The organism is Bradyrhizobium sp. Cp5.3 (assembly GCF_000426265.1).
GTDB lineage: Bacteria > Pseudomonadota > Alphaproteobacteria > Rhizobiales > Xanthobacteraceae > Bradyrhizobium > Bradyrhizobium neotropicale.
In genome coordinates, this window is record NZ_AUFA01000042.1 from 1 (window position 1) to 54,841 (window position 54,841).

At 60.6% G+C, this 54,841-nt stretch carries 52 protein-coding genes and 3 pseudogenes; 20 read left to right on the forward strand and 35 right to left on the reverse strand.

Features of this window, described 5'->3' with window-relative positions; all coding sequences use genetic code 11:
* The 11 genes from K289_RS46075 to K289_RS46095 form a co-directional block, all read right to left on the reverse strand.
* A partial coding sequence (locus K289_RS46075) for an ATP-binding cassette domain-containing protein (protein WP_156918335.1) occupies positions 1-206 on the reverse strand: 206 nt, incomplete at its 3' end.
* Between the two features lie 35 nt (positions 207-241).
* Complete coding sequence (locus K289_RS0133960; RefSeq protein ID WP_027555537.1) at positions 242-1,237, reverse strand: nitronate monooxygenase family protein; 996 nt, start codon at positions 1,235-1,237, stop codon at positions 242-244.
* The gene (locus K289_RS0133965; protein WP_027555538.1) at positions 1,234-2,397 is read right to left on the reverse strand and encodes an acetyl-CoA C-acetyltransferase; all 1,164 of its coding nucleotides are present in this window, start codon (positions 2,395-2,397) and stop codon (positions 1,234-1,236) included. The genes K289_RS0133960 and K289_RS0133965 overlap by 4 nt, the downstream gene beginning before the upstream one ends.
* 11 nt (positions 2,398-2,408) lie before the next feature.
* Positions 2,409-3,185 carry an enoyl-CoA hydratase/isomerase family protein gene (locus K289_RS0133970; RefSeq protein ID WP_027555539.1) on the reverse strand — a complete coding sequence of 259 codons (777 nt, stop codon included), beginning with the start codon at positions 3,183-3,185 and terminating at the stop codon, positions 2,409-2,411.
* Positions 3,182-4,249 carry a phosphotransferase gene (locus K289_RS0133975; RefSeq protein ID WP_027555540.1) on the reverse strand — a complete coding sequence of 356 codons (1,068 nt, stop codon included), beginning with the start codon at positions 4,247-4,249 and terminating at the stop codon, positions 3,182-3,184. Before K289_RS0133975 ends, K289_RS0133970 begins: the two co-directional genes overlap by 4 nt.
* Entirely contained in the window at positions 4,246-5,421 is a 1,176-nt protein-coding gene (locus K289_RS0133980; protein WP_027555541.1) for an acyl-CoA dehydrogenase family protein, read from the reverse strand. The genes K289_RS0133975 and K289_RS0133980 overlap by 4 nt, the downstream gene beginning before the upstream one ends.
* Positions 5,418-6,179 (reverse strand): SDR family NAD(P)-dependent oxidoreductase, encoded by a 762-nt coding sequence (locus tag K289_RS0133985; RefSeq protein ID WP_027555542.1) that lies wholly within the window; start codon positions 6,177-6,179, stop codon positions 5,418-5,420. Before K289_RS0133985 ends, K289_RS0133980 begins: the two co-directional genes overlap by 4 nt.
* A gap of 23 nt (positions 6,180-6,202) precedes the next feature.
* A complete protein-coding gene (locus K289_RS0133990) occupies positions 6,203-7,384 on the reverse strand; it encodes an acetyl-CoA C-acyltransferase (protein ID WP_027555543.1) in 1,182 nt (393 codons plus the stop codon).
* 12 nt (positions 7,385-7,396) lie between these two features.
* Complete coding sequence (locus tag K289_RS46080) at positions 7,397-8,560, reverse strand: acyl-CoA dehydrogenase family protein (protein WP_198024820.1); 1,164 nt, start codon at positions 8,558-8,560, stop codon at positions 7,397-7,399.
* Positions 8,561-8,872: 312 nt separating this feature from the next.
* The gene (locus tag K289_RS46085; protein ID WP_084788824.1) at positions 8,873-9,625 is read right to left on the reverse strand and encodes an SDR family oxidoreductase; all 753 of its coding nucleotides are present in this window, start codon (positions 9,623-9,625) and stop codon (positions 8,873-8,875) included.
* 157 nt (positions 9,626-9,782) lie between these two features.
* A complete protein-coding gene (locus K289_RS46095; RefSeq protein WP_051311089.1) occupies positions 9,783-10,457 on the reverse strand; it encodes a TetR/AcrR family transcriptional regulator in 675 nt (224 codons plus the stop codon).
* A 273-nt stretch (positions 10,458-10,730) separates the two neighbouring features.
* Between K289_RS46095 and K289_RS0134015 the strand changes: the two genes are divergently transcribed.
* Positions 10,731-12,272, forward strand: coding sequence for an acyl-CoA synthetase (locus tag K289_RS0134015; protein ID WP_027555544.1), 1,542 nt, complete (start codon positions 10,731-10,733; stop codon positions 12,270-12,272).
* A 305-nt stretch (positions 12,273-12,577) separates the two neighbouring features.
* On the opposite strand, the gene K289_RS0134020 is transcribed toward K289_RS0134015, so the two are convergent.
* Positions 12,578-13,687 (reverse strand): CaiB/BaiF CoA-transferase family protein, encoded by a 1,110-nt coding sequence (locus tag K289_RS0134020; protein WP_027555545.1) that lies wholly within the window; start codon positions 13,685-13,687, stop codon positions 12,578-12,580.
* A 434-nt stretch (positions 13,688-14,121) separates the two neighbouring features.
* Here K289_RS0134020 and K289_RS0134025 point away from each other — a divergent pair, with 434 nt between their 5' ends.
* From K289_RS0134025 to K289_RS0134040, 4 genes are all read left to right on the forward strand, one after another.
* Positions 14,122-15,339 carry an ABC transporter substrate-binding protein gene (locus K289_RS0134025; RefSeq protein ID WP_027555546.1) on the forward strand — a complete coding sequence of 406 codons (1,218 nt, stop codon included), beginning with the start codon at positions 14,122-14,124 and terminating at the stop codon, positions 15,337-15,339.
* Between the two features lie 97 nt (positions 15,340-15,436).
* Positions 15,437-16,402: a nitronate monooxygenase family protein gene (locus tag K289_RS0134030; protein WP_027555547.1), complete on the forward strand. Its 966-nt coding sequence runs from the start codon at positions 15,437-15,439 to the stop codon at positions 16,400-16,402.
* An 86-nt stretch (positions 16,403-16,488) separates the two neighbouring features.
* Positions 16,489-18,045 carry an AMP-binding protein gene (locus K289_RS0134035; protein WP_027555548.1) on the forward strand — a complete coding sequence of 519 codons (1,557 nt, stop codon included), beginning with the start codon at positions 16,489-16,491 and terminating at the stop codon, positions 18,043-18,045.
* A 504-nt stretch (positions 18,046-18,549) separates the two neighbouring features.
* Positions 18,550-18,996 carry a hypothetical protein gene (locus K289_RS0134040; protein WP_027555549.1) on the forward strand — a complete coding sequence of 149 codons (447 nt, stop codon included), beginning with the start codon at positions 18,550-18,552 and terminating at the stop codon, positions 18,994-18,996.
* A 251-nt stretch (positions 18,997-19,247) separates the two neighbouring features.
* Here K289_RS0134040 and K289_RS0134050 read toward each other — a convergent pair whose 3' ends face one another.
* The 4 genes from K289_RS0134050 to K289_RS0134075 form a co-directional block, all read right to left on the reverse strand.
* Positions 19,248-19,733 carry a Rid family hydrolase gene (locus tag K289_RS0134050; RefSeq protein WP_027555550.1) on the reverse strand — a complete coding sequence of 162 codons (486 nt, stop codon included), beginning with the start codon at positions 19,731-19,733 and terminating at the stop codon, positions 19,248-19,250.
* 1,198 nt (positions 19,734-20,931) lie between these two features.
* The gene (locus K289_RS0134065) at positions 20,932-21,165 is read right to left on the reverse strand and encodes a hypothetical protein (RefSeq protein ID WP_027555551.1); all 234 of its coding nucleotides are present in this window, start codon (positions 21,163-21,165) and stop codon (positions 20,932-20,934) included.
* A 140-nt stretch (positions 21,166-21,305) separates the two neighbouring features.
* Positions 21,306-23,111 carry a Na+/H+ antiporter NhaA gene (gene nhaA / locus K289_RS0134070; RefSeq protein WP_198024821.1) on the reverse strand — a complete coding sequence of 602 codons (1,806 nt, stop codon included), beginning with the start codon at positions 23,109-23,111 and terminating at the stop codon, positions 21,306-21,308.
* A gap of 39 nt (positions 23,112-23,150) precedes the next feature.
* A complete protein-coding gene (locus K289_RS0134075; RefSeq protein WP_027555553.1) occupies positions 23,151-24,215 on the reverse strand; it encodes a nitrogen regulation protein NR(II) in 1,065 nt (354 codons plus the stop codon).
* A gap of 887 nt (positions 24,216-25,102) precedes the next feature.
* Here K289_RS0134075 and K289_RS0134080 point away from each other — a divergent pair.
* The 4 genes from K289_RS0134080 to K289_RS0134090 all read left to right on the forward strand — a co-directional run bounded on the left by K289_RS0134080 (position 25,103) and on the right by K289_RS0134090 (position 27,274).
* Positions 25,103-25,360: a hypothetical protein gene (locus K289_RS0134080; protein ID WP_027555554.1), complete on the forward strand. Its 258-nt coding sequence runs from the start codon at positions 25,103-25,105 to the stop codon at positions 25,358-25,360.
* A 171-nt stretch (positions 25,361-25,531) separates the two neighbouring features.
* On the forward strand, positions 25,532-25,891 hold the full coding sequence (locus tag K289_RS49310) for a hypothetical protein (protein ID WP_084788826.1): 360 nt from the start codon (positions 25,532-25,534) through the stop codon (positions 25,889-25,891).
* Positions 25,892-25,989: 98 nt separating this feature from the next.
* Entirely contained in the window at positions 25,990-26,853 is an 864-nt protein-coding gene (locus K289_RS46100) for a caspase family protein (protein WP_063614244.1), read from the forward strand.
* Positions 26,854-27,010: 157 nt separating this feature from the next.
* Complete coding sequence (locus K289_RS0134090; RefSeq protein ID WP_027555555.1) at positions 27,011-27,274, forward strand: bacterioferritin-associated ferredoxin; 264 nt, start codon at positions 27,011-27,013, stop codon at positions 27,272-27,274.
* Between the two features lie 441 nt (positions 27,275-27,715).
* Here the strand turns inward: K289_RS0134090 and K289_RS0134095 are convergent, their stop codons facing one another.
* The 4 genes from K289_RS0134095 to K289_RS0134110 form a co-directional block, all read right to left on the reverse strand.
* Positions 27,716-28,807, reverse strand: coding sequence for a hypothetical protein (locus K289_RS0134095; protein ID WP_035686848.1), 1,092 nt, complete (start codon positions 28,805-28,807; stop codon positions 27,716-27,718).
* A gap of 73 nt (positions 28,808-28,880) precedes the next feature.
* Positions 28,881-29,450, reverse strand: coding sequence for a cytochrome P460 family protein (locus K289_RS0134100; protein WP_027555557.1), 570 nt, complete (start codon positions 29,448-29,450; stop codon positions 28,881-28,883).
* Positions 29,451-29,461: 11 nt separating this feature from the next.
* On the reverse strand, positions 29,462-30,100 hold the full coding sequence (locus K289_RS0134105) for a cytochrome P460 family protein (protein ID WP_027555558.1): 639 nt from the start codon (positions 30,098-30,100) through the stop codon (positions 29,462-29,464).
* Between the two features lie 131 nt (positions 30,101-30,231).
* Positions 30,232-30,402: a hypothetical protein gene (locus K289_RS0134110; protein WP_156918336.1), complete on the reverse strand. Its 171-nt coding sequence runs from the start codon at positions 30,400-30,402 to the stop codon at positions 30,232-30,234.
* A gap of 248 nt (positions 30,403-30,650) precedes the next feature.
* On the opposite strand from K289_RS0134110, the pseudogene K289_RS50940 reads away from it, so the two are divergent.
* From K289_RS50940 to ccmB, 4 genes and pseudogenes are all read left to right on the forward strand, one after another.
* Positions 30,651-31,029: pseudogene (locus tag K289_RS50940) on the forward strand (ATP-binding cassette domain-containing protein); the annotation flags it as partial.
* Between the two features lie 295 nt (positions 31,030-31,324).
* Positions 31,325-32,524 carry a 5-aminolevulinate synthase gene (hemA, locus tag K289_RS0134120; protein WP_027555561.1) on the forward strand — a complete coding sequence of 400 codons (1,200 nt, stop codon included), beginning with the start codon at positions 31,325-31,327 and terminating at the stop codon, positions 32,522-32,524.
* Between the two features lie 404 nt (positions 32,525-32,928).
* The gene (gene ccmA, locus K289_RS0134125; RefSeq protein ID WP_027555562.1) at positions 32,929-33,555 is read left to right on the forward strand and encodes a heme ABC exporter ATP-binding protein CcmA; all 627 of its coding nucleotides are present in this window, start codon (positions 32,929-32,931) and stop codon (positions 33,553-33,555) included.
* A gap of 124 nt (positions 33,556-33,679) precedes the next feature.
* The gene (gene ccmB, locus K289_RS0134130; protein ID WP_027555563.1) at positions 33,680-34,342 is read left to right on the forward strand and encodes a heme exporter protein CcmB; all 663 of its coding nucleotides are present in this window, start codon (positions 33,680-33,682) and stop codon (positions 34,340-34,342) included.
* A 97-nt stretch (positions 34,343-34,439) separates the two neighbouring features.
* Here the strand turns inward: ccmB and K289_RS0134135 are convergent, their stop codons facing one another.
* The 8 genes from K289_RS0134135 to K289_RS0134170 form a co-directional block, all read right to left on the reverse strand.
* On the reverse strand, positions 34,440-34,916 hold the full coding sequence (locus tag K289_RS0134135) for a cytochrome c-type biogenesis protein (protein ID WP_027555564.1): 477 nt from the start codon (positions 34,914-34,916) through the stop codon (positions 34,440-34,442).
* Positions 34,913-36,910, reverse strand: a complete 1,998-nt coding sequence (locus K289_RS0134140; protein ID WP_027555565.1) for a heme lyase CcmF/NrfE family subunit — start codon at positions 36,908-36,910, stop codon at positions 34,913-34,915. The genes K289_RS0134135 and K289_RS0134140 overlap by 4 nt, the downstream gene beginning before the upstream one ends.
* A gap of 42 nt (positions 36,911-36,952) precedes the next feature.
* A complete protein-coding gene (gene ccmE / locus K289_RS0134145) occupies positions 36,953-37,405 on the reverse strand; it encodes a cytochrome c maturation protein CcmE (RefSeq protein WP_027555566.1) in 453 nt (150 codons plus the stop codon).
* A 3-nt stretch (positions 37,406-37,408) separates the two neighbouring features.
* On the reverse strand, positions 37,409-38,107 hold the full coding sequence (gene ccmI / locus K289_RS0134150; RefSeq protein ID WP_027555567.1) for a c-type cytochrome biogenesis protein CcmI: 699 nt from the start codon (positions 38,105-38,107) through the stop codon (positions 37,409-37,411).
* Positions 38,108-38,322: 215 nt separating this feature from the next.
* Positions 38,323-38,946: a DsbE family thiol:disulfide interchange protein gene (locus K289_RS0134155; protein ID WP_027555568.1), complete on the reverse strand. Its 624-nt coding sequence runs from the start codon at positions 38,944-38,946 to the stop codon at positions 38,323-38,325.
* A complete protein-coding gene (ccmD, locus tag K289_RS52905) occupies positions 38,943-39,125 on the reverse strand; it encodes a heme exporter protein CcmD (RefSeq protein WP_035686829.1) in 183 nt (60 codons plus the stop codon). The genes K289_RS0134155 and ccmD overlap by 4 nt, the downstream gene beginning before the upstream one ends.
* Entirely contained in the window at positions 39,106-39,879 is a 774-nt protein-coding gene (locus K289_RS0134165) for a heme ABC transporter permease (protein WP_027555569.1), read from the reverse strand. The genes ccmD and K289_RS0134165 overlap by 20 nt, the downstream gene beginning before the upstream one ends.
* A 229-nt stretch (positions 39,880-40,108) precedes the next feature.
* Positions 40,109-40,642 carry a cytochrome b gene (locus tag K289_RS0134170; RefSeq protein ID WP_245284073.1) on the reverse strand — a complete coding sequence of 178 codons (534 nt, stop codon included), beginning with the start codon at positions 40,640-40,642 and terminating at the stop codon, positions 40,109-40,111.
* 551 nt (positions 40,643-41,193) lie between these two features.
* Between K289_RS0134170 and K289_RS49315 the strand changes: the two genes are divergently transcribed.
* The 6 genes from K289_RS49315 to hemC all read left to right on the forward strand — a co-directional run bounded on the left by K289_RS49315 (position 41,194) and on the right by hemC (position 46,430).
* Positions 41,194-41,403: a hypothetical protein gene (locus K289_RS49315; RefSeq protein ID WP_198024822.1), complete on the forward strand. Its 210-nt coding sequence runs from the start codon at positions 41,194-41,196 to the stop codon at positions 41,401-41,403.
* Positions 41,372-42,877: a cbb3-type cytochrome c oxidase subunit I gene (locus tag K289_RS0134175; protein ID WP_245284074.1), complete on the forward strand. Its 1,506-nt coding sequence runs from the start codon at positions 41,372-41,374 to the stop codon at positions 42,875-42,877. Before K289_RS49315 ends, K289_RS0134175 begins: the two co-directional genes overlap by 32 nt.
* Before the next feature lie 8 nt (positions 42,878-42,885).
* Positions 42,886-44,202: a c-type cytochrome gene (locus K289_RS49320; protein ID WP_245284075.1), complete on the forward strand. Its 1,317-nt coding sequence runs from the start codon at positions 42,886-42,888 to the stop codon at positions 44,200-44,202.
* Between the two features lie 9 nt (positions 44,203-44,211).
* Positions 44,212-44,454: a hypothetical protein gene (locus K289_RS0134185; protein WP_027555572.1), complete on the forward strand. Its 243-nt coding sequence runs from the start codon at positions 44,212-44,214 to the stop codon at positions 44,452-44,454.
* Between the two features lie 4 nt (positions 44,455-44,458).
* Complete coding sequence (locus K289_RS0134190) at positions 44,459-44,914, forward strand: cytochrome C (protein ID WP_245284076.1); 456 nt, start codon at positions 44,459-44,461, stop codon at positions 44,912-44,914.
* A 580-nt stretch (positions 44,915-45,494) separates the two neighbouring features.
* Positions 45,495-46,430, forward strand: coding sequence for a hydroxymethylbilane synthase (hemC, locus tag K289_RS49325; RefSeq protein WP_084788830.1), 936 nt, complete (start codon positions 45,495-45,497; stop codon positions 46,428-46,430).
* A gap of 64 nt (positions 46,431-46,494) precedes the next feature.
* On the opposite strand, the pseudogene K289_RS50945 reads toward hemC, so the two are convergent.
* The 5 genes and pseudogenes from K289_RS50945 to K289_RS0134225 form a co-directional block, all read right to left on the reverse strand.
* A pseudogene (locus K289_RS50945) lies at positions 46,495-47,022 on the reverse strand (DsbA family protein); the annotation flags it as partial.
* Between the two features lie 212 nt (positions 47,023-47,234).
* A complete protein-coding gene (locus K289_RS51855; protein WP_051311091.1) occupies positions 47,235-48,056 on the reverse strand; it encodes a hybrid sensor histidine kinase/response regulator in 822 nt (273 codons plus the stop codon).
* Positions 48,057-48,649: 593 nt separating this feature from the next.
* On the reverse strand, positions 48,650-50,116 hold the full coding sequence (locus K289_RS46125) for an ATP-binding protein (protein WP_051311093.1): 1,467 nt from the start codon (positions 50,114-50,116) through the stop codon (positions 48,650-48,652).
* Positions 50,117-50,643: 527 nt separating this feature from the next.
* On the reverse strand, positions 50,644-51,057 hold the full coding sequence (locus tag K289_RS0134220) for a cupin domain-containing protein (RefSeq protein WP_027555576.1): 414 nt from the start codon (positions 51,055-51,057) through the stop codon (positions 50,644-50,646).
* A 694-nt stretch (positions 51,058-51,751) separates the two neighbouring features.
* Entirely contained in the window at positions 51,752-52,657 is a 906-nt protein-coding gene (locus K289_RS0134225) for an AraC family transcriptional regulator (protein ID WP_245284077.1), read from the reverse strand.
* A gap of 12 nt (positions 52,658-52,669) precedes the next feature.
* On the opposite strand from K289_RS0134225, the gene K289_RS0134230 reads away from it, so the two are divergent.
* Positions 52,670-53,056 (forward strand): hypothetical protein, encoded by a 387-nt coding sequence (locus tag K289_RS0134230; protein WP_027555578.1) that lies wholly within the window; start codon positions 52,670-52,672, stop codon positions 53,054-53,056.
* A 196-nt stretch (positions 53,057-53,252) separates the two neighbouring features.
* Here K289_RS0134230 and K289_RS46130 read toward each other — a convergent pair whose 3' ends face one another.
* Together K289_RS46130 and K289_RS0134240 are read right to left on the reverse strand one after the other, a co-directional pair.
* Positions 53,253-54,206, reverse strand: a complete 954-nt coding sequence (locus tag K289_RS46130) for an AraC family transcriptional regulator (protein WP_051311095.1) — start codon at positions 54,204-54,206, stop codon at positions 53,253-53,255.
* A gap of 360 nt (positions 54,207-54,566) precedes the next feature.
* Positions 54,567-54,841, reverse strand: a pseudogene (locus tag K289_RS0134240) (IS256 family transposase); the annotation flags it as partial.

The window sequence follows — 54,841 nt, forward strand, 5'->3', positions numbered from 1 at the left end:
TCGCCCGACGAGGGCTGGTAGAGCCGGGAAAGGCAGTTGAACAGCGTGGTCTTGCCGGCACCGTTGGGGCCGATCAGGCCGAGGATGGCGCCCTTGTGCATGTCGAAGGACACGCCGTTGAGCGCAACGATGCCGCCGAAAGCGACCGTCACGTCACGAACCAAGAGCAGAGCTCCTTGATCCCTCATTTGCCTCACTTGAATCATGCACTTCTCCGCACGCCGGTGCACCGGCGCTCTCTTCAGACCGCGAGACCTTCGGACTTCAGCAATCCAGCAAGCCGCCCACGAATCGTAACCTTGGCATCAGCAACGATCCGCTCGATCAGGTGCTGGCAGGTAGGTACGTCGTGAATGAGCCCTTGGACTTGTCCGGCCCAGATCAGCCCGGCGTCGAGGTCGCCTGTCTCGAGCGCAACGCGTCCCCTTGCCCCTGACACCAATGGTCGGACATCCTCGAACGCGGCATCAGGCACGCTCGAGATCTCAACGACCTTATCGGACACACTATTTTTGGCGACGCGACCTGTATTCCGAAACTTCCGGAAGATGAGATTGGTTGCGCGCTCGTCGTTCTGAACCAGAAAATTCTTCACTGCTTCGTGTATCGGAGCTTCAACCGTCGCGCAGAACCGCGTGCCCATATTGATTCCGTCGGCCCCAAGAGCCAGGGCAGCCGCGAGACCACGACCATCGCCGAAGCCGCCGCTGGCCAGCATCGGAACAGAAATCTTGTCTGCCGCGGCGGGAATCAATACCAGACCGGGTACGTCGTCCTCTCCGGGATGTCCTGCGCACTCAAAGCCATCGATCGATACGACGTCGACTCCCATCTTCGCGGCAGACAGGGCGTGCCGAACCGAAGTGCACTTGTGGATGACGACGATGCCGTGGGACTTGAACTCCTCCACATGCTCCTGTGGCCGGGCACCAGCCGTCTCGACTACCTTGATCCCACTTTCGATGATTGCCCTTCGATACTCCGCGTAAGGGGGCGGCGCCACCGAAGGAAGTATCGTAAGGTTGACCCCGAAAGGCTTGTCGGTCATCGACCGGCAGCGATCGATCTCCCGTCGCAAATCGTCGGGGGTCGGCTGGGTCAAAGCCGTGATGACGCCCAACCCGCCAGCATTGGAGACCGCGCTGGCGAGTTCCGCCCGCCCGACCCACATCATGCCGCCCTGCATGACGGGATGGACGACGCCGACAAGCTCCGTGAAGCGGGTTTGGAAAGTCATCCCAAAGCCTCAACGATCGTCACGTTGGCGATGCCTCCGCCCTCACACATCGTCTGGAGGCCGTATCGCTTGCCGCGGGCCCTCAAAGCGTGGACCAAAGTCGAAAGGAGCTTCGTACCAGAGGCGCCGAGCGGATGACCGAGAGCAATTGCGCCGCCGTTGACATTGAGCTTTGCAGGGTCGGCCTCGATCGCCTGAAGCCAAGCAAGCGGTACCGGTGCGAACGCCTCGTTGACTTCGTAAAGGTCGATATCGCCGATCTTCATTCCCGCCTTCGCGAGAGCTCGGCGGGTCGCGTTGATCGGCTCTTCAAGCATGATGACGGGATCGCCGGCGGTCACCGTAAGACCGACGATGCGCGCGATCGGCTTCAGATTGTGTTCTTTGAGAGCCTTCTCGCTAACGACCAGCGCCGCGGAGGCGCCGTCGCAGATTTGGCTTGCATTGGCGGCGCTGACGACACCACCGTCCTTCAGAAGCTTGACCGAGCCGATGGACTCCAGCGAAGCGTCAAATCGAATGCCTTCGTCCACAGTGTGCTCGCCGCCTTCGATCTTCAGCGGAACGATCTCGTTCTTGAAGGCTCCGGATTTCGTTGCCGCTGCTGCGCGTCGATGACTTTCGAGAGCGAACTGGTCCAGTGTCGGCCGATCAAACCCGTATTTCTTTGCGATCATCTCGGCACCCTCAAACTGGCTGAAGGTCTCCACGCCGAAGCGCTTCTGAATGCGGTCGCTGATTGGGCCGGTCCCGATGCCTTCCTTCTGGTGTAGCGAAATGTTCGAGAACATCGGTACGCGGGTCATGCTTTCGGCGCCGGCCGCTATCACGACATCCTGAGTGCCAGACATCACCGCCTGGGCGGCGAACTGAACAGCCTGCTGGGAGCTGCCGCACTGCCTATCGATCGTCACGGCCGGAACGGACCCCGGGAGCCTGGAAGCGAGTACCGCGTTCCGTCCGAAGGCAAACGCCTGCTCGCCGGCCTGCGTTACGCACCCCAGGATTACGTCCTCCACCGCGCTTGGATCGATTCCGGAGCGATCCACGACCGCGTTGAGAGTTTCCGCCGCCATGTTGGCGGGGTGCCATCCGGCAAGCTTGCCGTTGCGCCTGCCACCTGCCGTCCGTACTACTTCGACAATATAAGCTTCTGCCATGGCCTGTTCCTTCATCCGTTTGAACTTCGACGAGCTGCAAACCCAGCAACGCGACGACGCGATTCATCCGAGCTTCCGAGTTCGGCTATGCTTCGCGTCTCCCGCTCCAGCTGTGCTTCCAACGTGCTACCGTAGCTTTCGAGCAAGAGACCGCGTGCGGCGCCGAGCGCCGCCACAGGTTCTGTTACGAGCTTTGCAGCGATCTCGGCACCAGCGGCAACCAACTGCTCGTCCTCAACAATGCGCGTAACGAGACCAATCTGCTCAGCCTCGTCGCTCGATACGCGCCGGTTGGACAGAATAATCTCCTGGGCACGCCTGAGGCCAACCACTCGCGGCAGCAGCCAACTCATTCCTCCGTCCGGGCTGAGGCCCAATGCGGTATAGGCAGCGCTAAAGTGGGCGGAACGCGCCGCCAACGCGAAGTCCCCAATCATTGCCAAGCTCATACCGGCTCCAGCCGCAGGCCCGTTCACGAGGGTGATCAACGGCTTTCGCATACGCATGAGGCGCACGATCGCGGCATGCAGCGTCCCCGCTAGATCCTCCAAGAAGGCCGACACGTCGGCGCCAGCCGCGGCGAAAGCCCCGACGTCGCCGCCTCCGCAGAAGAGCTTTCCGCGCCCAGTCAGAATGACGCATCGAATATCGCCATCTTCATCGCAACGCTCGGCGGCCTTCAGAAGAGCGAGGGCCATGGCAGGGTCAATCGTGTTGCCGTGGTTCGGGCGCGACAAGGTCAACGTCGCGATTCTGTCGACACAGGAGAGCTCGACCGGACCGCTCATGATGGATCCTCCATTGCGCGAACCGCCAGCGCGGCCAGCTCTGGAAACGTCTTTCCGCGCTCGACGGCCTGCGTCGACGAAGCCGTCCCGCGCAACGCGCGGCCGGCTATGCCGTGCATGATCGCCGCAAGCCGAAAGAAGTTGAAAGCAACGTAGAATTGCCAGTCGGCAATCGCGTCGCGACCGGTCGCTCGACAATACCTGTCGATGTAGTCTTCTTCTCTCGGGATATTGAGCGCGGCCAGATCTGCGCCCGCCAGGCCAGCGACGATGTGCGGGGGCATGCGGTACATCATCGCATGGTAGGCGAAGTCGGCAAGAGGATGCCCGAGAGTTGATAGTTCCCAATCCAGCACCGCGATGATCCGCGGCTCGCTCGGATGAAAGATCAGATTGTCGCAACGAAAGTCCCCATGGACGATCGAGGCCTCGTCACCGGATGGAACCCTCCCCGGAAGCTCCTTGACGAGGCGATCCATGTTGGCGTCGCGACCGGCGTCCGGATCTTCCTGATACTGACGCGTCCAGCGACTAATCTGACGCGCGAAGTAGCTACCCGGCCTTCCGTAATCGCCCAAGCCGATCGACGCTGGATCGACGGAGTGGAGTTGCGCGATCACGTCGCACATGGCGTTGAAGTAGGAAGGACGCTCTTCTCGGCCCACTCCGGGGAAGGTCGCGTCCCAGAAAATCCGGCCCTCCACCAACTGCATCACATAGAACTCGCTTCCAATGACGGACCTGTCGGCGCAATGGCCGTAAATGTGCGCCACGGGAAATCCGACCTGCGACAGCGCACGCTGGACGCGTGCTTCGCGGTCGACCGCGTGCGCGCCGGAAACCAACGGTCCTGGTGGTTTTCGTCGAAGCACGTAAACGCCATCCGCGGACTGAAGACGATAAGTCGGGTTCGACTGACCACCTTTGAACTTGGACACGCTTAGCGGACCCCGAAACCCCTCAACGTTAGCCGTCATCCAGCGCGACAAGGCCTCCTCGTCGAGACGATGGGCATCGGAGGGCTCTGCCAATCCGGAATTTGCAGCTTCGTCGAGGGCGCTCACGAGTTTGCCTTTTGCCAGTCACGCTTGATCTTCTTCGCGAGCGACCATTTGTGCACCTCGGTAGGACCGTCGTAGATGCGAAATGCACGAACCTCGCGGAACACCTGCTCGACGATGGTTTCGTTAGTGACACCCGTTCCGCCCATTACCTGGACGCAACGATCGGCTACCCGCATGAGCGCCTCGCTCACCGCGACTTTGGCCATGGAGCTCTCGTTCGTTCCCAGCGAACCAGTGTCGAGCACGCTCGCGCACCAGGAGATCATCAACTCAGCTTGTTTCAGGTCGATGAGGTTGTCAGCAAGCATGAAGCCAACTCCCTCGTGATCGATGAGCGTCTTGCCGAACGCCTGCCTGCGGTTGGCGTACTTGGTCGCGATCTCGTTGGCACGAATGCAGGCGCCGAGCCAGCGCATGCAATGCGACAGCCTGGCCGGCGCAAGCCGGATCTGCGCGTACTTGAACCCCTCGCCCGGGTGTCCGAGCATTTGATCAGCCGGGATGCGCAGATTGCGGATGGTCACGACGGCGTGGCCGCCCGGCATGGAACTGTCGATCGTGTTGGGCACGTGATCGATGGTAATTGCGGGGTCGGGCAGATCGACGAGGAACATGCAGGCGCCCTCCTCGGCCTTCGCCATGACGATGCCGACCTCGGCTCCGCGAGCTCCAGTGATGAAAGCCTTGCGACCATTTACAACCCACTGGTTGCCATCCGGACGACAAGTCGTGGTCATCATCGATGGGTCGGATCCCGCTCCGCCCTCTTCGGCCGGTTCGGTCATGAAGAAGGCGGAACGCGCGCGGCCCGCGACGAGCGGCTTTAGAAAGCGCTCCTTGATCTCGGGCGAGCCGATTTTACCGAGAAGGTACATGTTGCCTTCGTCGGGAGCCGCCGTATTGCATGCGAGAGGACCAAGCGGCGATAGACCCGTCTTGGCCAGAACGATTGCGGTCTCGCTCTGCGAAAGATGTGAACCATCAGCCAGGATATGGGGCGTCAATACGCCCGCAGCCCGTGCCAGCTCACGCAACTCGGTGACCAATTCGTCCTTTGGACAGTCATGATGATCACGGCGAGGATCGCGCTCGAACGGGACCACGACGTCCCGAACGAAGCGCTCGACGCGATCCGCGATCTCTTGAGTACGCTCCGCGCCGACCCCGCTCATTTTGGTGCCATTCGGATGGCGCCATCGAGGCGGATTGTTTCACCGTTCAGCATCGGATTGGCGACGATGGACTCGACCATCTGAGCGAATTCGGACGGATGACCGAGCCGGCTCGGAAAGGGGACCTGCTTGCCCAGCGACTTCTGCGCCTCTTCCGGAAGCGACATCAACAGCGGGGTAAGGAAGATGCCTGGCGCAATCGTCATCACTCGAATGCCGTAACGCGCGAACTCACGGGCAAGGGGCAGCGTCATGCCGACAATTCCACCCTTTGATGCTGAATAGGCGGCTTGGCCGATCTGGCCATCATATGCAGCAACACTGGCCGTGTTGACGATAACGCCCCGCTCCTCACCGACAGTCTCGGACGCATGAAGGCGGGCGGCGAACTTCGAGAGCACGTTGAAACTGCCGATCAGATTGATGTTGATGGTCCTGGCGAAGTCGCGCAGCGGCAGCGCCTTGCCGTCTCGACCGATCGCTTTACCGGGCGGTCCGAGGCCGGCACAATTGACCAGGATGCGCGCCTTTCCGTGCATGCGCTCTGCTGACTCGAGCGCCTGTTCGACGCCGTCTTCGTCAGTCACGTCGGCCTTGATGAAGAGCCCCCCGATGGTCTTGGCGTGAGCCTCACCCAGCTCGGTGTTGAGGTCCAGAATGGCAACCTTGGCGCCCGCGGCCGCCAGTAGCTCCGCTGTCGCGCCGCCAAGACCAGAAGCGCCGCCGGTCACAATTGCGGCTGTTCCCTTGATTTGCATGATTTCCCTGTCCTTTCCGATGTTCAGATTTCGATGGCCATTGCCGTCGCTTCGCCGCCCCCAATGCAGAGGCTGGCCACGCCGCGCTTTAGCCCCCGCGCCTTGAGTGCGGCCACCAACGTGACAATGATTCGGGCGCCACTTGCGCCGATGGGATGGCCAAGGGCGGTCGCACCGCCGTTGACGTTGAGTTTCTCGGCCGGAATGTCGAGCTCACGCGCAGCGATCATCGCCACAACGGCAAATGCCTCGTTGATCTCGTAGAGATCGACGTCCGAGGCGCCCCACCCCGCTTTGGCGAGGGCCTTCTGAATTGCCGGCGCGGGAGCGGTCGTGAAAAGAGCCGGCGCCTGAGCATGCGCTGCGTGCGCACGGATCGTGGCGGCGATTGGAAGCCCCAGCTTCTCGGCGATGCTTCGGCGGGTCATCACGAGGGCAGCGGCTCCATCAGAGATGGACGACGCGTTGGCAGGGGTGATCGTGCCGTCAGCCGCGAACGCGGGCTTCAGGAGCGAAATCTTCTCGGGCTTAGCCTTTCCTGGCTGCTCGTCCGTGTCTACGACCGATCCATTCTTGCCGGCCGCCGACACGGCTACTATCTCGTCGGCAAATGCGCCGCTGAAGATTGCCGTCCGAGCTCGATCCAAGGACCGGAGCGCATATGCATCTTGTGCGTCGCGACCGAACTGAAACTCGCGCGCAGCATCTTCCGCGAAGGCGCCCATGGCCTTGCCTGGAGTGTACGCATCCTCCAATCCATCCATCATCATCGTATCCACGACGCGATCGTGCCCGATGCGCGCGCCGCCGCGATGTTTGGGCAGGGCATATGGAGCATTCGTCATGCTCTCCATGCCACCTGCGACGACAACGTCGGCGGAGCCCACGGCGAGCGCGTCATGGGCCAAGATCGCGGCTTGCATACCCGAACCGCACATCTTGTTGACAGTGGTCGCCTGCGCGCTCAGCGGCAATCCCGCCCCCAACGCGACTTGCCGTGCGGGAGCTTGACCAAGCGCGGCCGGCAGCACGCATCCCATCACGACCTGATTGACCCGCTCCGCCTCGATGCCAGCACGTTCGACTGCCGCTTTCGTTGCCGCCGCACCGAGCTCGGTGGCCTTGAAGCGCGCAAGCGCCCCCTGAAAGGACCCGATGGGCGTACGCGCGTAGCTCGCGATAACAACTGGATCGGACATGGACATGGAGACCTTCCGTTAGTTTCGAAACTGGTCGCGCGCTGCCGCCTCTCGGGCGAGTTCGCGCGCAATGACCATTCGCTGGATGTCCGAGGTGCCTTCGTAGATCTGGCAGACGCGCACATCTCGATAGATCTTGGCGACGGAGAAATCCTCCAGATAGCCGTAGCCACCGAACGTCTGCAGCGCACCGGAGACCACCGCCTCGGCCGTTTCGGATGCGACGAGCTTGGCCATTGACGCTTCTTTTAGACACGGCAGAGCCGCGTCCTTCATTGCGGCTGCATGCAACACCAGTTGATGAGCCGCTTCCAACCGGGCGGAGAGATCCGCAAGACGAAATCCGACGGCTTGATGCGAAATGATTGGAGCGCCGAAGCTCTTTCGCTCGCCCGCATATCTCGCAGCCGCTTCGAGAGCCGCACGAGCCATTCCAATACATTGGGCGGCGATGCCTATGCGGCCAGCCTCAAGATTGGAGAGCGCGATTGAATAACCAGCCCCCTCCTGACCAAGTCGCATCTCTCCTTCGACGTACACGTCGTCGAACCGTAGAGCGCATGTGTCTGACGCAGCTTGTCCTAGCTTGCTCTCAATCCTTTCGACGCTGTAACCCGGGCTGTCCGTGCGGACGAGAAAAGCTGTGATACCGCGCTTGCCTGCAGAAGGATCTGTGACCGCGAACACGATCGCGAGGCCAGCGGTTCGACCGGACGAGATGAACTGCTTCGCACCGTTAAGCTTGTAACCAGAGCCTGCACGGGTCGCCCGCGTCCTCAACGCAGAAGCGTCAGAACCTGCCTCTGCCTCCGTAAGAGCGAAGGCGCCGATCATTCGACCGGAAATGAGCGAAGGCAGAAAGCTGGCTCGCTGTGCCGGCGTGCCGTCCTTCAGGAGGCCAGATACGATCAGGCTGTTCTGGATGCTGAGGATGGTCGATAGCGCGCCGTCCGCTGCCGCGATTTCGATGAGCGAAGCTGCATAGGAGACGTAGTCAGCGCCCGCTCCGCCCTCTTCTTCGGGCGCGATCATTCCCATGAGACCAAGACCCGCGAGCTCTTCAAAGAGCTGCGCTGGATATCCTTTGGCCTGCTCGAACTCGCGTGCGCGGGGAGCAATTCGCTCTTGGGCGAATCTTCGCACCTCATCGCGTATTGCCGTCTGTGTTTCATTGAGGATCACGACGCGCACCCCGTCGAGTTTTCGCCGGAGGTCGCACCACGGCAACTGAGCGCGAGCACGAAAGCGGCTCCCGGGAAGAGCGATGAAATCATTGTTTTCATTGCTATTTTACCGATGTTATCGGCTCCTCCCCGGCGAAACGTCCGCGCTTCTGAATTGGCGCTAAAAGTGATATTGACGTCATATTACTGAATTGGCAGCCTCGTCAAGCTGAGTTCGCAAATCGGCTTGCGACCGGGGGCGCAGGCTGACGCTTAGGCGCGCGAGACAGCGCGCCCTGTCACGGAGCTGGAATAAGAGGCCGGGCCGGCTTCATTGAATCCGAGATGCGCGCCAGGCATCGACGGCGGCGACGCTCGATGAGTGCGGGGCCAGTCCATCGACGCAGAGCTCGATGCCTGTCACGTAGGTTGATTCATCAGAGGCGAGAAACAGGACAGCTTTTGCGATCTCATCGGCGGTGCCGCTGCGATGCATCGGAATTACCGCGTGTGCCTGGGCGTTCGCCTGCTTGATCATCTCCTCGCTCATTCCCGTCTTACGCGCGAGATCCGTGTCCATCAGACCCGGCGCCATGGCGTTCACCCGAATTCCCTTCTCGGATAGTTCCCCCGTGAGGGTCCGTGCCAAGGAGCGAATTGCCGCCTTCGTCGCCGAATAGACGCTCGTAAAGGGACGTCCTTGTTTACCGAGGGTTGAGGTGTTCAGGATCACCGAGCCGCCGCCAGTCATGAGCGGGAGCAGTTTCTGCACCGTAAAATAGGTGCCCTTGAAATTAGTATTGACCGTGAAATCGAAATCCTCCTCCGACATCGGCTCGAACAAGCCTGGCCGCCCGCCGCCGGCATTCGCGAAGATGATGTCGACGCGACCATGCTTGCCTTCGACATGAGCACGAAGCGACTCGATATCTGCGATCTTGGAGATGTCGACGCAGACTGTATCGACGTCATCCCCGATGGCCTGCCTCGCATCGGCTGGACGAAGTGCAAAGGCGATCGAGGCGACGCTGTCCACCGCCAGCGATGCTAGTTTCTCCGATGTGCACGTGATCGCCCAGACCATCACGACAGCGCTTTACGGAATGGTGCCGCCCTTCTGCGAGCGGGTTATGCGTCCCGCCGACAGTAGCGAGGCCGAGAGGCAACTCACGATCTTGTTTCGCTCTTATCTCGTCGCGACGCAAAGCGGCAGATGAGTTCTGCCCTGGGACGACACCTCTTCAATTCGGGGCGTCGGTGGTCTCTTGAGCCACCCCAAACACGCCCCGATACCAGACCTTCGCGCAGTGCGAGCCTATGTGCTCGATCTCAGCATCGGTCGGATCTTTCGGCGCTAGATCAAACTTCATGTAGGCAATCTGCTCCATCGTAGAACCGAGCACCTCTGCAGCCATTTCCGGATCTAGTTCACGACTTAGTTCACCCAGTCCTTGCAGTCGTGTTAGCCAGGTTGTGGTTCGTCTCACGAAGCGGCTTCGTTCCGAGACGTAGAGAGATAGGAATGTGGCCTTCTCACCTCGAGCCGCCGCTTCGCGCATGACCCGCAATAATTTGCGGTGCCGAGCATAGATCTTGAGATAAGCGATCGTGTTTTCGATGAATTCCGCTTCGGTCGCTTTCAGTGAACGTCCGATCCGGCGCTTGCTCGCAACGTAGATCTCATCGACCAGCGGCCGCAGCACGGCCAGCAGAATCTCGTCTTTGTTTCGAAAGTGCCGATAGAAGTTGCCGTAGGATGTGCGGGCAGTCTTGACGATGTCCTCTACCCTGGTGGCCTCGTACCCTTTGCGCGCGAAGACTCGCGCCGAAGCATCCAGGAGGCGTTGGCGCATCGCCGCCCCTTTCGCCGTGGCGGGGGCCAAGGGCTCCAACGCAGAATCATCGGTATCCAGCATTTGCAACCCTTAGCATTGGGGCCGCTTGACCACCAGCCCACAATCAGTAATGTGACATCAATATCAGTTCTTATTCAAGCCCGAACTTCAAGTAAATCCAAGGGGAGGAAGGCAGGAAAGGCGTTGCCCGACTTACCGGAATAGCCAGCAACGCGTCGTTGCGAGATGGGCCGACATCGAGCGATCACTCGACGATCACGAACCTCGCCAGCCAATCCCGTTCGAAATCCAACACCGCCGCTTCCTCGGAAGGGCGACATCCAGGGAGTGTTTATGTATCCGGGGATCCACGCGCTTACAAATCCGGACCGCCCTGCCCTCATCATGACGGCGACCGGTGAGGTCGTGACCTATGCCGAACTAGAGGATCGGTCACGGCGAGTTGCGAACTGGCTCTTTGACGCGGGCCTGCGGCCCGGCGATGTGGTGGGCATACTCTCGGACAACAGCCCTTGGATCTTCGATATCTACTGGGCCACTCAGCGTTCGGGTCTGTACCTGATGCCTATAAACTACCGATTGAGTCCGGATGAGGTAGATTACATGCTCGCCAACTCCGGCGCTGCCGCTTTATTCGTGGGCCGGGGCGGAGTTGAGACGGCCTCAAGAATTGGCGGGCATGACCAGCTCAAACGTCGCGTCAGCCTCGAAGGAGATCTGCCCGGTTACGAGTCGTACCAGCAAGTACTGAAAGCTGCTCGCACGACCATGCCATCGTCACAACCTCGTGGCGCCGACATGCTCTACTCTTCCGGCACAACCGGAAGGCCCAAAGGCGTAAAGCATGCGTTGCCGGAACGACAGGTTTCCGAGCCAGGCGACACCATGGTGCAGATGTTCTCATCGAACTTCGGATTCGATGCGAGAACTATCTACTTGTCTCCTGCGCCTCTCTATCATGCAGCGCCGCTCCGAACCTGTGCCACCGTCCAAGCGTTGGGCGGTACCGCGCTGGTCATGGACAAGTTCGACGCCGAAGCGGCTTTGGCTGCCATCCAACACTACAAGGCGACCCACAGTCAGTGGGTCCCAACGATGTTTGTGCGGATGCTTAAACTGCCAGAGTCAGTTCGCGGCCGGTATGACATCAGCAGTTTGCAGATCGCTATTCATGCGGCCGCACCTTGTCCCGTTGAAGTCAAACGAGAGATGATGACGTGGTGGGGGCCGATATTGTGGGAGTATTACTCCGCCACTGAGATGAACGGCATGACCGTTATCGGGCCCGAGGAGTGGCTCAGAAAGCCCGGCTCCGTCGGTCGCGCCGTGCTTGGGACAATTCATATCTGCGACGAGGAAGGCGGTGAGCTTCCGACGGGGCAGACGGGCATCATCTATTTCGAACGCGACAGGTTGCCATTTGTCTACCATGACGAAGCGGAAAAGACTCAAGCCGCGCAACATCCTGCACATCGTTATTGGACGACGGTCGGCGATATCGGACACGTCGATGCGGACGGTTTTGTTTTCCTGACCGACCGCAAAGCGTTCATGATCATTTCGGGTGGTGTCAACATATACCCTCAAGAAATTGAGAACGTTCTAGTCGTTCATCCCGCTATCGCAGACGTGGCCGTCATCGGCATTCCAGATCCAGAAATGGGCGAACAAGTGAAGGCCATCGTGCAACTCATGCCCGGCATCGAAGGCAGCGACAACTTGGCTCAAGAGATCGTCGCCTTCGTGAAAGATCGTGTTGCCAGCTACAAGGCGCCCCGCAGCGTCGACTTCGTGCATGAAGTCCCGCGTTCACAAACGGGCAAGCTCATGAAACAGGAGTTGCGCAAACGATATTGGCCGGAGAAAGCGGCCTAGCAATTTGCTATCACGGCGACAAACTGTTCGAAAACAGAGAGCGCGAGCGACCGGATCATAGGCCGCCCGCGCGGACACTCGGCAACAGCACAGGGCCGCTTCTTTTCACAGGCCGCCCCGATATGATCAGCTAGGAGATGCGGGGCGGCATTCTAATGGCGACCCATCGACATGCCTTGGCGCTCGGTGAATGTCTCTTCGAATGCGTTGATAGACGCATTCGGCAATCTGGGCCACACTGCTCGACAACTGTCATATTGGCGCACAATTGCAAATAGGCGCCTACACGCAGCGGCCGAATAGACCTATCGCCGGTCTCTCCAAGAACCCACGATCGCCGCAAGCGTCAATTCTTCCGGCTCGCGAACCATTGAAGGGGTCCTCGAAAACCGCGGCGCCGGCGCAGGCTGCAGGACCCCGTGGCGAGTGAGGAAGACTTCACGCGAAACCATGTGCTCGTGTCGCGAGGATTCCGTCATCGTCAGGACCGGGGCGAAACAAACGTCGGTGCCTTCCATGATCCTGCACCACTCCTCGCGCGTCTTGCTCTTAAAAACTTCTGTAAGTTTCTGCTTCAGTTTTGGCCAGGCTGCGGGATCCATCTGAGCATCGAAATCGGGATCAAGCAGGCCTGCATACCGTCGCAGGAGCGCGTAGAATTGCGGTTCGATGGATCCAATCGAGACAAAGCTGCCGCAAGCGCATTCGAAGACTCCGTAGAAATGCGCGCCTCCGTCCAGCATGTTTTGCTCGCGACCTTCGACCCAATTGCCCGTAGCGCTCATATCGAAGAACATGGTCATCAACGAGGCCGCTCCGTCGCACATTGCGGCGTCAACGATTTGCCCCTTGCCCGACTTTTTCGCCTCCATCAAGGCGGCAAGGAGTCCGACGACGAGATAGAGCGCACCTCCGCCGAAGTCACCAACCAGATTGAGCGGCGGGATGGGTCTTTCGCGTGGGCCGATCGCGGCGAGCGCGCCGGTGATCGAGATATAGTTGATGTCGTGACCGGCTGCATTAGCGAGTGGCCCATGTTGGCCCCAACCCGTCATCCGTCCGTACACAATCCGAGCATTGCGATTAAGAATCACATCGGGACCGAGCCCCAAGCGCTCCATCACGCCTGGACGGAAACCCTCGACGAGAGCGTCAGCCGTGCTGAGAAGCTCGATGACCTCACCTCTGCTCCTGTCATCCTTCAAGTCGACATCGACCCATTTACGACCGCGCGCTGCAACTCCCTTCAAGTTTCGGGGAGCACCAATACGGTCAAGAGTCACAACTTCGGCTCCCATATCCGCCAACATCATGCAGGCGAATGGGCCGGGACCGATGCCGGCGAATTCCACCACACGAACTCCGGCAAGTGGGCCCCCGGCTTCAGCCGTCTTCGAGCCCGAAGCAGCAACCATGTTGCATCTCCCATCAGACATTTCTTTCATCGCCAATTGCTTGCGTAGTGAATGCGGCTATCCGAGTTCGAGCTCGGCTGCCATGGCGATCGCAACAGATGTTCGTTGCCGGCCTTGCCATTCGGTACGGACCGCACCGCCCTACGACTACGGCAGTCATCAGTTGCGCCTCCATTTGGGAGCGAGTTTGAGAACAGGTGTATCGCCCGGCGCGGGCTTGACCAAGAACCCCATCCTAGTAACATGACGTCAATGTCATATGCCGACAGCGTTTGTCAAACAATTACATGTAATTGATATTGCTTTGATAAATCCGGAAAATGCGGGAACTCTCGTGACTGATCTTAAGCGCCATCTTTGGCTGGTGTGACAGCTTCAGGCACGTTTGAGCGTCCAATGATCAACTAGAAACTTGACAGGAGGAACGATTGAATATGCGAGGCTTAATGCTTTTTGCCGCCGCCGCTACCGGCATCACGATTGGTTCTCACCAAGCAATGGCCCAGAAGCAGTACGGTCCGGGCGCGAGTGATACCGAAATCAAGATCGGAAATATCCTCCCCTACAGCGGGCCCGCCTCCGCCTACGCCATCGTAGGAAAGATCGCTTCTGCCTACGTGACGATGATCAACGAAAAGGGCGGAATCCACGGACGAAAGATCAATTGGATCTCGTATGACGACGCCTACAGCCCGCCGAAGACAGTCGAGCAGGCCCGCAAGCTGGTTGAAAGCGACGAAGTTCTATTCCTCTACCAGACGCTCGGTGTTCCACCGAATCTTGCCATCATGAAGTACATGAACCAGAAGAAAGTGCCGCAGCTCATGCTCGCCACCGGGGGCACGAGGTTCGGCGAGGATCCGAAAACGTTTCCATGGACGATGCCCTTCAATGCATCTTACCAATCGGAAGGCCGCATCTACGCAAAATGGATTTTGAAGGAGCATCCCACCGCCAAGGTGGCCGTCCTCGTTGTCAACGACGAGTACGGCAAGGATATCTACAAAGGCGTGAAGGATGGACTCGGCGACAAGACCTCGATGATCGTCGCTGAGGCGACCTACGACTTTAGTGACCCCACGATCGATTCACAGATCGTCAAGCTGAAGGCATCAGGAGCAGATTTGCTGCTCAATCTCAGCCAGCCCAAGTTTGCCGCGATGGCGATTCGAAAGATGGGCGAGTTGGATTGGAAGCCCGTCCATATCCTGAACAACGTTTCGACCTCGGTAGGAGCGGTGATAAAGCCGGCCGGCCTCAACTACGCGCAAGGCATCATCAGCGCTGGCTACTACAAGGACCCCACGGACCCTCTTTGGAAGAACGACCCTGCCATTCAAGAATGCGAGCGTTTCTTGCAAAAGTACGCACCTGATGCAGATCGCAACAGCAATCTCGTCACCTACTCTTATGCAGCTCTTCAGACACTCCAGTATATTCTCGAGCAGGCGGGAGACAACCTGACCCGCGAGAACATCATGAAGGTCTCAGAGAGCCTGAATGGCTTCGCACCCTCGACTTTGCTGCCCGGAATCACTCTGAACACGTCGCCTACCGATCACTTCCCGATCGAGCAGATGCAGTTGATGAAGTTTGAGGGAGATAATTGGATCACCTTTGGTCCGATCATAGAAGGCAAGTTGTCGAACTAAGCATATGCGAGCCGCACGGATCTGAAGGTCCGTGCGGGTTTTTGACTGCGCTCCGTTCTCAGACAGTCATCTGCGAAATGGTCGTTAGGAGAGAAGGGTGGACTCGTCGAAGCAACTGGCACTGTTTCAGGATCGCCTCGCCTTACCGTTGATCGCGGCTCCGATGTTTCTCGTCTCGGGCATCGAGCTTGTCGTGGCGGCCAGCCGAAACGGCGTGATCGGTTCGTTTCCTACCGTGAACTGTCGTAGCCCCGACGAACTCGATGACTGGCTCACCGCGATCAATGAACGTCTGCATCGCCACAGCTCCGAAACCGGCCGACACCATGCACCAGTCTGCCCAAATCTGATCGTGCACAAATCTAATGCGCGCCTCGAGGACGATCTGCGCGTCGTCCTTAAGCACAATCCGGAGATGATCATCACATCGGTCGGATCCCCCACGCCAGTACTTCGACCGCTCCAGGACGCAGGTGCACTGGTTCTCGCCGACGTGGCATCTATTCGGCACGCCGAACGAGCCGCGGAGGCGGGCGTCGACGGGCTGGTGCTATTGACTGCAGGAGCTGGCGGCCAAACGGGCTGGCTAAATCCGTTTGCATTCGTCCGCGCGGTACGCACTTTCTTCGACGGCGTGGTCGTGCTCGCCGGCGGCATTAGCGATGGGGTGGCTCTCAGGGCAGCGCTGACTCTGGGCTGCGATCTCGCCTACATGGGGACTAAGTTCATCGCGACACATGAGAGCATGGCGGACCAACGGCACAAGCGAATGCTCGTCGAGAGTAATGCCGATGACGTCCTTCTGACGACTGCGTTCACAGGATTGCAGACCAACATGTTGCGGCCATCGATCGCGGCCGCAGGTCTCGATCCCGATAACCTGCCCCCGCACGGTGCAATTGAAATTGGCAACGACATCGACATCGTCGCACGGGAAGCGCAGCCAAAGCGGTGGCGCGATATTTGGAGCGGCGGACATTCGACTTCAGGGATCAAGAGTGTCGTGTCTGTCGACGAATTGATCATGCAGACAGGCATGGAGTTCCGCGGCCAAGCAAAATGACCCCGCACCTCTCGACCACAATGCCAATTGCGGGCAGCTTTTGCTGATTTCCCGACAAAGTTCGAATGCCCACAAGAGGTGGCAACATGTCACTCCATACATTCCCAAGCGTTTGCGAGCAGACACTACGTGCGCTTTCACGCTTCCCGTCCAAGACGGCCTTTAGTTGGCCCGGCGGGACGCTCAGCTATGGAGGCGCCCTTGATCTAATCGGACGCATGCAGAGCGTTTTCATGCAGCTCAAACTCGCTCCGGGGGCACGGGTTGCGCTTCTTACCGCAAATCGTGCAGAGACCTGGTGCGCGAGCATTGCCGCACAGCTCTGCAGATTAGCCATCACTTGGCTTCACCCTCTCGGGTCGCTTCACGATCAACTGTTCCAACTGGAGGACTCCGAGTCCGTGATGCTCGTCGTCGACGCCGCAGCATTCCACGACCGAGGCGGCGAACTCGCTGCGAGAGCTAACGGACTGAAAGCCATATTCACTGTGGGTCGCGCCGAATATGGCACAGATATTCTCAAGACCATCGATGTCGCAGGACATGCAACGCCAAGAAATTTCGCGGAATCCGACGATATCTGCATACTCAACTATACAGGCGGCACCACAGGAAGGTCGAAAGGGGCGCTGCGATACCATCGCCAATATGGCGGATTCGCCAGTGCGATCCTGGCAGACTTTGAGATTCCGGAGGCCGCGCGATATCTTGCCGTCGCTCCGATCAGCCACGTCGCAGGAACCAAGATTCTTCCGACGCTGATGACTGGCGGCACCGTTCACATGCTTAAGGGCTTTGATCCGGACGCTGTACTACGGACCATAGAGCGTGAACGCATCAACTTTACCCTCTTCGTCCCAACCATGATCTATGTCCTGCTCGACCATCCCGCGCTCTCCAAAGCCGATCTTTCGTCGCTGGAACTCGTGCTTTATGGCGCATCTGCGATGTCCACGAGCCGCTTGGTCGAAGGCATCGAACGAGTCGGACCGGTGTTCTCCCAGCTTTATGGTCAGACCGAGTGCTATCCCGTTTCGGTGTTGCGCAAGGCAGACCACGATTTGAAGACGCCTGAGCTTTTCCTGTCCTGCGGTTTCCCGATATCTGTTTGCGACGTCAAGATTCTCGACGAGAACGATCAAGAGGTCGCAATGGGAGAAGCTGGTGAGATCTGCGTTCGAGCGCCGCACGTAATGGCCGAATACTGGAAGCAGCCAGACATCACTGCCGAAACGCTGAGGAATGGCTGGCTTCATACTGGCGATATCGCCCGCCAAGACGAACGTGGCTACATGTTCATCCTTGATCGCAAGAAGGACATGATCGTTTCTGGCGGATTTAACATCTTTCCTCGTGAGATCGAGGACGTTCTGTCAGAGCATTCCGACGTTGCACAGGTTGCAGTCGTTGGCATTCCCGACGACAAGTGGGGAGAGGCCGTCACAGCGATCATCGTTCCGCATGAAGGCTCAGCCCCCGATCCGGACGAGTTGATCAACCTAGTAAAGTCACGCAAGGGATCTGCGTATGCACCGAAGCAGGTTCAGTTCGTTAAGCAACTCCCCATGACCGGCGTCGGCAAGGTCGACAAGAAGGTCCTCCGAGCGGCCTTCTGGGCTGGACGCGACCGCCTCGTCGGCTAGCACGCCGGTCACACGCCGGGCGGAGAGGTCAAGGGAAAGCTGGCCGAACGCTTCCGTCGTCTCTGCGCGTCTGTTCAAGCAGGCGTTGTAGACAACTGTCGCGGGTCTCCTCGTTTCGCGCTGCAACCGATGCCTGGAACAGCGCTCGAGCCTTGGTTGTGCGCCCTGGCGTTCTGGGACGAAACGTTGAACTGGCCGCCCCCAAATAGAGTTCGCTACCCGGCGCGAGATCGCTTTGCCCATAGCAAATGCCAGGGACCGCCAGAGGCCAAACCATATCGAGGAAGCGCCTGAAAGGTCCCGCGCCCAAGATCTCCGCGGATTCAAGCAGCAGCCGTAGCTGTGAACCACAGTATTGACGCGAGCGGTGCGACGACAAGAAAGTACAGAGCGAGCGCGGGAACGCAGCGCTAGCGATTGGAGCTCCAGTTCACGAACGCCCCGAAGTGAACGCGCGACGTCTTTCGACTGGCGCCGAACGGAACGGTCGATGCGGATCCAGCTTTGATCATCGCGGTCGGCGTCTACCCACCGCTCCGCGGCACGCTACATCGCTTCGACAAGGATCAGGCGCTGCTCTACACTCGCAGCAGCGTCGAATTCTTTAGTACATGCCCTGGAATGTACGTGCCGCGTCTTTTGTTGCTGCGATGCCAAGCTTTGGGTCAGCCGCTTCAGCATGTAGCGGAAGAGATGCTCGCGCTCACCAAGATGAATTGGAACAACACGTGGTTCGACAACGGTCTGCCGATAACGATCGCGGCGGCAAGGCAGGTTGGCGAGGTGCTGAAGTACGCTCCCGAAGGACTGGATATCGCGCCGAGATACAGCTTCTACACGGGCGGAACTTGTCTGAACGCGAGTTGGAAATGTATCAATGAGACATCCCTCGCGTCGAAACGTCGATCGGTCAAGTCTTGGGAAATCGAAGGGTTGCGCTGGATATGGTAGCGGGGGAGCGCTACCGCCTTTCCCCACACCTACCAAACCTACGATATCTCATCCAATCCTTTGCATGTGGCATGTGATGAGCCCGCAGCGAAGTCAGCTCTTACGCGCCCCGCTGCTTCGATCCGTTGCATCGCAGATCGACCAGCACCAAGGCGCAATCCTTCGACTCGATCAGGATGTCGGGCATTGCCCTCGCGGTTCCAGGTCCTTGTCATGATTTCGTTAACTCCGCACAATGGGGATGGGATTTATCACCGCGGCTTCGCTTCTGCTCCCGACAGCATAGCCTTGAAGGTGATTTCGATGAGTTGTTCAGGAAAGGCCAGTCTCGGCACACCGATCAGGTTGCTGGCGCACCGAGGTCGCGCCGTGCCGTAGGCCTCCTTGCGCACCTTGCCCGCAGCGGCGAATGCGGCGTCGACATCGAGGACATAGAGTGTCTCCTCGACGACGTTGTCCAGCGTTGCGCCGAAGCGTGCCAAAAGCTTGACGGCATTCGCGTAGGTCGCCCGCATCTGCTGTTCCATCATGGAGAACTCGGCCGGCTTGCCGAGTTCATCGAGAGAAGCAGGCGCGATCAGGGTCCCCTTCTCGTCGTGGCTGAGCTGGCCGGAGACATGGATCGTGTTACCAACCTTAATCGCTTGTGCGTATCCGTAGGCATCTTCCCACGGCACACCGAAATAGGCGGCCTCCTTACCATTTACTGCGGTTGTGCTTACGTCGTTGCTTTGCATATCGAGCCTCCCGGCTTCTCAAGCTGGCATCGCGTCTCGGTGGCGGCACTGAAAGTTTCGGTACGACGATGTTTTGGACAATGACCTTGCAACGCCGGCGAGGGAAATCACCTCTCACCATAGAGTCGATAGACGATCGTTATTGCCACCTCGCCGCATGACGCCGTAGCGAGGAACGCCACCAGCCGCGTCTGCAGAGATGCCCGTTGCCGCCCTTGGACCAGTCGAGGTTGCGCGTGCCAACGCGCCGCTGTCCTCGGCCATGACGCCGCTCCTACGGTGGATTTGGCGTGCGCCCGTCCCCGACCGGATGCCAGACCGAGTAAGAGGGAAAGACATCGCCATTTTGCAGATGGGGCAGGATGCCTACAGAAAAAATTTCGGATATGCGGAATTGCGTTACGTGGGTAACCATCAAGCTGTTCTTGTATACTCAGGTCTGGTGGTGGCACAGCCAAGTCCCCCGACCCGCCACTCGATCCGAGCTGACCCGGACGCTCCTCGACCTTGGCCAATCGACGAGTGATGGTCGAACCGTTGACGCCGCTGTTATTTCGGCGAGCTGAGGCGTTCCCATCAGGCAAGACTGCATCGAGACGTCAGCGAAGTCCGAGGTGGTGACGGTCTGCTCGTGGCAGTTTGCCAGGAGAGACAGACTGCAGAGCACGGTAATGATCTTGATCACGAGAAAGCGCCCTCACCGCGTTAAGCATTGGCACCAATGGCCCTCTGAGTCGCGGGCACCTTGTCCCGCTGCTCGCTGACGGAATCGGCCGGGGAGAAGACGCTGTCGTATATCGCGCGGGCCTCTCGAATGAGGCGGACTCGCTCGCGCTTGGATTTTGAGACAAATCGGATAACCTCGCCCATAATCTCTCCTGAATTATACTCGTCATCCTCGTGCTGACGTGGGATTGTTGAACGCCGACTTTGAAGCCCGCTGGTGGTCACGAAGGATTAAGAACGCGTGACGGGCAGGCCTTGGTCTGGTCGGCCGAGATCGCTTAAAGAACTCTGCCTGCACCGTTGCCCGTCCATCTCCTGTGCGCGGCCAACGGGTTTCTGCCGATCAAGGTGCGCGCTTTCATTGACCTTGCGGCGCCGAGGCTGAAGAGAGCCTTCGCGGGGCTCCAACCGCCTGCTTTCTAGGTGGGAGATGTGCGCTTTGGCCCAAAGGATCGCCCGGAGTATGGCGACCTCAATTCGGCTCGCCGAGCACGAAAGTGAAGGGCACAACGAAGAGCTCATCGCCCTGGTCGTCGCTGACATGCAGGACCCAGTCACGCCAATCCTCGAGGCTGCGCTGGCTAGTTAAGGATTGCACGACACGGGCCGCGTAATCGTGCGCCTCAGCAAGATCGTTCACCACGGCGCCACGGCGATCGACGAAAACCTTCTTCGTGTTCGAGAAGTGGAAATATACTTGGGTCATGTTCAACCTCCTTCAAATGCGACGGTTCGCAACCCGTGTTGTGGAACAGGCGGACCGTCTCGCCGTCAGCGACTGCTACTGTCGCACCGGTAGGTAGAATCATCCAAAGGCCTCCACGATCCCGCATAAACACCCGCGGGCTATGATACTTGCATGCCGGCGCTCTGCGGCGCCTCTTCGCAAAGCTCCCGGCGCGAAGCCCCCCAGAGCACGGCAGTCCCAACGACGGCCGAAAGAATCGACGCGGCGAACACGGCGATCTTGGCAGCCGAGAAGTCAGTGGCGCTTGGAAACGCCTGCCCGGCGATGAAGAGCGACATCGTGAAGCCGATGCCAGCGAGGGCTCCCGCCCCCGCCAACTGCCACCACGTGTACTCCGCCGGCTTGACGGCTATGCCCGCGCGTACGGCCACGGCGGCCGCGATGAAGACACCGACCGGCTTTCCTATGGCGAGGCCGACGACGATCGCGGCCATGAGCCAACCATGCCCAACGAAGACGCCCGGGTTGATCGTCACGCCCGCATTAGCAAGTGCGAAGATCGGAAGCACAGCGTAGCTCGACCGCGCGCCGGCGTGCCGCAGCAGCCGGTCGGCGGGCGCTTCAAGTCTGTCGTAGATCGCGTCGAGCGCGTGTAGCGCCGGGGTGGAGGGGCCATGCCTGAGAACCTCGCCCTCGTGCCGGGCCTCGGAGGCGATGATGGTGCTGGCCTGCGTCATCAGGGCAGCCAAGTCGGCGGGCGGGCGCGTCGGAATGAACAGCGCGAGGACAACGCCGGCCAACGTAGCGTGGAGTCCGCCCGCGTAGACGAACGCCCACAACGCGACGCCCAACACGATGTAAGGCGAGAGAAGGTAGACCTTCGACCAGCTGAGCAGCGCCAGTGCGACGACCACCGCCGCAGCCGCGGCCAGGCAGCCCGGATGGATATCGCCGGAGTAGAACACAGCGACGACGACGATCGCACCGATGTCGTCGACGATGGCCGCAGCCGTGAGGAAGATGCGCAGCTCGACGGGGACGCGGTCCCCCATCAGGGCGATCAAGGCGATCGCGAACGCAGTATCGGTCGCCATTGGAACGCCCCACCCGTGCGACCACGGCCCCACAGGGATAACCAGCGCATACAGAAACGCCGGCACGACCATGCCGCCGATCGCGGCCGCGATCGGAAGCGCAGCGGAGCGGCGGCTTGCGAGGTGGCCGACTGTCATCTCGCGCTTCACTTCCAATCCCACGACGAGGAAGAACACCGTCAGCAGGCCGTCGTTGACCCAATGGAGGATGGACATCCGAAAGGCTGCGTTGCCCAAGCTTACGCCGAACTCCCGGCGCCAGAGCGCCTCGAACGCCGGTCCGATCGGCGAGTTCGTCAAGACGATCGCCGCCACGGTCGCGAGGACGAGCAAAATGCCGGCAGACGGCCCCCAGCTCGCGAAGTCCAGGGCTGCCGTACGGACGCGGTGGCCGAGCGTGCCAAGCATCGCATCGACGAGAGAGCTCTCATCCCAGGGCCCGTCGTAGCGCCGCCGGTTGATGTAGAAGGCCGGCGTGAATCTCACCCCGCTTGCGCGTGAGCTTGCGACGTCCGCCTCCACCCTCGCCCTCGCGCGCCGCATGGCGTCGCTGTCGCCGAGCGCGAATTCAGCGTTCACGCTGAGGTCGGCGGCCACCGCGACGAGGTCGTCCTCTGTGAGCTGCATCGACCTCGTCATCAGCTTGATGTGCGCGGACCAGAACGCCTCGGGCGTCTGGGCAAGCTCAACGGCGTAGCAGACGCGGTCGCCGAGTTGGTCGCGTGCTTGCGCGATGCGGTCGTTGGCAGCCCTGCAGTGCGGGCAGGCGTAGCTCCCGTACTCGACGAGCGAGATCTCGGCATCGGCGACGCCGAGCATGTGGTCCGTCTTGCGGTCGACCGGACGGTCGAGGCGGCCGGGCGGGATCATGAGCTCCATCGCTGAGCCGGTCTCCAGGTGTTCGGCCGGCTACGACGTCGGCGCAGCCGTCGGTGGGTTGACGACGTAGAATACGCCGCTGTTGGGTGACGGCGTGTACGCGATCTCCGTGCCGACGATACTGCTGGGGAGCTCAGCGGCGTGTGCGCGCGGGAGGAAGAGGCGCACCAGCGTGCCTGCACCCCGCTTGCTCTCTATACCGACCGCGCCGCCTAATCCCTCGGCGAAGCGCTGGACCTTGGGGAGCCCGAGGCCGGTGCCGCTACCCTCGGGCTTTGTCGTGAAGTACGGGGTGAAGGCCCGCGAGAGGACCTCCTCGGGCATGCCCTCTCCGTCGTCGGCAACGACGATCTCGACGAAACCCCGGGCCGCGCCAGAGGAAGGTTCGACGTTCCGCGCCGCGACGGTGATCATGCCGCCGTTCGGCATAGCATCGGCCGAGTTTCGGCAGAGGTTGAGCAAAACGAAGTACAGCTCTTCCGGGTCGGCATTGAAGGCCCATAAGTCAGGGGCGATCTCGGTGCGGACCGCAATATCCGGACGCAACGCCCGGTCAAGCGTGCCCGCTATCGCTGCGAGGCGACTGCCTGCGATAAACCCGTCGATCGGCTTGGGTCGCGGTCGCGCAGCGTCGAGGAGCTGCCGGCTAAGCAACGCGCCTCGCGTGATCGCCTCCTGCATTTTGCCGACCATGGCCTTTCGGTACGCAGCATCGCTCTGGCACTCGAGCAGCCGCAGGCCGCTCCCGATAACGGCGAGAAGGTTATTGATGTCGTGGACGAATTGCACCACGTCCGCTATTGCCCTCACCCTCGCCCGCCCGCCAGCGGCGACCGCACCTCGCGTGTGGGACCGCGGGCTGACGCGGCACAAAATCCCTGAGACCTCGCCGTCGGACCCGACGAGCGGGATCTCCACGTACCTGGAGGCGATGAGGCCGCTACCGCCATCGCGCACGCCACTCACCCTTGCGCTGAACGCACGCTGCACCCCAAGCGCGACGCCGGCGCGGTCCACGAGCACGACGACATCTTCCAGCGGCGGGCGTTCGACAGAGCCGGGGAATGAAACGTCGATTGTCTCTTCGATCTGCATATCGGACCTTCTGGCCTGTTCAACGGGACGCCGACTTCGGCCCGTACACGAGGGCGGGCGACGATGGCTCGAAGATTGAGTCCATGACGGGCAAAAGGAAAATCACCTCTCGCCATAGAGTCGATAGCCGACCGTTATCGGAATAGCCGAGAGAGGCTTGGCGCGCTGCGGCGGGACCACGACGCTTCCTTCTGCGCCGCCTCGCCGGAGCAGAACTCTCGGCGACCGCGAAGAGGTGTTCACGTGCCTATCCTCCGGGCAGGCTCGTGTTATACGCGGTTCAGCCGATTCCACGGCAATAACACTGGTGCCGCGAGCGCGGTCGTGAGGCCGAAGCGCCTACGCACACCCCGCCGCAATCAGAGGTGCGAGTATAGCCATGCTTAAGAGCATAGCAGGACAGCCCGCCCCTGAACTCGCGGTCCCCCACTGGATCGATGCGGAGGGAGGCGCCGGCCGGGCTTGTCGTGCTTCTTCGATGAGCGGGGACCGACAGGCCGGGTCTATTGGATCATAAAGCTCGGTAAAGCTGATATGGTTGTTCTGCAGTTGGGAGGCATCCTGCCCCATCTGCAAAATGGCGATGCCTTTCCCTCTCTTACCTCGGTCCGGCATCCGGTCGGCGACATGGCGCGCGACAAATCCACCGCAGGAGCGGCGTCATGGTCAAGGATGGCGCCACGTTGGCAGGCGCAACCTCGATTGGTCCAAGGGCGACAACGGGTTTAGAAGTCTCCGCGGATGCGGCTGTAGGTATTCCTCGCTGCGGCTTCACGCGGCGCGGCGACAATAATGATCGTCTATCGACTCCATGGCGAGAGGTGATTTCCCTCGCCGGCGTTGCAAGGTCATTCTCGTCGCGTGGTTTAAGACGAACAGGAGCTACCGTGAAAATTCAAGTCCGCAGCCTCGCGATTGCGCTCGCTATTGCTGCTTCTATCGCAGGCGCCGCCACGGCCAAATCCTCTGCCGCGCCGATCAATGGCACGTCGATCAAGGCCGCGGCACCAGCCGTGACGACGGACGTGCGCTATCGGGTGCGGCGGGGTCATCCCTACCCTTCGTACTGGGGCTATCCGACCTATAATTCATATTCGCGCTATCCCACCTATTACTATCCCGGCTTCTCTTACGGCTGGTGGTGACGCCAAAGCTTGGCAGCGTGCGGCTCCCTCAAGCCGCCGCTAGCCAACATGTAGTTGAGAGATTTTAGCGCCCCTCGGTCATGCGCACGTCACTCTTGGGTCATTTTCGGCGGATTCGGCAAGGAGGCGTTGCCCGGTTGATGTCCGCTTCAACTAGTCAGGAGTACTATCATGACAAAGTGTTCCCTTCTGATCGCGGCAGCGAGCTGCTTCATTGTCTTTGCGCCGGCAGCATACGGGCGCTCGGCCTACGACGGTTCCTGGGACATCGTCTTCGTGACGCAAAGAGGAACCTGCGATTCCAGTTACAGCTTTACTGTCGATGTGACCAACGGAATTGTCACGCATCCCAATCTCGTGAGATTTCGAGGTTACGTCGCAAAATCCGGCGCGGTTCGCGCTTCGCTGACGGTCCAGGACAAATATGCCACGGGTGCGGGCAAATTGTTCGCAGCGTCGGGTCGGGGGACCTGGAGCGGACGCTCGGGACCGGCGCGATGCTCAGGCTACTGGACGGCGCGACGCAATTGAAGGACGCAACGTCGGCACGCGACCGGGTGCGATGCTGGCAGCGCCAAGCCATGTTACGGAAAGGAGCGCTTCTTCGGTGAACTGGAGACCATAATGGAATGACAATTCCCAAACTCGGCGTTGCAGTCCTGCTCGGCTTGCTCTCAATCGGCCTCGACGGGACAATACGCTCGGAGAAGCCTCGGCCCATGAGCGCGCCCATCTGGTCGGGTGAATCCGCACCTCTCGATACTGGTCGGCTAGCTCTGGTGATTGGCAATTCAACCTATCCCGATGCCGACTCTCCTCTTCCCCAAATGACACGCGATGCGGAAGGTTTGGCAAATGCTCTTCGCAAGGACGGCTTTCTGGTCGACGCCCTTGACAATGCGACGGGCCTCGACATGACCCGCGCAATCGATCATCTAAGGGCAAGAGTACATTTGAACTCACTTGTGTTAGTCTATTTCGGAGGTTACGGCATCCAATCTGACGGACAAAATTATTTAATCCCAGTCGATGCGAATATCTGGAGTGAAGAAGATGTCCGTCGACAAGGCGTAAGCATTGACCGCCTCCTTTCGCAACTCAAGTCTTCCGGAGCACGCATCAGGCTCGTAGTCGTTGAGGCCTCACGCCGCAATCCTTACGAGCGACGCTTCAGGACTTACTCACACGGACTTGCACCCATTCAAACGAGTGAGAACGCGCTCATCTTGAGCTCAGCAGCGCCTGGCCAGGTCGTCGAAGACCCGAATGAACTACATAGTCAGCTGATGACCGCTCTTCTTACGAAGATGGATTCTTCGAGGGGGATCGAGGAGGTCTTCAACAGCACCCGAAACGCAGTGGTGGCTGCTACTCAGGGCCAACAGATTCCAGCTGTGTCATCTACGCTAACCGAGAGCGTTGATCTTTGGCCGGCACGGCGCGGCGCTCCCGCGTCCTCCGTCGGCTCTGCAGCTAGCGGTCGCCGCGAGTGATCAAAAAGATTTCTGCTGGCCTCCAAAGATCAAAGGTCAAGGCTGACTTCCCATGGAGGGCGACACTCGTCATCTCCGCCCTGTTTGGAACCTCCAACGCGCCCTGGCGCCGTCCCATATCATGACGCCGCATCACTGAAGGTCCTTTTCGCGTTTCATGATCGTCTGTTCCTGCAATGTCCTCAGCGACCACGATGTTCGCCACGCCGTGAACACGGCCGACGACGCGCTGCTCAATGCCAAGCAGATCTATGACTGCCTCGGTTGCAGCGCCGAATGCGGCCGCTGCGCCCGCACCATCAAGACGATCATCGACGAGGCGTACAGGGAGTGTGCACTAGCCTGTCAGGCCGGCTGCCCACATCGCCGGATCATGGATGACGCGCAGGATGACCTCAAATTCGCACCCACAGCGCCCTGACTTCCCCGGATTTGTTGGATAGGTGCCGCTCGGTTTCGTGCCCGCTCGCGCCTTAAGCCGATAAACTGCACGACGAATCCCACGATCGTCCTGCGAGCTTTCGATGCTCCCGGGTGCAGGGACGTTGTCGACGACGCGTTGGCATGAGGGCAGAGCGGCGAAGCTTCACGCGTCGCGGCCGCGACTGCCGACCGGCATGCAGTCTGCGTTGGAGTCGAGCTGTCGCGGCTTGTGCCGGGCTACGTGTCGACCGAGGTGGACGGAAACCTGTCCTTCAACGTCGCAGCATCGGTCGCGAGGCCCACCAGATCATCGACGCCTGCAAACAGAGAGGCGTCGGGCCCGAGCGCCTGCCCATCAAACTCGCGTCGACCTGGGAAGGAGGGGGACCGATTGCGCTCCCCCGCACGAGCGGGGAAGCGCGGTTATGTGGCCAGGAGATCATTCATTGGTGAAGCCTACGACCGGGCAATTCACCAGATTCCCCGTCGTCTTCACCGACCCTCCCGCAGGGCTCACCAGTAAACCTGACGCACTTTTGGCTTCGAGATCGTCGCCGTCAGTGATCAGTTTCCGTTGATCCTTCGAGATAGCCTCCTTGGTCCACACGGCCAGTCGCACGTCCCACATCGGAGAATATCCGGCGCTGATCTCTGTGAAGTGCGCGAGGACGTCGAGCGAGGGCCCCTCTCCGTTGATGGCGCTGTCGAGCCCCTGGCGGTTTGGATCTTTGGCACCCATGATGCCATTCACAATCGTATAGATCACCTCAGTCGCGCCGCTTTGAAGAATGTCGCTCTCCGCCGGCGCAAAGGTAGACGACTCGAGGGTCGCCGCCTCGTCTGAGTTTGCGTCAAAACTAAGATAACGCAGGTGTTTGCCGTTCGCGAAGCCAAACCGAAGTTTCAAGTCAACGGTGCCCTTATCAGGACAGATGCTCGCCACGGAGTCCGTCACGACAGAGTAATCAGGACTGCCGCTGCAGAACGCGATTTTCTCGGGCCCGACATCGAACGCGATGACCGGAGCATTAAAGACAATGTCCTTATCGTTCGTCACCCGAACCAATGGGCTGTAGTGCGCATCCCCGACAGACCCGGCTCGGGCCGTTCTAGGAGGAAAAAAATTGGGCGCCTCGCCGCCCACTAACGTCTGGGACGGTGAGAAATCGATCCGGCCCGATTTGAACGTGAAGTTACCCGAGTCGTCCATTTCGGCAACCCGTGTGCTCGTCAGGTCCTTGGCCTTAGCGAGACTCGGCGCCCATGTGAGCCCCATCTTTTTCGAGATCGCAAAATCACTTACGTCGGTAAGCACGAACCACACCGTTTCTCCCGAAGAAAGACGCCCACGATGGAGCGGCAGCGTCACCACCTCCCGTACGAGGTCAACCTGGCCCGACGTAAGGAATTGCTTCGTGATCTTTTTGTCGGCAGCGGGAGTGGCCGCCAGACTCCCTTGAGGCGTCGAAAACGACACAAGAAAGATCATCATCGATCCACAAACGCTGCCGAACTTTTTGCTGGGCTTCATGACCCTACCTTTTGTCTGCATCTGGCTCTGTTTTACCCACGCAACATTCAAGCTGGGGTCACCTAATGGTCCGTCATTTCTTCAGACCGGGATAGCCTTGCACATAGATCCAATCGGTCGCCTGGGCAGGGATGTGGCAGCCTAGGCAATCTGAGCGAAAGTTTGTTGAGGTCGTTTTCGCCGGGTCACTCGCGTCGAACCAAGACCAACCCCAACCATTGCCCCACAGCTTATTATCGGGGTGGCTGTTCTTACTGTCCTTCACCATCATGAACCAGCCTTTGAGAACTCCTTGATGGCTGACTGTCCCAGTCGTCATATCCGAAGTGGCCGTGCCGTAGACTTCCTTCACGAGGATCGAACGTTCGGGGAATTTGCCCGTCGCGCGATACGCCGCCGCAGTTCCTGGCGAAGCGTAGACAACGTGCATCTCCTTAGCACCCTTATCACCCGCGATAGACCAGCTCCCAAGGAATTCGTAGGCGGTCCGGTAGTTCTTCGGGATATGCATGTTGCCCGCCGCATCAACAAGTTGTTCCTGCGCCGGGGCGGGCTGGCTATTTACGGGCTGCGAGACAAGGCACCCCACGGTCATGACGATGAAGGACGCGGACGCCACGGCCGCACTTTCGAAGAATTTCATCACAGCTCTCCCTACTTCTTGATGGTCTGACCGGGCGGCACCGGCACCTGGTCAAGCAACACGTAGAACTGCGTCCATACGTCGTCCCGTTTCGCACTTGCAATGTGGCAGTAGGCGCATTCCTCGATCGGCCGGACTTTGGCGGTGGCCGCCTTGGGCTCATGGTGGTTGAAGTTGTAATAGCCCCAGCCATCGGTAGCCTTATATCTCTGGGTGTCCTTGACGGTCACGTCGGCCCCGTTGAACGGGCCCGGGAAGAATCCTTTCCCCGATGGCTCGGTTCTCGAACCGTCCGGATGAGTAGCAGGCTGCATGAGCTGCAGTTCTTTCACGAAGATTGTTCCTTCAGGAAAGACACCCGTCCTCTTGTAGATCTCGTAAGAACCAGGCTCGATATATACGTTATGAAATTCAGGGAAATTTGCTTGAGGGGGGTTCAAGAAATTGGGCGTTAGTGGCGAACCGACATAGACCCATTCGTGAAAGTTCTTTGGCAGAATAAGATCTCCATCCTTCGTGTATTCAGGAAGATAGCGACCGGTGGCATGCCAATCGTCGGGTGGTGGAAGCTGTGGTTGCTGCGCGAAGACTGCAGTTGCTATCGCGCTAGCGCCAAGGACTGCGGAAAGTGCTAGTACTGTGCGTCTCATGATGTCTCTCCTCTGACCTGCTGTATGTCGCCGAATGAGGCAATGACGGCATTCGTGCGCAGGTGGTCTCATTAACTAGGGTAAGATTAAACGTGGGTGCCCAAGTGCGAAAGCAACGAAGGGGCATGAAATCAATACCCGCCGGGAATGACGTCCTCTCGAACTAACACGCCGCCGTGACTGGCGATTGCCATCGTCAGTTTTCCGGCGGCGTCGTCACGGACAGGCAACACCAATGTCGAAAGCCGTTCCCCGATCGACTCTGCTACGCGCGTCGCATCACCAAAGCGGATTCCGTTCATTCTGAAGCGACGCTGCATGAGCGAAAATAGTCGGCGCATTCATCCGAGCGGAGTTGTGGGATGAACGTCCTAATTGCGCGAGTGAGATCCGCGCACGATTCGCACCGCGACCTCCCCGCAGGAATATCTTGAATTTGCTGTGAGGCGGCCGATCGGATCAAGGTCAGACGAGTATTTCGGAAGATACCGCAGGCTCACCTTTTGCCTTCGCGGCTGATTGCTTCACCGCGCCGCCGCCAGAAGGAGAGGAGCGCGGATTGACCCTCTCAGTCGGCCAACGCCAGCGCCTCGCTATTGCGCGCTCGATCGTGAAGAACGCACCGGGGCTGCTGCTTGATAAGGCGACTTCCGCGCGCGACGCCAAGAGCGAACGACTGGGACGGCAGGCGCTCGATCGTACGGCGGACCAACGCGCCACCATCGTGATTGCTCATCGGCTCGCCACCTTTGAAAAAGGCAGACCGTATAGTCGTCATGGAAAACGGCCGCATCCGTCGAACCGGTTTGCATTCGGACCTCGCGCAAAGCACCGGTCTGTATGCCCGGTTCGCAGCCCTGCAATTCAGCCGCCGTCACGGAGAGGAAGGCAAAGCCGCCTCGCTGATAGCTGCACCGGAACGGGCGTAGGCTTCCCGAAGGGGCCCATATGTGAGCTGCCTCAGGCGCCCGACCATAACCGGGGATCATGCAAATCATAACTGAGACGAGCGCGAAGTGCTCTGCATGATGAGCTATGGTCAAGCTACGGTCAGGAGAGATTGAGATGGTCGATCTGGACGTACTGGCAAGGTGGCAAGCAAGGCATTCGACGCACGGAAGCGTCGGCAACAGACATCTGTGTGTGGATGTTGTGCCGGAGCAAAGAGCGCTGACGTCGTCCAACGGGACGTTCGCTACCGACTATGACAATAGTGCGGCCCAAATGTACGAACGTTATTTCCACGACTCTCTTGAGCGCCTGCGCGCGGAGCAGCGTTATCGAGTCTTCGCCGACATCGAACGCATCTCCGGCCGCTTCCCAGCCGCCAAATGGCGCCGGTCTGACGGAACCGTTACAGAGATCACGGTTTGGTGCTCGAATGACTATCTTGGCATGGGACAGCATCCGGAGGTCGTGAGCGCGCTGACCGCAACGGCACACCGCTGCGGCGCCGGAGCAGGTGGAACGCGCAACATCGCGGGAAATAATTCGCCCTTGGTTGATTTAGAGCGCGAGCTTGCTGATCTGCATGGCAAGGAAGCGAGCCTCGTGTTCACCTCCGGCTACATATCGAACCAGGCCGGCATCTCGACGATCGGTAAGCTGATCCCAGACTGCGTGGTCTTATCTGATGCACTCAACCACAATTCGATTATCGAAGGCGTCCGTCAATCGAGTTGCGAAAAGCGGATTTTCCGCCACAACGATCTCGGTCACCTTGAGGCGTTGCTGCGCGGGGCAGGAGACCGCCCCAAGCTCGTCGTGTTCGAGTCCGTATACTCGATGGATGGCGATGTGGCCCCGATCGGCGCCATCTGCGACCTTGCGGACCGGTATGGTGCGATGACCTACCTCGATGAGGTTCACGCGGTCGGCCTGTACGGCGCTCACGGGGGCGGGATCAGCGAGCGTGATGGCGTGATGCACCGCTTGACCGTGATCGAGGGAACCCTTGCCAAGGGATTCGGCTGCGTTGGCGGTTATATCTCGGCGTCGCGATCGATCTGCGACGCGGTGCGCAGCTTCGCGCCCGGATTCATCTTCACGACGGCACTCCCTCCACCAATTGCTGCCGCAGCACATGCGTCCGTTCGTTACCTGAAGCACTCGTCTGCCGAGCGCCAAGCACACCAGCGGCAAGCCGCTGCAACGAAACGTGCGCTCCGAGCCGCCGGGCTTCCGGTCCTCCCGACCGAAACCCACATCGTGCCTGTGATTGTAGGCGATGCGGAACTGTGCAAGGCGGCAGCCGATCGCCTTCTAGAGCGCCACGCCATCTATATCCAGCCGATCAACTATCCGACCGTTCCTCGTGGGACGGAGCGTCTGCGCATCACGCCGTCGCCATATCACGGGGATACCCACATAGCGGAACTCACAGCTGCGCTCGCTGAGACCTGGGACACCCTCTCTCTTGCCTGAGAGCCGTATGTGGGAGCGCTCCCTTCGCAACCGCCTCCCCCCGGATTATGCATCGAAGGGGCATCGGCTACCCGGCGGGCGCAGACCATGCTGGGAAAGCGTCGCGCGTCCCAGGTTGCGGCCGACGCAGCCAAGTTGGGACAACGGACCCGGTCCTTCTATCACGCGACCAGTTTGCATGGGTCATCGCGTGGCGCATCTTGCTGCCAACGTTCGCAATCGGGCTCGCATTCTTCTAGTGGGCAGCCCCGAAGAACTGAACTTCCTGATTCTCTTGGGCTGTTCTCCCCAACGGCGCCGCCTTTCGCTCGAACACGTTGATCCAGAATCGTTCATTTCGATAGGCCCTCCAATACGGCGTTCGAAAACGATCCGAACGAGACAACGGGCAACCGGAAATGAAAATGGATATCACGCAGCGGTGCCATCTCCTGATCGAGGATCTTTCCGTCGCGCGCGGCGAGCGCGTGGTGTTCGGCGGGGTGTCTTTGCGACTGCGCTCGGGCGAAATCGCCGAAGTGACGGGCCCCAATGGCGTGGGCAAATCCACGCTTTTGCGCGCGATCGCCGGTTTCTTGCCACTCGGATCCGGCCGCATGTCATGGGTGGAGTCCGAAGCCACGGATCCCGCGCCCCTGGCAGAGCGCCTCCACTATGTGGGCCATCTCGACGGGCTGAAATCGGCGTTGACCGCCCGCGAAAACCTCGAGATCGGCCTTGGAATTTTGGGCCGAGGTCGGCTAACCCCGTTAGGGGCGCTGGACCGTCTGGAGTTAGCCCACGTTCTCAATTTGCCTGTCGGTTATCTCTCCGCGGGGCAGCGTCGCCGTGTCGCATTGGCCCGGCTCCTGATTGCCGATCGCCCTCTATGGCTGCTCGACGAGCCGCTCACCGCGCTCGACCGGCACGCACGCGCCTTGCTGAAGGCTATTGTGGCCGACCATCTCGGAAGCGGAGGATTGATGCTCGCCGCGACCCACGAACCACTCGGTCTGCCGGAGACAATCCAAGTCAGGCTCGGAACGAGGTGAGGGTCGTCCCGTTGGAGTGCGGCCTGCACCCCCGTAGCCGTCGAGGTCGGGACAGAAGAGGTCTCGCCCCGCTTCCGGTTTCTCCGGAGCGGTCTCGACGCGATGGCGTCGCCGGACGGAGGCCATGAGCCGTATTCTCCTTGTCGTTTTCCTTCGCGACCTCATGCTGGCGCGCCGCATTGGTGGAGGCGGGGTTCTTGGCCTGGTCTTCTTCCTCAGTCTCGTGACGATCGTACCTTTCGCGATCGGACCCGACCTGCGCTTGCTGTCGCGCATCGGTCCAGCCGTTCTGTGGATAGCAGCGCTCCTCGCGAGTCTATTGGGCCTTGATCGTCTGTTCCAGGCCGATCACGAGGACGGTTCGCTGGACCAGATGTTGCTATCGCCGGCGCCCCTAGAACTCATTGTTCTGGTGAAGTGCGTGGCCCACTGGTTTGTCACGGGTCTGCCGCTCGTTATGCTCTCGCCTTTGTTTGGCCTGATGTTGGATTTGGACGGCCCGGAGCTCGGGGCGATGGCAGCAACGTTGTTGGTTGGTACGCCGGCTCTCACCTTTCTGGGAGCAATTGGTGCAGCCCTTACCGTGACGCTGCGGCGCGGCGGTCTCTTGCTGTCGATCCTGGTCGTGCCACTAACCGTACCGGTGCTGATCTTCGGTGTCTCCGCGGCGCAGAGTGGCACAGTGCCCTTTCTGACGCCCTTTCTGGTCCTCTGCGCGCTCGGACTCGCATCCGTCGCCCTCGCTCCAATCGCCGCAGCCGCAGCACTTCGCGGCGCGGGAGAATGACGAGCGCATGCAGCGGAAAGAGTTTGCTTCGGGGTCGCTGCCGTGAAACGACTCCGTGCGCCTCCGAAGTTAAGTCGGCTTGCCCCTCAGGAAATGCCTATAGCAGAGTATCGGCGTCTAACAGAGCCGCAAGCCGATCCCGCTCGGCTTGGCTCAAGGGCGCGGCCGGCGTGGACTGCAGGCGGCGCAATCTAAATAGGAGAGCGATGCCGCCCACTGCGAGCACCAAAGCCGGCATTCCCCAGAGGAAGGCGGTTTCCAAGTCGAGTGGTGGTTTCAGCAGGATAAAGTTCCCGTAACGATTTACCAGAAAGGCGCGGACCTGCTCGTCACTCTCGCCGAGTTTAAGTCGTTCGCGCACCAGCAGTCGGAGATCCCGCGCGAACTCTGCTTTCGAATCGTCGATCGACTGGTTTTGGCAGACCAAGCAGCGCAGCCCGGCGGAAATAGCGCGCGCGCGTACCTCAAGTTTCGTGTCGGGCAGGACCTCGTCCGGCTGCACCGCCCTTGCCAAGCCGGGCGAGAGGCCTGCGAGTACGATCGAAAGAAGAAAAAGGCGACGAAGCGAAGTCATTCGGCGGGCTGCGGCGCTGCGGGAGTGGCGGCGGGGCGGACACGAGCCGCACGGCGCGCGAAGCCGATTCTGAGGCGTCTATCGGACAACGACACAATCCCTCCGAACGCCATGATGATGGCGCCGATCCAGATGGCTGTCACAAGCGGCTTCCAGAACATGCGCGCATCGATCGAACCATCCGGGTGCTGGTCCCCGAGCGAAATGTAGATCTGGCCAAAACCTCGCGTCACGATGCCAGCCTCGGTGACGGCGGTCTGACGTGCGGGAAAGCTGCGCTTGGCGGGCTCGACGGTGGCCACGGCTGCGCCGCCCCGGCTGATGACCGTATGGGCCAAGACTTCGGAGTAGTTCGGGCCCTGTCGCGATCGAAGATTCTCGATGGTGGCCTGATAGGGGCCGAGATCGATCCCCTGCCCTAGCTTGACGGTCGCGATCCGCTCCACGCCCCAACCAGTCGCCGCCAAGCCCATGAGTGTCACGCCGAGGCCAGCATGAACGATCGCCGCCCCCCAGGCGGAGCGCGGCAGCCCGACCGCGCGGGCTACCATCACCCGAGCGGGCTGCCCACGTGCCCAGATACGCGACGCCACATCGGCGAACGATCCGACGATGAGGTAGACGGCGAGGCCGAGCCCGACCGCGGCGAGGACGGGGCCGCCTCGGATGATAGCAACGAGCACAAGGGCGACTACGAGCCCCCCCAAGGCTGCGACCGTCACCCGTTGCGCCGCACCGAGCAGGTCGCCTCGCTTCCAGGCGAGCGACTGACCGAGTGGCATCAGCAGAACGATCAGCGCTACTAGCGGACCGAGCGTCAAATTGAAAAACGGTGCGCCGACCGAGATCTTGTCCCCGGTCAGAGCCTCAAGCACGAGCGGATAGAGCGTGCCGGTCAGGACCGTAGCGCAGCAGGTGGCGAGCAGCACGTTGTTGACTGCGAGCGAACTCTCGCGTGAAACGGGCGCGAACAGACTACGCTGGCTCAGGGAAGGTGCGCGCCAAGCATAAAGAGAGAGCGAACCGCCAATGAACACGGCCAGGATAACCAGGATGAAGACGCCGCGTGCCGGGTCGCTGGCGAAGGAATGAACGGAGGTCAACACCCCTGAGCGCACCAGGAATGTGCCGAGCAGTGATAGTGAGAATGTAAGTATCGCCAGGAACAGTGTCCAGATCTTGAGGGCTTCGCGTTTCTCCATGACGGCAGCCGAATGCATGAGCGCGGTACCCGCAAGCCAGGGCATGAGCGACGCGTTCTCGACCGGATCCCAGAACCAGAACCCGCCCCAGCCTAGGGTGTAATAGGCCCAGTACGAGCCCATGGCGATGCCAAGCGTTAGAAAGATCCAGGCAATCAGTATCCAAGGCCGAACGTAGCGGGCCCAAGCGGCGTCTAATCGGCCGCTGATCAGCGCTGCCACCGCGAACGAGAACACGATCGAGGAACCGACATAGCCGAGGTAAAGTAGCGGCGGGTGTATCGCGAGGCCCGGATCTTGAAGCAGCGGATTGAGATCCTGGCCCTCAAAGGGCGCCGGAAACCGTCGCACGAAGGGATCGGAGGTGAACAGGATGAAGCAGAGGAAAGCAAGGGAGATCCAGCCTTGGACCGCTAGTGTATGGACGCGCAATTCCTTCGCCATGCCGCGCTCGAGAATCGCCACTGCCGCTCCGAAGGCCGCGAGGATCAGAACCCAAAGCAGCATGGATCCTTCGTGATTGCCCCAGACGCCGGCGATTTTGTATGCAAGTGGTTTGGTGGTGAGCGAGTTCTCGGCGACTGTCACGAGACTGAAGTCGGACACCACATGGGCGTAAGTCAGTGCTGCGAACGCATAGCCCAACAGCAGGAACTGAGTGATTGCGGCCGGGACCGCAATGGAAGTGAGTCCGGAATCACCACTACGGGTCCCCCAGAGCGGCAGAACTGACTGAAGCAGCGCGACGGCGAGAGCCAGGGCGAGTGCGTAATGTCCAGTTTCGACGATCATCCTTTCGGTCCCATCGGCTGTGATTTTTCGTGGAAGAAGGCGCTATTGCGCTCGCGCGGATTTTTCGTTTCGCCAAGTGCCTTGTTGCTTAAGTTTGTCGGCTACGTCCTTGGGCATGTATCGCTCGTCATGTTTGGCGAGCACGGTATCGGCATGAAAGAGGCCCGGTCCCTCCACCGTGCCCTCAGCCACGACGCCCTGTCCTTCACGGAAGAGATCCGGCAGCAATCCAGTGTAGCTGATCTTGATGTCGTGCTTCAGGTCGGTCACCGCGAAGACAACGGTTGACGATCCACCATAGGCAAGTGAGCCACGTTTCACCACGCCGCCGACGCGCAGACGGGTTCCTCGCGGCGGCGCCTTTTCGGTTAATTCGGTCGGCCCGTAGAAGAAGACGATACTATCACGCAACGCAAACAGGATAAGCCCTACCGCGATGGCTAAAATGAAGCCTGCCGCGCTGATGATAGCGAGGCGCCTGTGCTTTCTGGTCAAAGTCTACCCCTTCAAACCAAGCTGCCTAACGAGTTCATCGATGCGCGCCGGCGCTTGCGCATCACCTGCTAACTGGGCACGTGCGCTTGCGACGGCCTCCTCGGCCTCCTGCCGTTCACCCAATACGACGTAAGACGTAATCAGTTGCAGCCATCCCTGAAGGTCATGGCCGTTCTTCGAGAGCTTCTCGGCGAGCCCTCGCACCATCCCGCGGATCGCGTCGCTCCGCTGCTCCGGAGGAAGCGCTGCAATGTCAGCCCGGGCTTGGCCGGCGTGGAAGTCAGGAATGGCGGCAGCGAGGGTGAAGTCCCCACCCGTGCGCCTCGATGCAATCGGCATGTCAGGCTGGCTGGGAGCGCCGACCTTGAGGTACGACGCGAGCGCGACGAGTGGCAGCACTAGGACGATCGCCAAGGCCGCAGCAGCGCGACTCGGCAGCCAGCGCCCCGACTCACGCAGCCGGCTCTCCGAGGGGGAGTCGAGTGACGCGAGTAGCCGGCGTCCGATCTCGGCACGCGTCGCCACGGCATCCTCGGGCGCTACGAGTCCGCGGTGGACGTCATCATTCGCCTCGGCCAGAAGGCCACGATAGAAGGCCACGTCGGAATCGTGAGCGCCAAAGCTCTCGCACCGCTCAGAGCGCGACCGGGCCAGCGCCAGCACGACCGCGGACGTCATCATTGCAAAGACGGCCCAGAGCACGTTTCAAGGCCTCCGTCCGTTTTCGCCGCTGCGCGACGAACCACGTTGTCGGGCATCCGCCACTCTTGAAAATCGGACTGTTTCTGGGTGTGCGCTTCCATGGTCCGATCGGTCACTCCTGAATGATGTAAGTGGATGGAATCCCATGCTGCCGAGGCGAGAGAACACTTTTTTTGAATCTCTCACGCAGGGATGGGGAGCTTGCAAAGCAGTCGTCATGGGCGCTCTGCCTTGGCAATTGCGGCCATCAATGCAGGTCGGCTTGCGTCCGAGATGCCACCAATCAGCTTGTAGGCGATTGTGCCATCGCCCTTGATCACATAGGTCTCGGGGACGCCATAGACGCCGAAATCGATCCCCGTTCGGCCGGACCGGTCAGTGCCAACCTGTGCGAACGGGTTCCCGTTGGCTGCGAGATAGGCTAGCGCGTTTCTGGGATCGTCCTTGTAGACGATGCCAGTAAGCTTCACCCCCTGTCGCTGCAGCGTCCGATCGCTCGCCAACGCCATCAGCGCCCCTTGTTCTTCCTGGCACTCGACACACCATGACGCGAACACGTTCACGATGGTCACGTGCCCCCTCCGCAGATCGGCGCTCGACAAGCCAGGCGGACCGGACGTCGAAAGCCCATCGAGCGGCTCCAGCGCAAACGGCGGTGCTGGCTTGCCGATCAGAGCCGAGCGCACGAGCGATGGGTCTCCGGCGCGGAGCCGCACCAGGAGTAATGCCGCAATTCCGCAGAAGACCAGAAGCGGGATAATCACGCCCAGGCGGGCGAGTGCGCGTCGAGGGGCCGCGGCGCTTGCTGGGAGGTGAATTGAGGCTGGGATTTTGCTCATACGCGTCCCCGCGGATCCGAGTGATCAGGTAGCAGGCGACGCAAGGTACGGAGCTGAACGCGATAGTCGATGAGGACCGCCGCGATCATCCCGGCCAGGATGGTGCCCGTCACCAGAAAAGCCGCCGTGATGAATCCGCCATGCTGCACGATGATCTTCTCAGGACGCCAGTTCGGCACGCAGCATGCGGGCCATCGCGGGTTCGCCCGCAGCCGCCAGCGTGATCGCAAGTCGCCGGACTCGGCGTCGCATGATCTCGTTACGGACCGCCATTACGTGGAGAGTCGCGAACAGAAGCGTGTATGCGAGCGCCATAACGATTAGCGGCCACAACATCGAGCCAGCAATCGCTAAGCCCTCCATCCGGAATACCGAAGCCGGCTGGTGGAGAGTGTTCCACCAATCAACCGAGAACTTCACGATCGGAATGTTGATGAAGCCCACCAAGGTCATGATCGAAACTGCTCGTGCCGCCCTACTCGGGTCCTCGATCGTCCGCCAGAGCGCGATCAGACCGAGATAGATGAGAAACAGAACCAACACGGAGGTGAGCCGGGCGTCCCAGACCCAGTATGTGCCCCACATCGGTCTGCCCCAGAGGGACCCTGTGACGAGGCAGATGAAGGTGAAAGCTGCGCCAAGCGGCGCAGCCGCCTTTTGTGTTGCGTCGGCAAGTGGATGACGCCAAACTAAGGATCCGAGCCCAGACACCGCCATCAACGTGTAGGCAAGCATCGCTGTCCAGGCGGCGGGGACGTGGATGTACATGATGCGCATCGTTTCGCCTTGCTGGTAGTCGGGTGGCGCGGCGAACGTTCCAAATAGACCAAGTGCGAAGGCGAAGGCTGTCGAACCCCAAAGCCAAGGCAGCAACTTTGCGGCGATACGCAGGAAATTGCCAGGATTGCTGTAGGCGGTGAAGCTTACCTTCAAATTTCCGATCTCCTCGAAGCCAATCTGCGGGCCGCGAATTCGCTCGCTTCCGACTGCGGCTCGCTACGAAGGACCGTGCCATTACGGCGTCTGCAAGCCGATGGGTATCGCATCACACCGGAGACGATTTCGCAAATTACCGTCAGTTATCGTTTCGATGCCCAGCAGGCGCCCAGAGATTTGAGATCTCCATCGCGTACGTCTCGCCGCAGTGGCTCGGACTAATCATTCATGCGCCCGGAGCCATCGACTGAAGGACTTCGTCGTGCAGATAGAAATGGTGGAAGAGAGCCGCGGCTGCATGTACGCCGGCAACCCAGAGGATGGCGTTACCGAGGGTGGTGTGTATTTCCATGATCAGCTGCCCCAGTCCATGCGCCTTCGCAATCTGGGGGGCGATGTCGAATCCGGGAAGGGTGACGGGAATCCCCTCGAGCCAGGTACCGAGCACCGCCGTTGCTGGAATCGCGATGAGGAGCGCATAAAGCGCGAACCGGACGAGCGTCGCGGCCGCAGCCATCCATCGCGGCATCGGCTGCTTCGCGGGCGTGTTGTCGATCAGTCGCCATAGCAGCCACAGCACGACGACAATGAAGACGAGCACCCCGAGCGTCTCGTGAATCCTGCGGATCCCGTCCGCGGCGGCGGAATAGAGCGAATCGCGATCGCCCTTGCTTAGCACATAGGCGGCGAGAACCAGCATGACGGTCAGCCAATGGAGGGCTTGGGCGCCGACGCCGTAGCGAGAGGAAGTGCTGCGCAAACCGATTATCTAACTCCGATGGCCCGCCGCAGCGGTTGATGAACGGTGGCGGCGCGTCGCCAGAGACTTGAGCGCTTGGTAAGCTGGCCCGTTCCCCGCCTCGCCCAACTTTACCTTATAACAAACCCACTGCCCGGGGGTCCCCAATCGGTGTCCGAGCGTCCGGCACTCTTCAACCCAGACTGCAAGGGGGCGCCGCTTCTTCGGTTGTGAGCACGACGGTTCGCCGCGGGGTCATACGCCCGGCGATATCGCGGGCCGGGATACCGAACTTGGCCTGCTTCAATCGCGGCCCGCCCCCACTCGCCCCGCCCGCGCAACCTCGATTGGTCCAAGCGCGGCAACGGGAATCTCTGCAAGTGCGGCTGGTAGCATTCCTCGCTTACGGCGTCACGCGGCGCGGCCGCAATAACGATCGTCTATCGACTCTATGGCGAGAGGTGATTTCCCTCGCTGGCGTTGCAAGGTCATTCTCCAAAGCATCGTCGTACCGAAACTTTCAGTGCCGCCTCAGAGACGCGATGCCAGACTGAGAAGCCAGGAGGCTCGATATGCAAAGCAACGGCGTAAGTGCAGCCGCAGTAACTGGTACGGAGGCCGCCTATTTCGCTGTGCCGTGGGAAGATGCCTACGGATACGCACACGCGATCAAGATTGGTCACACGATCCATGTTTCCGGCGAGCTCAGCCACGACGAGAGGGGGAACCTGATCGCGCCTGCATCTCTCGATGAATCCGGCAAGCCGGCCCAGTCTCGATGATGGAACAGCAGATGCGGGCGACTACGCCAATGTGGCAACGCCGGACAACGTCGTCGAGGAGACGGAGAGGCGGATGATGTCAGATAGCGCCGCGTCCATTCCACTTCGCACAGTCGCTCCGGATGACCGCGTTCTGGCACGTGTGTTCGCCGCTTACGTGGCGTCGGCGACAATCTGGCTCGTATTCACCACGGCCGTGGGACTCCTAGTCAGCTTCAAATTCGCCTATCCGGATTTCGCGACCACGCCGGCGCTGTCGTTCGGACGGCTGCGTGCGATCCACACCAGCGGAACATTTTATGCGTGGGCGAGCCAGGCGCTGATCGGGCTTGCGCTGTTCGTCGCCGCGCGCAGTTCGGGCGCGAGGCTCTACAGCGAGCGCCTCGCATGGATCAGTCTTGCGCTCCTTAATCTCGCCGCGGTGCTGGGCACGGTCACACTCGATCTCGGCTTCACCTACGGCCAGGAGTATCGCGAATGGCTGTGGTGGATTCGTGTAGTCCTTGGACTTGGTTTGATCACCGCGGTCTGGAATATGATCGCCACTGTCGAGCACCGGGATGGCAAGCATATCTATATTTCCAACTGGTATACTATCGGGGGCACGCTGTGGACGATTGTAATGGTCGTGGTGTCGATTCTGCCATGGTACCAGTTCGGACTGGGTCAGGTCGCAGTACAAGCCTTCTTCATGCATAACGCCGTCGGACTATGGTTCACGCCCCTATCGCTCGGTGTGTCCTACTATGCGCTGCCCAAGCTCCTGAATCGTCCGATCTATTCGTATTCGCTCGGCGTCTTTGCATTCTGGACCAATCTCATCTTCTATCCGATCGTCGGCGCTCATCATTTTGAATTCAGTCCACTACCGTGGTGGCTGCAGACTACGGCCATCGTCTTCAGCGTGGCCATGCTGGTTCCGGTGCTGAGCGGCAGTGCGAACTTCCTTCTCACCTTCCGGGGGCGTCACGAATGGACATATCGCTCGCCCGCGGTGTTCATCCTAGTCGGCGTCTACGGCTATCTACTGGGTTCGACGCAAGGCACATTGGAGGCATTCCGCTCGCTGCAGCAGCTCTGGCATCTGACCAATTACACCGTAGGGCACTCGCACCTGACGATGTATGGCTTCGTAACCTTCGCGATCTGGGGCGGCGTCTATGCACTGTTGCCGCGCGCCACCGGCAAGCATCCCTACAACCTGGCCATGGGCATCCATTTCTGGCTGTCTGCCATCGGCGTTGCCATTTACGTTGCGGCGCTGTCGGCCGCCGGCACCATTCAGGGACTCGATTGGTTTCGAGGACTCACCTTCATCCAGTCGGTGGAAGATGCCGCGCCATACTGGTTGTGGCGCTCCGTCGGCGGCTCGCTGATGTTCGCCGGCCATCTCATCTTCGCTTTCAACGTCTGGACAATGACCTACGGTCGGTCCTACGCCGAGCCTTCCGCAGCCAAGACGGTGCCGGCATGAACAGGTCATTGGCGATTTCTGGCGGTTCAACGCTGATCTACGTTGGATTGGCGATCCTTATGGGCGTGTTGCCGGGAATCTGGCTATCGAAGGTACCTCCGACGCCGGGACTTAAGCCACTGACCCCGCTTGAGGCGCGAGGTCGTGATGTCTATGTCGCGGAAGGCTGCTTCTACTGCCATACCCAGCAAGTACGACCGCTCTCCGGAGACAAGCCCTTTGGCCGTCCGTCTGCGCCGGGCGATTATGCGTACCAGACCACGGAATTGCTGGGTTCGGAGCGCAACGGTCCCGACCTGAGCAATATCGGCACGCGGCAATCGAGCAGCATATGGCAGTACATCCATCTCTATCAGCCGCGCGCAGTGGTGCCGCAATCGATCATGCCGGCCTTTCCCTGGCTGTTCAGGGTTGTGGACAAGCTACCTCCCGGGGAGAAAGCGGTGCCATTGCCGCCGCAGTTCGCGCCAGGCCGTACCGTCGTCCCCAGCGACGACGGCAAGGCGCTGGTGGCCTATCTGTTGTCGCTGAAGCAGCCCGTGCTCGTCCCGACGCAGCCCGGCGCCCCGCCTTTGGGTCCTTCGACCGGCCCCCTGGGGTTTGATGCCACCAAGGGTGCAGCATTGTTCGCCGACAATTGCGCATCCTGCCACGGCGCGGAAGGCAAGGGTGTACCGGGAACGTTTCCGCCGCTCGCCGGCGATCCGGTGGTTAACGCCGCCAATCCCACGGCACACATTGGCGCTGTGCTGCACGGACTTAGTGGAAAGGTGATCAACGGCCAAAAATATGAAGCCCAGATGCCGGCGTTCGCCGATCAATTGTCTGATCAGCAGATCGCCGATATCATCGACCACGAGCGCTCCTCATGGGGCAATCGTGGTGCCTTGATCACCGCGGCTGATGTCGTCGCGGCACGCGCCAACGAGCCACTGCAGAAGCAGGCAACGCCGCCGGAACTGTCCTCGCCGGTAGCGGCTCCGGCACCGACGTTCGATGCCGCGGAAGGATCGAAGCTGTTCGCCGACAACTGCGCCATCTGTCACGGTGCCGAGGGCAAGGGGGTGCCTGGCGCATTTCCGCCACTTGCGGGCGATCAGGTCGTTAATGCCACTGACCCTGCCGAACACGTCACCACCACGCTGCGCGGGCTTAGTGGCAAGGCGATCAACGGCCAGAAGTACGAGGTGGAGATGCCGCCGTTCGCTGACAAACTCTCTGATCAGCAGATCGCGGATATCATCGATCACGAGCGCACTTCATGGGGCAACCACGGGCCGTTGGTGACGCCTGCCGACATCGCAAAGCTCCGCGCCGAGAAATAGGAGACGACGATGACCGATACGATTACCGCCTGGATTCTCTCGGCGCTTGGCTACCTCTGCACTGCACCTGCGACGGCTAGTGGCGCCGGCGATCATAGTCTTGCCGGGCCACTACTCGGCAATGTGCTGGTTGTGGGCGGGGCTGGGCTCGTGACCCTCAGCTGCATCGTGGCGGCGCTGCGGATGCTCATCGACCCCGGTGAACGGGACCCCAATCATCCAAAATATCGCGTCCTGCACGCCGACCGTTAGAGGAATGCAACACGTGTCCGATCCGCGCATCCGCATCTACCTCGACGAAGCGTCCGATCCGGTCACCGATCAGCGGCCGCCGACCGAGATAGCGCTCGACACCAAGAGCCTTGCCGACGGCGAGCACGGCCTCCGCATCGAAGCCCAGGACGCCACCGGCCAGGTCGGCGTCCGACGCCTTCGATTCCAGGTCCGCAATGGCCCCGGGATCACGGTCAGCGGGCTTGGTGATGGGGCCGTCGTTCACGGTACGGTGCGCTTCATGGTCAACGCGTTTGGAGCGGAAGAGCCGTTCGAGCCGCACCGGGCGGAATCGCCCTCGCCGATCCCGGTTTGGGTGTGGGTACTGAGCCTGCTGATCGTTGCTTGGACAGCCTGGTATGTCGCAACCCTTTGGAACGCTCCGGCCGATTACGCGAAAACACCAACCTATTCCACGTCAATGAATCCATTCGAATAACGCACCCCGATCAAACGAGCTCAACGGTGAGTTGTGGCTGCTGACCTATCCGGATATCCGCAAGACAGAACGAATATACGCGTTCATGACACACTGCGTCGAGGCGATCAGAAAGCGACGCGATCTGATCGAGAGGCTTTGGCTCTTGACGACGGAGGCTTCCCTTGGGTTAGCGTGATGCCGCACCTGATATTTCGATCACCGTTCTACTACCTTATCGTTCCGTTATGGACACAGGTGATGGCAGCTCACGCGCAGCGTTTCAGCTCGACCCCTTCGACTTGAAAGGATGCATTGACGCATTCGGCGCACTCGTATCCGAAGGCGCAAACTCCATTCTCGTCTGAACCGGCGCTCTTCGTTCTCGACTTGGTCCAGCGCCTTTCGAAAGTTGCGACCTATTGGCTGCTTCTCCGTTTCGGGCGAGTGTGGGCTTATGAAATACGGTCCGAGGGAAGATGCTCATGAAGACCACCGCACCAGAGTTCTGCCGTGCGGCTAAACGAGCAGGCGCCGATTTTACAGCTACTTACGCAGCACTAGAAGTCGGCGAACTACTCAAGAAGCAAGAGGTTTGATCGTGGAAATTCGACTCGGTACCAGGCGAAGTGATTTGGCCCGCTGGCAAGCCAATCACGTCGCCGATCTTATTCGTAGCGTTGAGCCGGCCGCTGAGGTGCGAATGGTCTTCGTTAGTTCAGTTGGCGATAAAGATCGACGGTCGGGATTTCAGCAGATGGGCGGCATCGGAGCATTCACGAAGGAGAGCGAAGACACGCTTCTGCGCAACGAAGTTGACCTGGTCGTTCATTCCCTCAAAGATCTTCCGACAAAATTGCAGCCCGGCTTGGTATTGGCGGCCGTTCCCAAAAGAGAGGATCCTCGCGACGCGATTTGCGGCGTTACACTAGATCAGCTACGACCGGGGCTGCGCGTCGGCACTGGATCAATTCGTCGCAAAGCTCAACTTCTCGCTCTGTGCAGTGGTCTGGATATTCGACCCATCCGAGGGAACGTTTCTCCAAGGCTGCGTAAGGCAAAGAACCGAGAGAAAATAGACGCGACTCTATTGGCAGCGGCGGGGTTGTCCCGGCTAGGATTGCTACATGAGGCCTCACAGATCTTAGACGCGCATGTTTTCCCGTATGCAGCCGGCCAAGGTGCTCTCGCGGCCGAAGCTCGCGAAGAGGATACGGCACTCATAGCGCTGCTTCAAAAGATTGAAGACCGGCAGTCGCGCACCGAAGTGGATGCAGAGCGCGCATTAATGAGAAGTCTCGATGCGGGTTGCAGCCTACCCGTCGGGGTCTCTGCCACATGGCTCGCCGGGACATTAACACTTCGAGGACAGGTGACTCATCCGGACGGCCAAACGAAGATTGCCGATGAAAGCGTGGGTCCGGCCGATCAAGCCGACGCAATAGGCAGAAGTCTCGGGCATAAACTTCTTCAGCAAGGTGCGGTGGAGATATTGAAGGCTGCGCCCCGTAACGTGGAAGAGCAAAGGCCAATCTGAATTCGTTACCTGGACGGACGCGGTGGCCGAGCGTGCCAAGCATCGCATCGACGAGAGAGTTCTCATCCCAGGGCCCGTCGTAGCGCCGCCGGTTGATGTAGAAGGCCGGCGTGAATCTCACCCCGCTTGCGCGTGAGCTTGCGACGTCCGCCTCCACCCTCGCCCTCGCGCGCCGCATGGCGTCGCTGTCGCCGAGCGCGAATTCAGCGTTCACGCCGAGGTCGGCGGCCACCGCGACGAGGTCGTCCTCTGTGAGCTGCATCGACCTCGTCATCAGCTTGATGTGCGCGGACCAGAACGCCTCGGGCGTCTGGGCAAGCTCAACGGCGTAGCAGACGCGGTCGCCGAGTTGGTCGCGTGCTTGCGCGATGCGGTCGTTGGCAGCCCTGCAGTGCGGGCAGGCGTAGCTCCCGTACTCGACGAGCGAGATCTCGGCATCGGCGACGCCGAGCATGTGGTCCGTCTTGCGGTCGACCGGACGGTCGAGGCGGCCGGGCGGGATCATGAGCTCCACCGCTGAACCGGTCTCCAGGCCCTCGCGCCGGCTACGAGTCCGGCGTAGCCCGTAGTATGTTCGGGGTCGATGGGGCATTGCGCGCGGACCCGGACCTCATGCCGGTTTTGCATCGTTCCCTCTCCTCGACCATCAGACGGTAGGCTAGCGCGGCTTCGTGGACCGTCGCGAAATTCCGACTGTAGATGAAACAGCCCGCACCCCAAGTCATGCGGGCGTAGTAGGGTTTGCGGCGGAACGGATAGTCCGTCCGCTTGCGGACGCCGGGGAAGCCGTGCTTGTTGCTCATATCAGCTCGAGTTGTTCGAGGCGCTGTTCCTAGCCGGCGCGTGGACGTCGAACGAATTCGCCAGCATGATTGCATCCGGGTTGACGACGTGGAATGCTCCGCCGTTGGGTGACGGCGTGCACACGATCTCCGTGCTGACGATACTGCTCTGCACCGCCGCATCGCCGACGCGCGGGAGAAAGAGGCGTACCAGCGTGCCGGCACCTCGCTCGCTCTCTAAACTGACCGCGCTGCCTCCTCCCTCGGCGAAGCGCCGGAACTGGGGGAGCGCCTGCGAGAGGACCTCCTCGGGCATGCCCTCCCCGTCATCGGCGATGACGATCACGACGAACCCGCCGATCGACTCGGAGCATGGTCGCGCAGCGTCGAGGAACTGCCGGCTGAGCGACGAGCCTCGCGTGATCGCGTGCCGCATCCTGCTGCCGATGGTCTTTCGGCACGCGGCGTCGCTCTGGCGCTCAAGCAGCCGCAGGCCGAAGTCGATCACGGCGAGAAGATTGTTGACGTCGTGGACCACGAACTGCGCCACGTCCCCGATCGCTCTCACCCCTCCGGCCCGCCGGAGGGGAGCGCGCCGCGCTTGTGGGGCGGTCTGGCACAGGACTCCGGAAATCTCGCCGTCACGCCCGACGAGCGGAATCTCCGCGCACCTGGACGCGATGCCGCCGCTGCTGCCATCGTGCATTCTCCGCACCCTCGCGCTGAATGCGCGCCGTACTCCAAGCGAGACGCCGGCGCTGTCCGCGAGCACGACGACATCCTCCAGCGGAAGGCTTTCGGCAGGACCGGGGAATGGAACGCCAATTGTCTCTTTGATCTGCATATCGGACCTCCCGGCCTGCGATCGTCCAACGGAACCCCGACTTCGGCCCGTAGACGAGGGCGGGCGACGATCGAAGATTGAGTGCATGACGGTGGAAAGGAAAATCACCTCTCGCCATGGAGTCGATAGCCGACCGTTATCGAAATGGACTGCCAGCGGCTGGGGCGCCACAGGGCTGTGCGCCGTGTCTGCCTGCGAGGACTCGCCGAGCAAACCGTGGCGGATTGCGGGGCAACGAGCGCAGTGGTCCAGGGCGCGCCGATGTCCCTAAGACGGGCGTGGTTACATCTTCAACTGAGACTCAGCATCGGCAGGATTAAATAGCGCCGCCTGACTAACCTGTCGCGGACCCATCATCGATTCACATCTCCCGTCGACCACGCATTCATAATCGGCGAGTTCGTAGCGCATGATTCGAGCCCCCAGTTTGGTAGTTTGAATCACGGGGGTTCGGCCAAACGCAACGCTCTTGGCTGGCCCCGGTGTGGCGCTTATAGGCAGAAGCGGACATCAACCCGCCGACAACCCCGGCTGAATTCGTCGAAAATGACCCAGAGCTGAACTCGGGGCAGCGCCGCCTGTTCTTTGGACGCTTACGCGCTCAACTCAGTAAAGGTTTCTACGTTCACCGGCAGGGTGAACTGAAATGTGACTCCGTGGGCTAAGTTTGGCGTTGCCCACAACCGTCCTCCGTGAGCATCCACGATCGAGCGGCAGATTGAGAGTCCCATGCCCATGCCGTCCGGCTTGGTTGTATAGAATGGATCGAATAGACGGTCGAGTTTTTCGGGGCATATACTTGGCCCTGAATCTCGTACAGAGACGAGCACGCCAGTTGACCCATTCATCGAGGTACTGATTGACAATTCGCGTGGCTCTTGGCTGCCCTCACTCAGTGCGTGGACGGCGTTGACGATCAAGTTGAGGATCACTTGTTGCAGTTGGACTCGATCTCCTTGAATGAGCGGTAAGCCCTCCGCGAGCTGTGTCTGCACCGAGACGCCGTTCTTCACAATTTCGCCGCGGGTCAGGGCGATGACCTCAAGGATTGCTCCGTTGATCTCTAAGGCATCCTTCCGTGGAGGCGCCTTCTTGATTAGGGTACGGATTCGCCGGATGACGTCGGTGGCTCGGTTTCCTGCCTTGACGGTGTCACCGAGCGCCTGCCGGGCCTCCTCCAGATTTGGCGGTTGGGCGTTTAGAAAGCGTAAGGCAACTTGGGCGTTGGTAACCGCCGCCGCAGTTGGCTGATTGACTTCATGGGCGATCGAAGCCGTGAGGTGCCCCATGGTTGCGACGCGGTTCGCATGCGCCAGCTCCATTTGAACCTCGCGGTATCGCCGCTCGACCTCACCTTTTTCGGCTTCCGCCTGCTTGCGTTCAGTCAGATCGAGCACGAAAGCGACACCTTGATTCCCCGTATCCTCCAAGCTCGCCGCACCGACCAGGACGGGCACGCGGCTGCCATCCTTGCGAAAATATTCTTTCTCGAATGCCTCCGCGGCGCCGGTATTTTTAACCTCTTGAACCGTCTGTCGGTCGCGGTCGCGCCATTCCGGCGGCGTCAGGCCCGTCCAGCACATGCGACCCGAGACGAGATCCTCACGGCCGTATCCCACCATGTGGAGAAACGCGTCATTGGCCTCAATGATCCGACCTTCGAGATCATAGATAAATATGCCGATGATGTTGGCGTCGATCAGGCGACCCAGTCTCGTCTCCCGTCTTCGAAGTTCGACGAGAAGTTCGATGAAGCCGATAGATACGGAAATCACCGCGAACAGAATGACCAGCCAAATGAGGTCGCGATCAAGGGCCCGCATGGCCTCCATCGCTTCGTCCATCCCAATTAGCATGGGAACGATGTGCATGAACGCGAGGTCGGTCGCGTAAAATAAAGCAATAGCCAGCAGTCCCGAGTTGATCAGGAGCAGGCCGATTCGCGGCCGTCCGAAGCGCTGTCCACGACTGATCAGTCGGCAACGCCATATACCATAGACGGTAACTGCTATGATCAAGAGATCGATAGCCGTCATCAGCGGCACGGAATCCAAGATCATGGCTTCGCCTGGAACTCGCGGTCGAATGAACCTCGGTCACCATGTCACAAGCGCAAAGTATAAGGCCAGTGATGCGGAACGGCTAGGGCGCGCTGGCACATTGTGACCGGCGCGATGTCCATCCCATTCGCGTCATTTGCTGCTTCTGCACAAGTGCGGGCGCTATCGGGATCGAAGCGGACATCGATTGGTAGCGAGCACTGCCCGGCTCAGTCGCGAGTGACCCGGAACTGACCTTCCCTGGCCATCGAGTTGACTGGAAGCAACGCGCCGCCGATCATTTCACCGCGCCATCTTTCTCGAGCGCGGCAAATACGGGATTGAGAAAGCGCCTTTGGCTCGCGGTTCAAGCCGCGCGCCGGATCGAGACCGAGCCGGCCCGCCAATACAAGGTGCGCACTCATTTTGTGAAAGGGGGAACGGCAGGCCGCAGGGCGTTCACCGTCCCGGCCCGGTCGCATAGCTGCGGGGGTTTCCTCCTCCTCGCGGCACACAGTCACGAACGCCGCGCGCCGCGGTCCCCGCCCCTAGGGGAACGTCAGGCCGAAAGCGGCCGGGTCGGACTGCTCGCCATCCCGGGGGACCAAAAAGCGCTCCAGCCCACCCGGCACGAAGCTGAGCAGCAGGGTCGCCTGGTCGCCGACCACCTCGATCGTATGCGGCACACCGCGGGGAAGAGCCGCGTAGGCGCCCGGCCCCACCTCGACGCGGGCATCGCCGACCCGCGCGATTAGCTGCCCCTGCACCACGTAGACCAGTTCGTCCTCGCGCGAGTGGGTGTGCAGCGGCGGCTCCTCCCCGGCCCGCACCGTCCACAGGACAGCGCCATAGTCGCCTCCGGACTGGCTGCTCTCCACTTTCATCTCGACGCTCGAGCCCCCGCTCGAGGTCACCGTCTGGCCGCCGTGGGGCGGCGTGAGAACCGGCTGCTGGACTGACATTTGTAGCCTCCTGATCGTGTTAAAGATGACCGCCCACCACCCGACGAGAATGACCTTGCAACGGCGGCGAGGGAAATCACCTCTCGCCATAGAGTCGATAGAGGATCGTTATTGCCGCCGCGCCGCGTGATGCCGTCGCGAGGAATGCCACCAGCCGCATCTGCAGAGACTTCTAAACCCGTTGCCGGCCTTGGACCAATCGAGGTTGCGCGTGCCAACGGCCGCCGTCCTTGGCCATGACGCCGCTCCTACGGTGGATTTATCGTGCGCCACGTCGCCGACCGGATGCCGGACCGAGGTAAGAGAGGGAAAGACATCGCCATTTTTGCAGATCGGGCAGGATGCCTACAGAAAAATTTCGAAAATCCGGAATTGCGTTACGTGGGTAACGACCAAGCTGCTCTTGCACGCTCAGGTCTGGTGGCGGCACGAAGCCAAGTCCCCCGCCCCGCCACTCGATCCGAGCTGACCCGGACGCGCTACGTCGCCTCTTGGCCCGAGGCGACATCGCTTGGCGGCCCACTCAGGTCCGGTATTGGGGAGTGAAGCAAACCCCTTCGCCACAATATTCGACCGCTGCTTCTGACCCCCGACCGGACATCCGCGGCGCGGAACAATTAATTTCAATTCTCGTCCGCAAAGCTCCCATAAGCATGCCGTTGATTGTACGGACGCTTAGTGCCGAGTTCATCGATTAGCGATATCCATCCCGGAGCGCGTCGAACTCGCGCGGCGGCTGCCCGGTCAACCGACTGAACACGCGCGAGAAGGCGGCAGCGCTGTCGTAACCGACCTGCGCCGCGACACTCTTGACCGGTTTGCCCTTGCCGAGAAGCTGGCGCGCGATCGTCATGCGCCAGACCGTCAGGTACTCAATTGGCGTCAGGCCGACCAGCGTCCGAAAATGATCGGCGAACCGCGTGCGTGACATGCCCGCAACGTCGGCCAGATCCTCAAGCTTCCAAGGCTTCTTCGGCGCCTCGTGCATCGCGGTCAGCGCCTTGGCCAGGCGTGGGTCGGCGAGCCCGGCGAGCACGCCGGTCGAAATGGCGCCGCTCTCAACGACGTGACGCACGATTAGGATCAGGAGATAGTCGAACAGCCGGTCGAGCGCCGCCTGGCGGCCACCACCTTCGGAGAAGGCTTCGCCGACCAGCAGATCACAAACTGGGCCCAGCGCCGGATGAGCAGCGAGCGGCAGGACCACACATTCAGGCAGGCCCTGGCCAATCGGGTTTCCCTCCGCGCCCCCGAGTTCGACGGTCGCGCATACGAGGTCGGCTCCGCGCTCGGGATCAACTGCGAAACTGTGGGTCCGCCCGCGGGGCAAAAACAGCAGGGTCGGCTCAACGAGTTCGAGGTCGGCTTGTCCGTCCTGGGTGACCGTGAGCGCGCCTGCCTTGAACAGGTGCAAATGGCCCACACCAGTGAACTGCAACGTCTGGCACAGGTTCCCGGTGAAGAACGTCCGGGCCGTCGGCGTTACGTGGGCGAACAGGCAGCGAAGGGGTCCATCGGGACGATCAGCAAAATTATTGGCACCAGGCGTCACCCATAGTCTTCCATATGAGCGGTGTGCAAGTCCCCAGGCCTTGATCAACCGGAGAGTCTCATGAATATTCGCTTCGTCACAAAGACCGTTCACGCCTTCCTCGACTATCCCGTCGCGCTCAGCCTGATGGCAACGCCGTTCCTGCTCGGACTCGGCCATGCCAATCCGCTGGCGCTCTGGATGTCGGTCGCAACCGGCGTCGCCGCCCTCATTCTGACCCTGTTCACCGATCACGAGACCGGTGTAGTTCGAGTGCTGCCATATGGGCTGCATGTCGCGGTTGACCGCCTCGTCGGCATTACTTTCGTCGCCGTGCCCTTCGTGCTCGGCCTGCAGGGGCTGGACGCCTGGTACTACTGGGCGAACGGTGCCGCGGTTCTCCTCGTCACCTTCGTGCTCAACGCGCCCGAAAGCGGGGAGCGCGCGCTGAAGTCGGCGCACGCCTAAGAGCCTTTGCTAACATCATGTGACAGCGGCCGAGTTAACCCTCGGCCGCTGCCGGTGCTTGAACCACCCAGGTTCGCTCGCCAATAGCGATCAGCTTCGCTGCGGTGCTCCCATGCCCCCTGGGCGTGTCACCACGAGCGGCAGTGAAAGGAGTTCGCGCGCAGTGGCGCCTACGCTCTCGCTGAATAAGCGCATCTCACGCGGCGTCGGATTCCTCGATCGCATCTTCGGCCGGGGCCGCGCTCGAAGCCGGGGCGCGCTGCGCTCTGGAGCGGTATTCTGACGGGTCGCTGCCGTAGTACCTGCGGAAAGTGCGCGCAAAGCTGCTCCGGCTCTGATAGCCGGCGTTTAGGGCGACCTGGTCGATCGACAGTGCGTTGGCCGCGAGCAGGTCAGCAGCGTGGCGCATCCTCACGCGGCGCAGCAATGACATGGGCGACTCTCCGAAGGCGGCGGAGAACCGCGCCATGAAAGCTGAGCGGCTGAGACCGACGGCGTGCGACAGACTTTGAACGGTGTGCGGAAGGGACGGGCGCGAGGCAATCTCGGCGAAAGCCCGTGCGATCGGCGGGTCGCTCAGAATCGAAAACCGCTCCACCCACGCTTTCGTCGAGACTAAGCAACGCCGAAGCAGCGCAAGCAACACGAGCTTCAGCAGCGCCGCCGACATCGGCCCTCCACCGACGTCCTGGGCCGCGAGCTCGGCCATTGCGTAGGCCATCACCTGGTCGAGCTGGTCGCGCACGTCAAACGTCTCGACAATGGGCGTTGCAAGGGATGCGAACAGGTCCAGCGCTGGTCCATAGTTGGCTCGGAAGCTCCCGCACGCAAGCACCAGTGTCGGCTCGCCGTCTCCGACGGTGTGCCGGTGCGACGAGCCCGGCGCGAAGGCGCTTTCGCCGTGCTTGCCGACGTTCCGTGGTGCGGTCGGGCGCTCCGTCGCGGCGATTGTCATTGCTCGCCCAGGCGGGACGATCACCAGCGTGTGCGGCGTCAGACGTATGGGCGTTTCATGGTCCAGGAGGATGAACCCGGCTCCTCGAAGGCAGTAGTGGATGGTGGAGGCTTCCGCGCGGGCAACCGCCAGGTGGGCACCCGCCGCAAGCGTGCACTCCGACAGCCTGACGAAGGTGATGTCCAACGTGGTCATCAACTTGTCGAGGTCTTGTCGCGATATACGCCAGAACGGCTCACCTGCCACGTCCAGAAGCCTTTATGGTGCTCAGGTCCACATCAGCTCGGCTCCGCGATGCCATCTCGCGCAGGCAGCCAGCCTGCGCAACTCGGCGAAGGGTCCTTTCGCGCTCCAACCTGATCTGGGATTTTGATCGGTTCGGTCTTTCGTTGCCTTCGACTGAAGACGCTAAACAAATAGCCGGTTGCGGCTGACCGAGTAGTGGTTGCAGCCGAATTAGATAAATTCAGCCGCAACATGAATAGTCCGGCTGAGAGTCAGGGGATGTCCCGATCGCTGTTGAACTAGGTCGGGCCGACGTTGCCGGAATGAATGTTACGCGGCCCTCGTGACGTGGGCAACGGGGTTGATCGTCATGCGATTGTGGCGAGCTTGAAGAGCCGCACGCAGAACCGACAATTGCTTATGCGCCTTCAATCGTCGGAAGCCCTTGTTGGCCTCGATCATGCCGGCCGCGACCCATCGCAAGGCCATACCGGCATCCCGCCAGCGTTTGACGTTGCGCGTGACGCGGCGAATGGTGCCCATCATGTTCTCGGCGATGTTGGTACAGGCGAGCGATCGACGAAGCTCCTTCGGCAACTTCAACC

Excerpts from the sequence above, each read along its gene's own strand:
- K289_RS46125 (WP_051311093.1), bottom strand. The coding sequence starts at position 50,116 with ATGATCTTGGATTCCGTGCCGCTGATGACGGCTATCGATCTCTTGATC.
- K289_RS0134230 (WP_027555578.1), top strand. The coding sequence starts at position 52,670 with ATGAATATTCGCTTCGTCACAAAGACCGTTCACGCCTTCCTCGACTAT.
- K289_RS46130 (WP_051311095.1), bottom strand. The coding sequence starts at position 54,206 with ATGACCACGTTGGACATCACCTTCGTCAGGCTGTCGGAGTGCACGCTT.
- K289_RS46095 (WP_051311089.1), bottom strand. The coding sequence starts at position 10,457 with ATGCTGGATACCGATGATTCTGCGTTGGAGCCCTTGGCCCCCGCCACG.
- K289_RS0134020 (WP_027555545.1), bottom strand. The coding sequence starts at position 13,687 with ATGGTTGCTGCTTCGGGCTCGAAGACGGCTGAAGCCGGGGGCCCACTT.
- K289_RS46085 (WP_084788824.1), bottom strand. The coding sequence starts at position 9,625 with ATGGTCTGGGCGATCACGTGCACATCGGAGAAACTAGCATCGCTGGCG.
- K289_RS0134015 (WP_027555544.1), top strand. The coding sequence starts at position 10,731 with ATGTATCCGGGGATCCACGCGCTTACAAATCCGGACCGCCCTGCCCTC.
- K289_RS0134075 (WP_027555553.1), bottom strand. The coding sequence starts at position 24,215 with ATGCAGATCGAAGAGACAATCGACGTTTCATTCCCCGGCTCTGTCGAA.
- K289_RS49315 (WP_198024822.1), top strand. The coding sequence starts at position 41,194 with ATGCAAAGCAACGGCGTAAGTGCAGCCGCAGTAACTGGTACGGAGGCC.
- K289_RS0134065 (WP_027555551.1), bottom strand. The coding sequence starts at position 21,165 with ATGACCCAAGTATATTTCCACTTCTCGAACACGAAGAAGGTTTTCGTC.
- K289_RS0133970 (WP_027555539.1), bottom strand. The coding sequence starts at position 3,185 with ATGAGCGGTCCGGTCGAGCTCTCCTGTGTCGACAGAATCGCGACGTTG.
- K289_RS0134035 (WP_027555548.1), top strand. The coding sequence starts at position 16,489 with ATGTCACTCCATACATTCCCAAGCGTTTGCGAGCAGACACTACGTGCG.
- K289_RS0134220 (WP_027555576.1), bottom strand. The coding sequence starts at position 51,057 with ATGTCAGTCCAGCAGCCGGTTCTCACGCCGCCCCACGGCGGCCAGACG.
- K289_RS49310 (WP_084788826.1), top strand. The coding sequence starts at position 25,532 with ATGACAAAGTGTTCCCTTCTGATCGCGGCAGCGAGCTGCTTCATTGTC.
- nhaA (WP_198024821.1), bottom strand. The coding sequence starts at position 23,111 with ATGATCCCGCCCGGCCGCCTCGACCGTCCGGTCGACCGCAAGACGGAC.
- K289_RS0133980 (WP_027555541.1), bottom strand. The coding sequence starts at position 5,421 with ATGAGCGGGGTCGGCGCGGAGCGTACTCAAGAGATCGCGGATCGCGTC.
- K289_RS0133965 (WP_027555538.1), bottom strand. The coding sequence starts at position 2,397 with ATGGCAGAAGCTTATATTGTCGAAGTAGTACGGACGGCAGGTGGCAGG.
- K289_RS0134140 (WP_027555565.1), bottom strand. The coding sequence starts at position 36,910 with ATGATCGTCGAAACTGGACATTACGCACTCGCCCTGGCTCTCGCCGTC.
- K289_RS0133960 (WP_027555537.1), bottom strand. The coding sequence starts at position 1,237 with ATGACTTTCCAAACCCGCTTCACGGAGCTTGTCGGCGTCGTCCATCCC.
- K289_RS0134190 (WP_245284076.1), top strand. The coding sequence starts at position 44,459 with ATGCAACACGTGTCCGATCCGCGCATCCGCATCTACCTCGACGAAGCG.
- K289_RS0134155 (WP_027555568.1), bottom strand. The coding sequence starts at position 38,946 with ATGAGCAAAATCCCAGCCTCAATTCACCTCCCAGCAAGCGCCGCGGCC.
- K289_RS46100 (WP_063614244.1), top strand. The coding sequence starts at position 25,990 with ATGACAATTCCCAAACTCGGCGTTGCAGTCCTGCTCGGCTTGCTCTCA.
- ccmB (WP_027555563.1), top strand. The coding sequence starts at position 33,680 with ATGAGCCGTATTCTCCTTGTCGTTTTCCTTCGCGACCTCATGCTGGCG.
- K289_RS0134090 (WP_027555555.1), top strand. The coding sequence starts at position 27,011 with ATGATCGTCTGTTCCTGCAATGTCCTCAGCGACCACGATGTTCGCCAC.
- K289_RS0134100 (WP_027555557.1), bottom strand. The coding sequence starts at position 29,450 with ATGAAATTCTTCGAAAGTGCGGCCGTGGCGTCCGCGTCCTTCATCGTC.
- ccmA (WP_027555562.1), top strand. The coding sequence starts at position 32,929 with ATGGATATCACGCAGCGGTGCCATCTCCTGATCGAGGATCTTTCCGTC.
- K289_RS51855 (WP_051311091.1), bottom strand. The coding sequence starts at position 48,056 with ATGCAGATCAAAGAGACAATTGGCGTTCCATTCCCCGGTCCTGCCGAA.
- K289_RS0134105 (WP_027555558.1), bottom strand. The coding sequence starts at position 30,100 with ATGAGACGCACAGTACTAGCACTTTCCGCAGTCCTTGGCGCTAGCGCG.
- K289_RS0134185 (WP_027555572.1), top strand. The coding sequence starts at position 44,212 with ATGACCGATACGATTACCGCCTGGATTCTCTCGGCGCTTGGCTACCTC.
- K289_RS0133985 (WP_027555542.1), bottom strand. The coding sequence starts at position 6,179 with ATGCAAATCAAGGGAACAGCCGCAATTGTGACCGGCGGCGCTTCTGGT.
- K289_RS0134175 (WP_245284074.1), top strand. The coding sequence starts at position 41,372 with ATGAATCCGGCAAGCCGGCCCAGTCTCGATGATGGAACAGCAGATGCG.
- K289_RS0134135 (WP_027555564.1), bottom strand. The coding sequence starts at position 34,916 with ATGACTTCGCTTCGTCGCCTTTTTCTTCTTTCGATCGTACTCGCAGGC.
- K289_RS0134110 (WP_156918336.1), bottom strand. The coding sequence starts at position 30,402 with ATGAACGGAATCCGCTTTGGTGATGCGACGCGCGTAGCAGAGTCGATC.
- K289_RS0133990 (WP_027555543.1), bottom strand. The coding sequence starts at position 7,384 with ATGTCCATGTCCGATCCAGTTGTTATCGCGAGCTACGCGCGTACGCCC.
- K289_RS0134050 (WP_027555550.1), bottom strand. The coding sequence starts at position 19,733 with ATGCAAAGCAACGACGTAAGCACAACCGCAGTAAATGGTAAGGAGGCC.
- K289_RS0134025 (WP_027555546.1), top strand. The coding sequence starts at position 14,122 with ATGCGAGGCTTAATGCTTTTTGCCGCCGCCGCTACCGGCATCACGATT.
- K289_RS0134095 (WP_035686848.1), bottom strand. The coding sequence starts at position 28,807 with ATGAAGCCCAGCAAAAAGTTCGGCAGCGTTTGTGGATCGATGATGATC.
- hemA (WP_027555561.1), top strand. The coding sequence starts at position 31,325 with ATGTACGAACGTTATTTCCACGACTCTCTTGAGCGCCTGCGCGCGGAG.